We start from the raw sequence: 55,757 nt of genomic DNA, 5'->3' as shown, positions 1-55,757 counted from the left end.
GGTAGCCGTCAAGCTGTCGATCTCCGCCTCAGGCGGGCAATCCCAGCAGCCGGATGAAGAAGACGAAGAGAACTAAGCGCCAAGGAGATAGACATACACATTTGGCTATTTAGTAAAATAGTGGAAAAAACAAAAACCGGGCGCAGCGAGCGTCCGGTTTTTTGAATGTCATACTATGTCGGAAACTGGTAGTAATTGTAACTCGGACAACTCTATTTCTCGCGCAGCTGGCCCAGTTCGGACACGATCGCTTCGACCTCGCTGATGCTGAACTTATCTTTGCCGGCCACGATTTCGTAGACGTCGCGCAGGTCCTCGTATTTTTCCAAACTAAAGTTGGTCGCCTGCATGGCGGCTCCCGATGCCATGCGCAGCTTGTTTTTGATGGTGTCGATCATGAAAGCGACGTTCTCCACGTTCGCTTCTTCCAAGTTTCGCACTGTATCTCTCCTCCCACTGTACGGACTGAACGTATTGTAGCATGCTGGGGCGGCGCTCGCCACTGCGAAGGCGGACGGCTTCCCCGATAACAGGTAAATCGGCATTCCCCTCTTTGTATCCTGCGTTTCCCCGCTGCCCGCTAATTTGATGCGCCCGTCCGAATTCGGTACAATGGGGACAGTCGGAACGAGGAGGAAGCGGAACCCATGGGAAACCGGGCCAAAGCCCGCAGAGGGCGCACGGAAGATCCCGTGTTCAGAGAGACCGTCGCGCTCGGCGGCGTGGAGGAGCTGCTTCGGCATGCTGCCGCGGCGCAGCCGGACCGCAACCGCGTCGCTTTTCTATGCATTGGAACGGACTGCTCGACCGGCGATTCGTTCGGACCGCTCGTCGGTACGCTCTTGGCGCAATCGGGCTGGAACCATATCATCGGAACGCTTGCGCATCCATGCGATGCCGATCGGTACGAAACGTTGAAAGCAGCGATTCCGGATACGTTCCTGACGATTGCGGTCGATGCCGCTTTGGGTATGAAGGGGCAGGATCCGAGCTATATCGTCAGCGAGGGGCCGCTCTACCCGGGACACGCGATCGGGAAGCGGTTATCTCCGGCTGGACATTACAGCATCGCCGGCATCGTGGGACCGAAGAGCGTGAAGCCGTATTGGACGATTCAACACGCGTCGCTGCAAGAAGTGCTGGGCATGGCCCGTGCGCTCGCGAACGCCGTGCAAGCGGCATGGGGCCTGCCTGAAGTGAAAGCACTGCAGTTGGAATGACAGTCGATATTCGCCTGCCGCGGAGCAGGCATTCCAGATACGAGAGGATGGGAATTTCATGACAACGGATCAACGTTCCATGGCTAACCTGACGCATAAGCTGTCAGACGGACAAACGATCGCATATTACGACTCGGGAGCCGGAGGTGCAGAGGGGGCAGGCAGCGTTATCGTATTGCTCCACGGCTTCTGCGGAAGCTCTTCTTACTGGGAGAAAGTAGTGCCGCAGTTGGAGACCGCCGGCCGGGTAATCGTTCCCGACTTGCGCGGACATGGCCGCAGCTCGGCGCCGCAGGCGCCCGTCTACGAGATGGAGGCGTTCGCTTCTGATCTCGCGCAGCTGCTGGAGCACTTGAACGTCGGCAAGATTCGCCTGATCGGCCATTCGCTTGGCGGATACGTCTCCTTAGCTTTCGCGGAGAAGCATCCTGATCGGCTGGCGTCTTTCGGCCTCGTGCATTCTACGGCTAAGCCGGACGGCGAAGAAGCGAAAGCCAACCGGGACAAAGCGGCCGGAACGCTGCGGGCGGACGGCATCGCATCCTTCGTAGAAGGCTTGGTTCCGAAGCTCTTCGCTCCCGCCCACCGCGAATCGATGGCGGACGAAGTGAAGCGCATCATCGAAGTTGGCCTTGGGACGGATGCGGAAGGCGCGGCTGCGACCGCGCTCGGCATGAAGGCGCGGCCCGACCGCACGAGCGTGCTCGATGGGTTGAGCGTGCCGCGTCTGCTGGTCGCGGGTTCGGAGGACGGCGTCATACCGCCGGCAAACACGTTTACGACGGACGGCCCGCAGGTTACGCAGTCGCTGCTGGAAGGCTGCGGACATATGAGCATGGTGGAAGCGCCGCAGCGGCTTGCCGCGGAAATTCTCGCTTTTTTGAACGGAACGGCAGCCTAAATCGTCGGATATCGAACATTTCACTGCACGGAACAGTCTATAGGCGTGGACGGTCAGCGCTTTGAACGGCATGGGATGCAACATGGGGAGGGACGTCGGTGGTGTTTCAACGGGATTTTTTCATGCGCATGATCGAGCAGATGGGGGAAGCCGCGGGTGTCATCATGGGTTTGCGGCAGCAGCGGAAGAACGAAGAGGCGCTCCTTGTCATCGATGATTTATTGGACCGGCAATTCCGGATGAACGGCAAGCTGATTCGACAGCTGTCGGATGCTGACCTCGTGCGGATGATGACGACGAACGGAGTCGTCGAAACGGCGAATTTGAGCGGCGTCGCGTTATTAATGAAAGAAGAAGCGTCGATCCTGAACGAGCTCGGCCGAACGGAGCAAGGCTATCCCATCCAATTGAAGGCCTTTCACCTGTTCATGCGGCTTGCGCTGCTCGACGCGCCGGCCATGCTGCGGACGCCGTCGGAAGAAGCGGCGGACCTGGCGCAGCAGCTGGACGGCTACGAGCTGCCCCGCGCGACGAAGCTTCTGATGTGGGAATGGCATGAAGGCGACAAGCGGTATGACGAGGCCGAGAACATCCTTCACGAGCTGCTCGAGGACGGCATGATTCCGCGCGAGGAAGCAGAAGAATTTTACCGCAGGCTGCTGCTTCTGCCGGACGAGTCGCTCGAGGCGGGGGGATTGCCCCGGGATGAAGTCATCGAGGGGCTGGAGCGAGTCAAACAGGATCGGGAATGAATGAACGGCGATTATTCAAGCGGTTTAGGAGCTGGAGGACAGAAGATGGACAGCGGCAAGGAACAATGGCAGATAGACATGGAGCAGTGGGTATCGGAAGGACGGCTGAAGGGAGCGACATTCAGTCAGCTTCGCCGCAAAGACGGCGATGTTCCGTCCAAGACGGTCATCCGGCCCGTCGAGCTCAGAGGCGCGCTCCACTATCAATTTCAATATTATCGCGATAATAAAGTCACGCACGAGAACGTTCCGCGGGAGCAGGCGGCGGATCGCATGACGGAGTGGCTCGCTTCGAACTATCGTCAGGCGCTTATCCGGACCGACGATGCAGACGTACAGGTGCTCTTCTCCAAGAAAGGCAAGGCCGCAGTGCTCAGCAAGCCGGCGGCGCAGTCCGCTGCCGGCAAGAACGAGACGCTCGCCCATAACCGGCAGAAGCAGCGCGTCGTGCAGGAGGGGGAAGCGGCGCCGTTCCTCGTGGAGCTCGGCATTATGACGAAGGACGGCCAGGTCGCCGCGAAGAAGCAGGACAAGTTTCGCCAAATCAACCGATTTCTCGAGATGGTCGCAGACGTGCTTCCGCATCTGCCGGCAGACCGCGAAATCACGATCGTCGATTTCGGCTGCGGCAAATCCTATTTGACCTTCGCGCTTTATCATCTGCTCGCCGTGCAGCAGGGCAGGCGCATTTCCGTCGTCGGCCTGGACTTGAAGGCCGACGTGATCGCTTTCTGCTCGGAGCTCGCGAAGAAGCTCGGTTACGACAATCTTCGTTTTCAAGTCGGGGATATCGCGGATTACAAGGACCAATCCCGCGTCGATATGGTCGTAACGCTTCATGCCTGCGATACGGCGACGGATGCCGCGCTGGTCAAAGCGATCGAATGGGGGGCGTCGGTCATTCTATCCGTGCCCTGCTGCCAGCATGAACTCTTCAAACAAATTACGAACGAGACCATGAAGCCCCTGCTGTCGCATGGGCTCTTGAAGGAGCGCTTCTCCGCGCTCGCGACGGACGCCATCCGCGCACAGCTGCTGGAGGTGCTCGGTTACCGCACGCAGCTGCTGGAATTCATCGACCCGGAGCATACACCGAAGAACATGCTCATCCGCGCCGTCCGAACGGCGGGAGGCGGCGATGCCGCGCGCAAATGGCAGGAATACGCAGCTTTCCGGGATATGCTGCAGGTGTCGCCGTACTTGGAACGGGCACTCGAACAACGGCTTAAGAAAGCCGCGGGGGATGTTAAATAAGATAACAACAATTGTTGTCGAATATCTGAACAGTGTGTTAGAATGGAAGAGCAAATGACAGATTGTCCCAGGTCTTTTTTCATAGACAACTTTCTAGTGATTTGGGTGGAGCACATGGGACTTATGACGGGTATAGATTTGGGCTTGCTGGCAAGCTTGTTCGCCATCTTCATCTATGTATTTATCAAGCACGTTATCTCTGCGCAATATAAAGTCTATCTGTTCTTCCACTTCTTCATGATGATTTGGCCGGTCGGCCAGATCGGCGTCCACACGACAGAACAACCACACCTACAGATTGCCTATATTACTCTATCCTTTGTCGGTTTATCGATGCTCGGTTTCGGGTGGCTGCTATTCGCCAAATTCCTCGTGAGCGGCTCGTATTACAAGCCAAACCGCAGCACCGTGCTGTTGCTGCTCGCGCCGTCGATTCTGTTATCGGCCGCCATGATTTGGAATCCGTCGCATGCATTCGTTGCTCCGGTTCATGGCAGCTACGAGGAACGCGTGTACGGACCTGTTTTTTGGAGCATGATCCTGCTTCTGATTACTTACTTCGTTTATTCGGTTCAGCTCCTATGGCGCAAGGCCCGCCTGCTGTCGGACCGAACGGACAAGGCTCGGCTAGTGAATGCGCTTGCCGGCATCATCATTGTGTTTGCGCTTCCGGTCGTCGATTTGACCGTCAACGTTATCCTGGATCCATGGCTTCCGGTCATCCCGGGCATTACGTCCTTCGGCATCCTGTTGTCGGATATTTTCTTCTTGACCTCGCTGCAGAAGCACCGTTCATTCGATCTTGTCCGAATCGCCCAGCAGGATGTCGTGGACACGCTGTCGGTCGGCATTATCGTTCTGGACGAGCACGATGTCGTGATCGAGGTGAACCGAAACGTATGCCCCAAGCTCGGGATCGCGCTTTGGAAACCTATAAATTTGACGGCGATTCTGAGTGCGCATGCGCTTCAACCGGAAGCGGGAGAAGCATTCTTGCTCGAATTCCGCGGGCATGCTTCCAAGCGTTTGCATACGGAGCTGGCCATCGAATTGCCGAATGAACCGAAGCAATATCTATCGCTTCATACGGCCCCGATCCTAATCGGCGGCAGCTTGAAGGGCAGAGTCATTACGCTGCAGGATATCACGGAGCTGAAATCGCATGTTTTGAAGTCTCAGGAGCAGAACAACTCGCTTCAAGAACGAAACCGGGCGTTGATCTACATGCAGGACGAGCTGTTTCAGGCCAACCGCAAGCTCGAACAGATGGCGGTGACCGACAGCTTGACCGGGTGCTTTAACCGCCGGTTTCTGATGCAGCAGCTCGAGCACGAGGTGCAGACGAATTTGCGGTACAGGATTCCGTTTGCGATTCTTTTGTTCGATATCGATTTGTTCAAGCACGTGAACGACAACTATGGGCATCTTGTCGGGGACGAGGTCATCAAGCGCACGGCGGAGGCGGTGCGCGGGGCTCTCCGGCGTACCGATATCCTGGCCAGATACGGCGGCGAAGAGTTTACCGTGTATTTGCCGCATACGTCCAAGGAGCAAGCCGAGATGCTGGCGCAGCGCATCCGCGAAGTAGTGGAATCCAACGAGATTCCGGCGGGGCGCGGCCGAGCACCGATATCCGTGACGATCAGCATGGGCATGCATGTTGTCGAAGAACAGACCGACATTCAGATTGCCGACGTCAAGTCATACCTCAGGGACTTGTTCACCAAAATCGATACGGCGCTGTACCGGGCCAAGCATAACGGACGGAACCGAGTCGTTAATCATTGATTGGAAAGGGGATCAGCGAATTGTCAACGAACGGACGAATACTTGCATCTGCCTCGGCATTGGGAATGACAGCGGCCGCAGCAGGCCTGTGCTATATGGCATCCAGTCAAGGACATTTGCTGCTACCCGTCCAGCTAGGACTCGCCGCCTTGGCGGCAGCCGCGTTCCCGGGGGCTTGGCTTGCTGGCCGCAGCTACGATCGCTTGCGGTTCGAGGCAACGACCGACAGCCTCACGGGCGCCTACAACCGGCGATTCATCGAAGCGACGTTCAAGAAGCTGCTTCGGAAGGCGGCCCGCAGACGCAAGCGCATGACGGTAATCATGCTGGACGTCAACGATTTCAAAGAAGTAAACGACCGCTTCGGCCACCATCAAGGCGATACGGCACTCGCCTTGATCGCAGATACGCTGAGGTCCTGCTCCGAGCGCGGCGAGTTCGTAGGCAGGTGGGGCGGAGACGAGTTTATCTTGATTTGTCCCTATGCCGACGACAAAGGAATTGAACGGATCACGAAGCGAATTCACGAACAGCTGCTTGGCATTTCCAGACGAATCGGGCTTCGATTATCGGTATCGATCGGTTATGCGGTTTTTCCGGATCAAGGAAAAGACCTAAGCCAATTGACCTATACGGCCGATAAAAACATGTATGCGGACAAATATATGTGCAAGATGCAAGATTCCGAACCGGCAGCGCTGCAGGCATGAATCAATGAGCACGCGACAAAGGCGGGAGAACATCCATGAGAAAAACTAACATCCACTCCGTTGCTCCGGGAGAAAAGCTTGCCCGCCCTATTTTACAGGAAAATGGAAACGTATTGCTCGGTGCGGGCGTTGAGCTGAATCAACGATTCATCGACAGATTGATGGGGCTCGGCATTGATGTGCTGTTCGTCGACGACCCGCTGACGGAGGGCTTGGAGCCGACATCGGCCATCCAGGACGACACGAGGAAGCGGGCGTCGGATGCCATTTACAAAACGATGAGCACCCTTCGGGATCAGCCGGTCATGAAGGGCCGGACGATCGCGCCGGAGCTCGGAAGAACCTTTCGAAAGGTATTCGGAGATATTCTGCAGGATCTTGTCGGCCGAGAAGAGTTGATGGTCAACTTGACGAACATTCATGTCGCCGACAGCTATTTGTTCCATCATTCGCTCAACGTCGCTATTCTAGCAGGTATCATGGGGCTCGCCAAAGGGTATAATCGAAATCAACTGGAAGAACTCGGAATGGGCGCGCTGCTGTTCGACGTCGGCATGACCCGAATTCCGAAGGAGCTGCTTCAGAAGTCCGGCGTCTACACGAAGGACGAACGAGCGCAGATGGAGAGGCACACGGAAGAAGGTTTCAACATTATCCGTGCGCAGCACGATATTTCGCTCCTCTCGGCCCACTGCGCGCTTCAGCATCACGAACGCTATAACGGCTCCGGTTATCCGCGGCGGCTGCAGCGAGACGAGATTCATGAGTACGCGCAGATCGTCAGCATCGCCGACGTATACGACGCGTTGACCTCCACGAGACCGCATCGAAAGCGATTCACGCCCTCGGAAGCGATCGAGTTCCTGTTTGCGGCGGGCAACACGTACTTCGATTTGGACATGATCAAAGTTTTTTGCAGGCATATCTCGATTTATCCCGTATCGACAACGGTACTGCTGAATACCGGGCAGATCGCCGTCGTAGCGCTCAACAATCCGCTCGCCGTCCATCGGCCGATCGTGCGCATCATCCGGGAACGAGACGGAACGCCTCCTTCGCCGGCCTATCAAATCGATCTGAAAGACGAACAAAGCCTAATGATCGTCAAAGAAGTGTAAGTCGTCCAATCCGACCGTCATCCACAACTTCATAGACATCGATACTGGCAAACTTGCCGAAAGGCAAGGACGCAAAGCCAAAGGGTCTAAGGTCCGTTACGACGGATAACTGACAGCCTGGCTGCCGAAATGTGCCCCGGCTTTGGCCTGGGTTCGAGAAGCGGCTCCAGTGATTGGGAAGCGCTTTTTTTCATTTATGAAGGAGGAATCGGAGAATGGCAGGAGGAACCAAGACTAGGGCCCATGAGTTGTACGGCAGCGATAAGGCGAAATTCTCGATTAAATCCCTGCTTCACAGCCGTACGGTCGTCGAGAAGGACGGGTATGTATCTACCGGCATACTGACGCATGCGGAAGGCGACATGATGGAAATCGAGCTGACGGAGTTCAAACAGTTCGAACTCGGCGACCCGGTCAACTTGACGCTGTACACGCCGGTCGGCATTCATCGGCTGCGTTCCTCGGTCATTGCCAAGGCTAGCGGCGCACTTGCCGTGCTCTTCCCGGAACGCTCGCTCGTCGGACTGGAAGAAAGGCGCGAATCTCCGCGGGTGGACGCTGCCGTGCGCGGAACGCTGAAGTATAAGCAGTCGCGCGAGGTCTCGGTACGGGACGAGCTGCTTACGTTCGAAGCGGAAGAGGACTTCGAGCTGGTGACGCGCAATCTCAGTAACTCCGGTGTCGCTTTTCAACTGGCATTCGGACCGCGTCTTCACATCGGACAGATCATCGATGTCTCGCTTGAACTGGAAACGGCCTTTCATTGCCAGCTGGAAATCATCCGCCGGGACGAGAACGCGCAAAGGGAGACGTTTGGCGCCCGATTCCTGGAACTGAATGAACAGCAGCGCCGCGCTTTGCGTGCATTTCTCATCCGCGAGCAGGTTGGCGCTTATTTTCGGCATAAGCAGCTCAATGCGAAGCGATAGAGAGCTGGTCGAAACGGGCGGCATGCAATGAAAACATGCTGAAAACAGGTTGAAGCCCTAATAAACATCCTAATAAACATCATGATGAATCTACTTTTATGGAGTCCATAAGATATGAAGGAAGACGCCCGACCGGAGAACCGGCGGCGTCTTCCTTTTTTGAACCTTTGGCCGGAAGCAGCGCCGCGGTATCGAGAGACATGCACCTCATGTGCTACATGGGTTGAAATTTGGCTCGTAGGCGCAAGAGGCACACCCGCGGTGCTGCTTTTGCCGGATGGGTGTAAGAACGAGAATATCAGGTTAACCGAGGGATGGTTACTGAAATGCGGAAGAAGTACGTGCTGGGCACTGGTTCATGCATGACGGCAATGATGATGATGGGAGCGGCTTATCGCCGCGGCATGTTTTTTGACGAGTCGTTTTATAAATGGGAGTGGGCGATCTGCATCGGTGCGCTATCTGCGGTCGGCGTGGTACTCCTTCATAATCGACGCCGTCGGGAAGAGAGCCGAATGAGGGGGATGCTGCATCCGGCCGTAATTGGCTCGCTGATGGCTGCGCTCCTATATGGGTCCACGCTGCTGCATGACCCGGTATCCGTGCTGGGCAGCCTGAAGCAGGCGCTGCGGTATTTCACGTATGCGGCGTTTGCGCTGCTTTTGCAGCTGTTCTTTGGTTCGCCGGAGAAACGCGCAGGATTGTCGGCCGCGCTGCAGGCATCGGGGATGGCGGTAGCTGGCTGCGCCTTAGCGGGATGGATGGGTGCGCTGTCCTTTCCGTCTATGATCATGACGACCGAGGATGGGAGATTGTCCGCAGTCGGTGCGCGGCTGGCGGGCTTCGTGCAGTATCCGAACTTCCTGGGTGCGGTTGCCGCCGCTTATCTCGTGTGGTCGGGGCTTCTTCTGCTGCGCGCGGATACATACAAGCGCCTCATGTTGGCCTCGATCGGCGCCGTACCTTATCTGCTGGTGTGTCTGCTGACAGAGTCCAGAGGCGCATGGCTGGCCGCGGCTATTGCGTGGCTGACGGGCTTCGCGATGTTGCGAGGCAAGGAGCGCTGCGCCTGGGCGCTCTACGGCGGCTGGACGCTGGTATGCGGCAGCGCCGCTTACAGGGCCGTGGTCGGTGCCGGACTGCGCGGCAGGCATGATGGCACCGGCGGCGGGGCGAACGCTCAGGAATGGCTGCTGCTGCTGTTGATCATCTGTGCCGCGCCGCTTGGATTTCTGGGGATCCGCATGCTGATGGATAGGAGCGGGAAAGGCCGGCTTAAGGGAATAGCTTGGGCTTGCGGAAGCGCCGCTGCCCTTGTGTCAGTAGCCTTGCTTCCGGAAACGATCTTCGGTCGTCTTGGAGGATTCGGCGGCGATGCTTATTCGACTGCCGGCGCAAGGAGGTTGTTCTACCGCGACGCGTGGAAGCTGGTCCGCGAGGCGCCGCTGCTTGGCCGAGGCGGCGACGCCTGGCCGAATTTATTTACGAGCGTGCAGTCTCAGCCCTATGTCGGCAACGAAGTGCACAGCGGCATCCTGGAGCTGTTGCTGGACTTGGGCGCGGTCGGTCTGATAGCCGGTATTGCCGTCATCGTCATTATCCTGCGGGCCGTGTGGATTCGCGAACGTATGGGGCTGCTCCCGATCGGCGTGCTGTTGATGCACGCGCTGATCGATTTTGATCTATCCTTCGGTTATGATTGGCTACTGCTCCTAAGCTGGATTGTGTATTATTCGAGCGGGGGAGCGCTGCGCGAGGGAGGAGGGGTTGGCCGCGAGGTCATCCGCGGCCGGATTGCCGCGGGCGTTCGGGCCGGGGCGCTGGCCTCGGCCGCCCTTTGCTTCGCCGCCGCCGCCGTGCTCGGCTGGCGGCTCGCCGCTGCCGTGCAGCACCGGGAGACGGCCGCTGCCGTCTCCGGCGCCGCGCGCACGGCCGCGCTCCGCGCGGCGCTCGATGCGAATCCGTACTGGAGCCGGATTCGCATCGAGCTGGCCGTGCAAGCGCCGCCGCCGGAACGGGCGGCGCTGCTCGCGGCCGGACTGCGCTGGGAGCCGCAGTCCGTGCCGCTGCTGTGGGCGCTCGGCCGGGAAGCCGCCGAGCGCGAAGATGTCCGCGGCGCCGCAGGCTGGATGCGCCGCGCGCTGGACCGTGACCGCTTCGACCGGGCGAAGCAGACGGAAGCGGTCACTACGATGGCCCGGCTCGCGCAGAACCTGCGAGCCGCGTCCCGCCCGGAAGAAGCGCGGCTCGCAGCTGACGCCGCCGAAGCCTTCTTCGCTTCCTATGAAGCGCTGGACCGCCGGTACGACGCGAACGGCCGCCGGTTCGAAGTGTCCGCGGCCGCCAAAACCGCCGCGGAACAAATCCGGTTGCTTGCGTCCAAACAGTAATCGGCCTTTAACCGCCTTCATTTCGTGCGGGCATATGCCCAATCGCCAAGACCTCTACAAGCCAAGAATAGGCGGAGAAATCAGGAGGATTGTCCAGTCCAGCGAATGGCTTGCGGCATAAGCTGTAGGAATTCGCTGGAAGGAGTGATGGTAATGGCAGTTGCACGCGTAAAACCCCAATTAGGCGCACGGAGCACCGGTAAAGTCATCAAACGCGCGGTTCCGCGTACGCTGGTCAAACAAACGGGCCCGATCTTCAGTCGTCTGACGGTCGTCTGGGTAGCCAATAACGGCGTGCCATTCGATACGGCCGGCTTCTTCGCCCGTCTGATCCGCAACAATCGAGTCGTGGCTACGGCATCCTTTGACCGCTTCGGCGTCGTGCGGTTCAATAACATCCGTACGTTAACGAACGTGTCGTATACGATTCAAGCGTTTAATGCGAACGGCGTCTTGTTCCGTTCGCGCTTCATCCCGGCCGGCGTCGAAACGTTCGCGATCATCGGCTGACCTCTTGCATACCCCTCACTAACGACAACGGCAGCACGGCTCTCTCGAAGAAGAGCTGTGCTGCCGTTCTGCGTTCCGCGATTCGTTCGGCAGCATGCTCGGCGACCGCGCGAAGCATCTGCTTCGTTCCTTGACGCGGCGTCCGCGTATGCAAGGCAATCATCCGCCGAAAGCATCCCGGAACGACTTGCGGAGCCGATCCTGATCGACTTCCCACAAGGAGGCGATTTCGCCGCTCACGTTCTCGTCCCACCAGTCGGACAGCAGCTTGCGGTTGCTGGCATTCTCGTGGATCCACTGCAGGTTCAGGAATACCTTTTGGACGTAGAGCTTCTCGGCAAGCTCGACTTTTTCTTTCGGGATATAGACGCCGAGCCGTTTAATGGTACGGTACAGCTCGTTCTCGCAGGCGCGTTTGATTTTGCGCGCGCTGGGGAAGGAGGATGAGTGCTTCTGGGTAGATGCGGCAGGCTTCATCGTTACCGACTCCTCTCTACCCCTATATATGCGCCCTCCGTGCCTCAGGTCACTGCGTACCCCTTATGCGTTTGCGCCTCGCCGGCTGACCCTCACGACCCCCGTTCCCGCGCATGATGCCGGCGTCTCCCTATAAAACGGTAATATAGCCAACCATCGGCCCGCCGTTCGCGAGCGACGTATGCGTCAAGCATTCGATGGCGAACGTTCCGCGCCGGTCTGCCGTAAAATGCACGACCGTCGTTTGTCCCTTATTCACTTCTCCCTTAATGCCCAGCTCCTGGATGATGAACGGGTGAGAGCCGCCGTTCACGCCGGCGATTCGCAGCTCCACGGACGCTCCTTTATGCACGACGATAGACGCGGGGTCCCAGCGATAGACTTCCAGCTCTTTGCCGTCCGAAGTCGTCGTCTTGAATTCCCCGGTCACCAGCTGGAAAACCTGCATTTCCTTCGGTGCGGTCATCGCCGCGCGCGACTGGTTCCAGCGCAGGCAGACGGCGGTAAAAACGATGAGCAGCAGCAGCAGGTAAATCAGGCGCAGCTGTTTTTTGCTGACGACGAAAATATTGGACATCCGCTTCACCTTCCTTTTCGGACAAGGATTAGTTACTGCAAGTCTATGCGCGGGCTTGGCTCGCAATGACCAAGCCTTGAGGGCGTTCGGGCTGGAGGCATGTCTGCAAGTATGCTAGAATACCCTAAGAGAGAGATAGAATTCCTTGGCAGTGTCCGTACTAGAGATGAATAGGAGATGAAGAATGAGCTGGTTTCATGATCTGGTCAATGCGTTACTGGAATGGATTGAAGGCCTTGGCTATTTCGGCATTATGATCGGTTTGATGATTGAAGTCATTCCGAGCGAGATCGTCCTCGGCTATGCGGGCTATCTCGTGTCTCAGCACGAGGTATCGCTGGAGGGCGCGCTGCTGTTCGGCTTCATCGGCGCCGTGGCGCAGCAGTGGATCCTGTACGGCATCGGGCGCTTCGCGGGCAGGCCGTTCTTCGAGAAATACGGCAAATTCATCAAAATCAAGCCGAAGCATCTCGATATCGCCGATAAATGGTTCGAGCGTTACGGCAACGGCATCGTCTTCACTGCCCGTTTCGTGCCTGTCATGCGCCAGGTCATCTCGATTCCGGCGGGAATCGCGCGCATGTCGTTCTGGCGGTTCACCGCGTTGACGGGCCTTGCATCCATTCCATGGGTCGTGCTCTTTGTCCTGCTCGGCCGTTCCTTGGGCGAGAATTGGGAAGACATCGACGACAAAGCAGCGCCGTACGTGCAGCCGGCCATTCTGATCGCCATTGCGCTTCTGATCATATATGTCGTGTACATGGTGCTCAAACGCCGCGGGAAATCGATCTAGACGTTTCGTTTGTGCGCACCGCGGCGGGTTTGATACAATTGAAATCTAAACATACCGCGAACGCATGATACCGCCTGCATAGGCGTAACTTGGGAGGTCCTTAACGATGGGTAAAAATGTAGCGAACAAGCTCGGCAAGGGAATCGGCCCGCAGCAATTTATCGATGCCATGACGAAGAACCAAGAGGCGTTCCGGGATTGGGGCAGCCGGTTTGAATGGGCGAACGCGGAGGACCGCGAGTTCTTCGAATCCATTAACAACCGCGACGATCTTCGCTGCGTGATCATCGCCGCGGATTGGTGCGGCGACGTCGTCCGCAACGTTCCGGTCGTATTCAAGGCATTGGAAGCAACCGGCATGCCGGTCGAAGTGCTTATCATGGAGCAGCATCTCGACACGATGGACGAGTTTCTGACGCTTGGCGGCCGTTCGATCCCGGTCGTGCTGATCGTCGATACGGGCGGCGCCGTGCTTGGCCAATGGGGACCGCGCCCGACGTACATACAGGAACCGATGGCTGCGTTCAAGCAGGCGAATACCGACCGCGATGCCGCGGATTATCAGGAGAACCTGACGGCAGCCCGCCAGGAAATCGGCCGCCGCTACGGCGAAGGCACGGGGTACCAGCAGTTGATCGTAGACGAGCTCCGCACGCTGCTGGCTTCCGTATAATCCGATGCGTATCGAGACGTTTACCCTTGGACCGCTGCAAACGAATTGTTACCTCGTTACCGAGGACGAAGGCAAGCGCGCATTCGTGGTCGATCCCGGCATGGGGCCCAAACGCCTGATCGAGCGGATCCGCGAGCGCGGCCTTGCAATGGAAGCGATCGTGCTGACGCATGCGCATTTCGATCATATGGGCGGCGTCGAAGAGATGAGGCAGGCATTCGGCTGCCCGGTCTACCTGCATGACGAAGAGGCCGACTGGCTGGAGGACGCGCGCAAGAACGGCTCGGCCCGCTGGTCGGACGTGACGGCGCCGCTGACGACGGCTCCTGCGGAGTATGCGCTCTCGGAGGGCCAGAAGCTGGAGCTGATCGGCCATACGTTCCGGGTGATGCATACGCCGGGCCATTCGCCAGGCAGCGTCAGCCTATTATGCGGCGGGCATCTGATCAGCGGCGACGTGCTGTTCAAGCTGTCGGTGGGCCGTACCGATCTGCCTGGCGGCAAGGAGCGCGACCTGTTCGACTCCATTCGGACGAAGCTCTATAAGCTGGATCCGTCGGTTCGGGTTTATCCCGGCCATGGCCCGCAGACGACAATCGGATTTGAAATGGCAAACAACCCTTACGTGCCGGCTTAATGCCGGTACGAAGGGTTCTATTCGTTATGATGGAGGAATGACATCGTGGCTGAGACGAAGCAGCGGTTGAAGGACGAAGAGATGGACGGACCCTCGGGCAAGATCGAGTTGACGCCGGAAGAACAGGCCGCGGAGCAAGCTGTCATCGTGAAGCGGGTGTCGGCGGAGCTGAACCTGCCGCACGGCAAAGTGAAATCGGCGGTGTCGCTGCTGGACGAAGGCAACACGATTCCGTTCATCGCCCGTTACCGGAAGGAAATGACCGGCGAGCTGGACGAGAACGAGCTGCGCGCGATCGAAGAGAAGCTGCAGTATATGCGCAGCTTGGAGGCGCGCAAACGCGAAGTGATCCGGCTCATCGACGAGCAGGGCAAGCTGACGGAAGAGCTGCGGGTCTCCATAGTCGGCGCGGTAAAGCTGCAGGAAATCGAAGATTTATATCGGCCGTATCGTCAGAAACGCAAAACGCGGGCCAGCGTTGCCCGCGAGAGAGGGCTCGAGCCGCTGGCGCAGTGGCTGCTTGCCCAGCCGCGGCAGGGCGAACCGCTTCGGGAGGCCGCCAACTATATCGATGCCGGCAAAGGCGTGGAGACCGCAGACGACGCGCTGCGCGGCGCGATGGACATCATCGCCGAGCAGCTTGCGGACGATGCGAAGACGCGAGCTTGGGTTCGGCGTTACACCTTCGACCACGGCATCTTGCGCACGGAAGCGAAGGATGCCGCGCAGGAGACCGTATACGAGATGTATTACAACTACCAAGAGCCGCTCAAGAAGCTGCCGCCGCATCGTATTTTGGCGATCAACCGGGCCGAGCGCGAGGATGTGCTGCGGGTATCGCTGGATCTGACATCCGACAAGATCCATGATTACATGGATCGCCAGCTGCTTCGCGTGGGCACGGCTCCAGGCGTTCGCTCCGTGCTGCTTGCCACGATCGAGGATGCGTACAAGCGTCTCATCGCGCCGTCCATCGAACGCGAGGTGCGCGGGGAATTGACGGAGAAGGCGGAGGAACACGCCATCTCGATCTTCTCGACGAATTTGCGCAATTTGCTGCTGCAGCCTCCGGTACGGGGCAACGTCGTGCTTGGCGTCGATCCTGCTTTCCGGACCGGCTGCAAGCTCGCGGTCATCGACGAGACGGGCAAGCTGCTGGAAGTGGCCGTTTCCTATCCGACGCCGCCGAACAACAAAGTGGCCGAGGCGGAGAAGCTCATCAACGGACTGATCGACCGCTACCGGGTCGAACTTATCGTGATCGGCAACGGCACCGCCTCGCGGGAGACGGAGCAGTTCATCGCAAGCCTGATCGGCAAACGCAAGGCGGACAAGCTGGCCGGCGCAGGCGAGCTCAAATACATCATTGTTAATGAAGCGGGAGCGAGCGTCTATTCGGCATCCAAGCTGGCGGCCGAAGAGTTTCCGAAGCTTGACGTCGCTGAGCGCAGCGCCGTATCCATTGCCAGAAGGCTGCAGGATCCGCTGGCCGAGCTCGTCAAGATCGAGCCGAAAGCGATCGGCGTCGGCCAATATCAGCATGACGTCAGCCAGAAACGGCTCGAGGAGACTCTCGGCGGCGTCGTGGAGTCGGCGGTAAACCATGTCGGCGTAGACGTCAACACGGCTTCGCCGTCGCTGCTGTCTTACGTGGCGGGCATCAATGCGACGACGGCGAAGAATATCGTGAAATTCCGCGAGGAGACAGGGATCTTCAAGGACCGCAAAATGCTGCAGAAGGTTCCGCGCCTCGGCGCCAAGACGTACGAGCAGTGCATCGGCTTCATCCGCGTGCTCGAGAGCAGCAATCCGCTCGATCGGACGCCGATCCATCCGGAGTCCTACGCCGTCGTGGACAAGCTGTGCGGCATTCTGGGCTTGAAGCTGAATCAGCTCGGCAGCGAAGCGTTCCGGGCCGCGCTGTTGGCGATCGAGACGGACAACGTGGCCGCCCAGCTCGGCGTCGGTGTACCGACACTGCGCGACATCGTCGACAGCCTGCTTCGTCCGGGCCGCGATCCGCGCGAGGAGCTGCCCGCGCCGATCTTCCATACCGACGTTCTCAGCATCGAAGATCTGACGCCGGGCATGGAGCTGCAGGGCACGGTGAGGAACGTCATCGACTTCGGGGCGTTCGTCGATATCGGCATCAAGAATGACGGACTCGTACACATTTCGCAGCTGAGCGGCAAATTCGTCAAACATCCGATGGACGTTGTTTCCGTCGGCGATACCGTCACGGTCTGGGTGCTCGGCGTGGACGCGAAGAAAGGCAGAGTCAGCCTCACGATGCGAAAGCCGGGCTGATTCGACGGCTGCCTGCAGCCGTTAAGATGCGGTAGACGTCTAGAGCGCGGCAGACGTCGAAAAGGGTGTTATCTCCGAGCAGTCGCGTGGAAACGTCACTGCAAAGAGATAGCACCCTTTTATGTTGGGATAGCTGCTGTATACTAAGTTCGTTATACTTTTAAGGTCGCTGCAATTACGGGTTGCGTTCCTATAAAGTCACGGGGTCGTCGCCATGATGTTGACGAGTACGATAGAAATACCAGCAGTCGTTCAGCAGTCGGATCTGCCGGCGGTCTTTCTTCAAGTAAGCGCGCATCAGTTGGTTGCACAGCCATTGCGGCATCGCTTTCGCCCTCCTTCCAGACATCGCTTGTTGTACTAAGTAGTGTATGGAAGTAGGCGAATGTCCGTGCAGGTCCAACTGACATTTCATGCGGTTTCGCCGCTTATTAACGCTTTACATGTCGTATTCTTCTTCATACCATTGCTCGAGCTGCGCCTGCAAGGCGCGGATTTCGGTCAGCAGCGAGATCAGCGGGTATGTTTTCTCTTCGATGCCCGCAAAATCCCGCTCCAGCTGGTTCAAGTACGCCAGGCCGGAATGGACGACGATCGACTTGTCGTGCAGCTCGACATCCGCGCATTCCGCGATCGCATGCGGAAGCGCGGGAACATGGCTGGCCGTCAGCTTGTCGATTTCTTTGTGCAGGCGCAAGTTCAATGCGCTCAGCTGGTAAGCATGCGAAGCAGGCATTTCGACGAACGAAACCTCCTGATCGCTTTTCATAATAATGTATCGCATAATTGCCATGCTTAACGTCTCCCTTCATGAATATCCGATGAATACCTCTTGACAGTGTAGCGTATTCGTCCTTTAAAATTCAAGTATTACCGCGTGAGGAGATTAAAGGGATGCAGGAACAAGATCATCAGTTGCAGGAATGGGTGGAACGCGTATCCATCCAATATTTCGGACTGCCTTTCCGCCACCGGGCTACTTACAATGGGCGATTGAAGTCGACGGGCGGCCGCTATTTCACGAAAACGCACGATATCGAGATCAGTCCGCACCAGCTGCGCAATTTCGGCGAAGAAGAGACGGAGAAGATCATCAAGCACGAGCTGTGCCACTATCATCTGCATATCCTGAAGCGGGGTTACAATCACCGCGACCAGGATTTTAAGCAGCTGCTCGCCAAAGTCGGCGGTTCTCGCTTCTGCAAGGCGCTGCCGGCAGGGGAGAAGCGCAAGCCGGAGCCCTATCGGTTCAAGCTGCTATGCCGCAGCTGCGGCATGGAATATATGAGGAAACGCAGGACGGATCCGCGCCGGTACGCATGCGGAAGATGCCGCGGTCAATTATTATTATCTAAGCTTGACTTCATTTCCAAGACATGATACATTATTTCTTGTCACTAAATATTATTCCCTGATAGCTCAGTTGGTAGAGCACTCGACTGTTAATCGAGTTGTCACAGGTTCGAGTCCTGTTCGGGGAGCCATATTTGGAGAAGTACCCAAGTGGCTCAAGGGGACCCTCTGCTAAGGGGTTAGACTGCGTAAGTGGTGCGAGGGTTCGAATCCCTCCTTCTCCGCCATTTTTATGGCATAAGGCTTTTCGCCTGCACGTAACGATTCTATAAACCTTTCTCGCATTTTGCGGAACGGTAAGCAAGGCCCGTTGGTCAAGTGGTTAAGACACCTCCCTTTCACGGAGGTAACAGGGGTTCGAGTCCCCTACGGGTCACCATTTTAGCTTTCGATATGGACAACTTCATATCACTTCGCGGTCGTGGTGGAACGGCAGACACACCATCTTGAGGGGGTGGCGCTCACAAGGCGTGAGGGTTCAAATCCCTCCGACCGCACCAACCTTACAACGAACAAGTCCTTGAATTCCAGGGGCTTTTTTTTGTTGGACTAAGGAAGAATAAGCAGGGGATGAATGGCGAACAATACGTTTTATGCCGGGACAGCTGCCCGAACATGGAACGAAATTTATTTCTAAAAATGTCTTGCTATTGAACTTCGGGTCTGATATATTATTACTTGTCGTTTGAAAAGCTTGTCGAAAAAACGACTGAGTAGGGCCCGTTGGTCAAGTGGTTAAGACACCTCCCTTTCACGGAGGTAACAGGGGTTCGAGTCCCCTACGGGTCACCAAGTTCCTTTCAATCTTCGAGTCATTAGCTCAGTTGGTAGAGCACCTGACTTTTAATCAGGGTGTCGTAGGTTCGAATCCTACATGACTCACTTTTACCTCATCGATATGACAATTTCATATCACTCCGCGGTCGTGGTGGAACGGCAGACACACCATCTTGAGGGGGTGGCGCTCACAAGGCGTGAGGGTTCAAATCCCTCCGACCGCATACGAAAACAAAGGCTGGTTTTCAGAATGATCTTCATTCTGGGAACCGGCCTTTGTTTGTTTTTACAACGACCGTACATTGCATGCGCTGGATAAGAACGAGGGAGGAAATTCGATCAAGCGCGTTTCGCGCCGGAGGTGCCGAATACGACGATGCGGTCCAGCGGGAAGCTTCCTTCGCTCGCAACCAGTTGGATGCCGTACCGGCCTTGCGGCAATGTGCCGCTTGAATAGACGCATCGGGATTGCTCTGCCTGCTTCGACCAGTACGATATCGTACCGCTCCAAACGCCGTTCACATAGACGTCCGCTTTTCCCCAATCCGGTGATGTTGGCGCATGCAGCTCGAAGCCGCTGCCGATCACGTTCCATTTTGCCTTCAGCTGCTGGCGGCCTATAAACGCCGCTCCCGAGCGGAATAACGAGGCATCAACGTCCGGAGCAGTCCAATCGCCGGCGCGTTGGCCAGCGCCAAGCAGCGCGTCGAAGCTGTTGAACCCCAGCTCGTATCTGCCGGCGTTACCGCGTAACTCGAACGTTCGACAAGCGAAGTTCGACCATTCGTGGGCGATCAGCGCCAGCGGCCTGTCGCCTTCCGAATCGCAAGCGACGTCGGCGAATACCGTATCGCCATTCGATGCGATCATGCGGCCGGCTGATCGCCGCAGCCGTACGGTGCCGATCGGGGCGTCAAAGCTGGCGGACGCGAGCACGTGCTCGCTGCCGTCGGCATCGACCGATACAAGCTTGACACTGTTGTCGTCGCTAATGCGCAGTGCCTTGTAATTCGCGAGTGCGAGCGGATGCGGCACCGCATCGCTAACGCTGCCGTGAGGCCCGAGCAAGCCGGCGTAATCGAACGCGATGTCGATCGTGCCGACGAGGGTAAACGAAGCCTGCAGCTCGAAATCCGCGTAGCCGGCCAGCAGCGGCGCGATCGATTTGCCGACGTGGGCCGACAGCGTGAAGCCATCGCTTAACGGCTGCCGCCAGGGGCGCGAAGCGACGAACAAGGTGCCGTAATTTTGTCCGTTTTTGGACGGGTACATCACGTTTAGACGCCCATCCTGCACGAAGCCGTGGAACGTTTGACCCCATATGCCGTATTTCTCGTCCTCGCTCGGCCGGCTATGCCATGCGTTCCCGTCGAACTGCAGCTGCCACGCATCCGGCTTGTGCGCCTCTTCCATCGCTGACGCGAATACCGCCTGGTAATTGCGCGACGCCGCAACCGACGTAGCTGGCGCATAAATGATGCCGTCCGCGGCAAAGCACGGATAAAACTCGACTGGCGCCGGGTAATAGTCAGGCGTATCGACGGAAAGCACGATCGTGGGGAGCGACCACGGCCCTTCCGGAGAAGGCGCTGTCATAACGGCAAGTCCCCAAGAGAAGCAGTCGCCGGAGTCGCACAAGGTCAGCGCAATCCAGTCGCTGCTGCGCCTCAGCAGCGTCGAAGCGTACATTCGCTTGAACCGGCCCTTATGGCCCGAGAGCTCGACGTTGCTTATGTGCGGCCGCGGCAGCCGATGGAACGGGCCGGCCGGGCTTTTCGACCAAGCAAGCGCTGCTCCGGAATCGGTTCCCGTTCCTTCGGGGTTGAAAATGTTCGTCCAATCGGAATTGTTCGAGCACCAATCGTAGCTGAGCCAGTACGTATCGCTCAGCTCGTCGTACATCGCGACGGCATCGGGGCAAATATCGGACGCGAACGCATGCCCTTCGAACATAAATCCGGGCTCGAACGCCCGGCCGAGGCTCGTCCAGCTCGCGCCTTCGTCGGTCGAGCGATAAATTACGATATGGCAGGTGTCATCCGGAATTAATGCGTAGCCGAGCGGATATAAGCCGGCGTAATAATACCAGGCGCCATCCTTCGGATCGCGAAACAACGAGCCGTTGACCGCCCATTCGAACGGCGGTTGCGACGTATGTACGGCATCCCCGATTCGTTCGAACGTGTCGAACGACGGGTCGCCTAACACGGGGTGGCGCAGCCAGGAGTCGCGAAGCGCAGTCTTTGCATAATCGTTGGTCATATGCGGCATTCCTTTCTGCAGGGACAGCAGATTTTAGTGGTCCACCTTTTTTCAGTTAGAATATAGCACCAAGCGATAAGAGGTTCAATAGAATAGTATCAATCACTGATTCATGCACGCGTCCGAGCTTATCTCGCGGATCCGCATAACCATGGCGATATCGTTCCCTTCCATCGTGCGGCCCGTTCTCGCGCCTCCCGAAGAGGTTTTTGTCGAAAGGACTGTATGCAGCCCTATCACTTCGTTTACAATTGTAAGATGAAGGAAGGGAAGCTGCAGTCATGATCAAAAAACTACTAACGGTACTATCCCCGGCGCAGCTGGTGTCGGGCGCTTATTTCATCGTCATCATGCTGACCGCGCTGCTGCTCATGCTTCCCATCAGCTGGAAGGAAGGCGTATCGGTATCGCCGCTCGATGCGTTGTTTACGTCCGTTAGCGCGATCAGCGTGACGGGCTTGACGACCGTAGGCACGGGCGACACATTCAATGCTTTCGGAATTGCGGTGCTGCTTGTCGCCTTTCAGTTCGGCGCGGTCGGCATCATGACGCTCGGCAGTTTCTATTGGATGCTCGTGGGCAAGCATATCGGCCTGCTGGAGCGCAAGCTGATCATGATCGATCAGAATCAGAACCAGCTGTCGGGACTGGTCGAACTGATGCGCATCGTGCTTATTCTGACCTTGACCATCGAACTGATCGGCACGCTGCTCTTTACGGCTTTCATCTATGCGTCGGGTTATACGGATTCGCTCGCGAAAGCCGCCTATTACGGCTTGTTCCATGCGATATCCGCGTTTACGAATGCCGGCTTCGATCTATTCGGCGATTCGCTCATTCGTTATTCCGACAACGCGCCGATCCAAATTCTCACGATGCTGCTGATCGTGCTGGGAGCGGTGGGGTTTCCGGTGCTCGTGGAGCTGTGGCGGTTCGTGCGCAGCAGGAAAGAGAAGGGCGCGCGGTTTCGCTTCTCCTTGTTTACGAAGCTTACGCTGGTCACGCACGCGGTGCTGGTGATCGGCGGGGCTGCGGCTATCTGGTTGACGGAGGCCGGGCATTCCTTAGGAAACATGTCTACCGGCAGCGGGCTTATGAACGCACTGTTCCTGTCCGTTACTTCCCGCAGCGCGGGGCTGACGACCGTCGACGTCTCCTCGCTGCACCAGGCTACGCTGTTGATCGTATCGGGCTTAATGTTCATCGGGGCAAGCCCGTCGAGCGTTGGGGGCGGCGTTCGAACGACGACCGTGGCGGTCATCTTCTTGACCGTCGTCATGTTCTTCCGAGGGGAGAATGAACCGCGGGCGTTCCGCCGTTCTCTTAACCGGGAGGATATCCTGAAGAGCTTCGTGTTCTTCACGCTCTCGATTCTGCTGGTCATGGCAGGCGTATTCGCGCTTCTGGTATCGGAGGCGCATAAATTCGATCTGTCGGCGGTGCTCTTCGAAGTCGCCTCGGCTTTCGGCACCTGCGGCATGTCGACAGGGATCACTTCGACCTTGCATCCGGCAAGCAAAATCACGCTCATCCTGCTCATGTTCTTCGGACGGATCGGCATGTTCTTGTTCATTTCCCTATTCAGGTCCCGGAAGAGGCCGTTGAATATCAAGTATCCCGAAGAGAAGCTGATTATCGGCTAGAATACGGCGGCTGGCGGCACGGCTGATTTGTCTCCGGCGGGGAGGCTCCTTTATAATCAGATGGAGTGAATTTATGGCAGAAGGGAATGGACGCGAGATGAGTACGCTCTATCATGTACTGGGAGCCAAGCAGTTCGACCGTCAGGAGCTGGACGAGCTGTTCGGCTCGGCGAAAGAAATGGAACAGGCGGCCGAACGCGGCGGCATCCAGCGCTATCCGAACAAAATCATGAGCACGCTGTTCTTCGAACCGAGCACGCGGACGCGATTCTCCTTCGAATCCGCGATGCATCGTCTCAGCGGAAGAGTGATCGGGACGGAGAATGCGAGCCAGTTCTCGTCGGCGATCAAAGGGGAGACGCTGGAAGATACGATCCGCATCATATCGGGTTACAGCGATCTCATCGTCATGCGGCATACGGAGATCGGCGCGGCCAAACGCGCTGCCGCGGTGTCGGACGTGCCGGTCATTAACGCAGGCGACGGCTCCGGGGAGCATCCGACTCAGGCGCTGCTCGACCTCTATACGATTCAGAAGGAATTCGGCGGCATCGATGGCGTCCATATCGCGATGATCGGCGATTTGACCTACGGCCGTACGGTACATTCGCTCAGCTATTTGCTGGCCAATTACCGGGATGTCCGCATTTCGTTCGTTTCGCCCGAGAACGTACGCATTCCTACCTACGTGAAGCAGTATTTGGACGGGAAGGGCGTCGCCTACGAGGAAGCGACCGAGCTGGAGAACCTTGCGGCGTCGGCGGACGTGTTCTACCAAACCCGTATCCAGAAAGAGCGTTTTCCATCGCTGGAGGAGTACAGCAAGGCGGAGGGGAAATTCATTATCGACCGCAAGCTCGTCGATACGATGAAGCGCAATGCGCTGATCCTCCATCCGCTGCCGCGCGCGGGGGAAATTCACCCGGAGGTCGATAACGATCCGCGGGCAGCCTACTTCCGTCAAGCCCAGAACGGCTTGTACATCCGGATGGCTTTGATCGAGAAATGTTTGGGCTAAGATCGGAAGACCGGAACGAAGTCAGATGACCATGGCCGCCCGGTAGACTATCGCTATGCAGGGATATATAGGCATCGTTACAAAGAAGAAGGGCCTTTCCTCCGGCAGTTGCCGGGGAAAGGCCCTTCTTCTTGCATGTCAACGACGAATCGCTATTGTTTGGTCAGAATGATCGGACCCTCGTCCGTAATCGCGATCGTGTGCTCGTACTGCGCGGAGAGTCCGCCGTCGATCGTGCGCGCGGTCCAGCCGTCGCTGTCGATCTTGCTCTGCCAGGCGCCCGTGTTCAACATCGGCTCGATCGTCATGACCATGCCGGCCTTCAGCCGAATGCCTCGTCCGGGAGGACCGTAATGCGGCACCTGCGGCTCTTCGTGCATGTCTTGGCCGATGCCGTGTCCGATGAAATCGCGGACGACGGAGAAGCCGTTCTCCTCGGCATACTTCTGAATGGCATTGGACACGTCGCCCATGCGGTTGCCGACGACCGCCTGCTCGATGCCTTTGTACATCGACGCTTCGGTGACGGCCAGCAGCTTCGCCGCTTCCTCGGACACGCTGCCGACCGGATAAGACCAGGCAGAATCCGCCAGCCAGCCATTCAAATTAACGACCATGTCGATCGTCACGATGTCGCCGTCCTTCAGCGGAACGGACGAAGGGAAGCCGTGGCAGATGACGTCGTTCACGGACGCGCAGGTCGCGAACGCATAGCCTTTGTAGCCCTTCTGCTCCGGCGTGGCGCCTTGCTGCTTGAGGAACTTCTCGACGAACTGATCGATCTCGTTCGTGGTGACCCCCGGCTTGATCATGCCTTTGATTTCGCGGTGGCAGGCCGCCAGGATTTCGCCGGCTTTACGCATGTTTTCGATTTCGTCTTTGGTTTTTATAATAATCATGTCACACCTCTTTAATCGCTAATTATAGAGAAAAAAACGATGCAGGTAAAGAAACGAGCCGTGTATCCAAGCGTTCTGCCGCAGAAGGGCGGCAGGCGCGAAGGCTCTGAAAGCCGCACCCCGTACGGTTTCGCGAGCTTGACCCGTCACTTCACCCGGTAGGCTGCCGGCGACACGCCGTACTTCTGCCGAAAGACGCGGAAGAAGTACGAATAGCTGCCGAAGCCGCATGTTTCGGCCACTTGATCCAAGGTCATGCTGCTGTATTTGATCCGCTCGATGGCCATGGATAACCGGACGTTTTGGGTATACTGTATGATGGTCAAGCCATAGCATTCCTTAAACAGATGGACGGTACGCGACACGCTTAAGCCGACATGCGCGGCGACGTCCGCGACCGTGAAGGAGAGCGCGGCTTGTTCGTCGATGAAATTTTTCATGCGGGTGGCGACGAACGACTTGCCCTGCAGGACCGACTGCGTGGCGACGGCGCGGTCCAGCCCCAAGCAGAGCGCGCGGAGCAAATAATCGGCGAGCTCCGGGTCTTCCTCCTCGAATCGGCGCTTCTCCAATATGAGCGCCTGCCAAAGCGACAGCCATCGCTCGTCCGGTACGACTTTGACTTTCCGCTTGCGTTCCCTGCGGTTCCACCAGTCGTCGAGCCATTCTCCGCGGCAAATCACGAAATAATCGCCGCTTGAAATGCCGGTGCCTTGGGCGGTCGAGACGTCCTGGAGCCCGAAGGAGACGTTGAGACTGTAGGAATCGCCGGGCTTGAACAGGAGCAGGTCGCCGGCTTCGATGCGCTGCATGCGGCCGTCGACGAGCGCTTCGCAGGAGCCCTCCGTTTGAAAACGGAACAGATAGGCGCGAAGTCCTTCGGGATTGGTCATTTGAAAAGGCTGCGAATGATACGAATACCCGCAGCTCATAATTTCGGCTAACACGAGAGCCAAACCTCACTTTGCAGCAATATTGGACATGTCACTGTTATATAATACATCTTGCCATCGCTTCATTTCTACTATAATGAGTGTCAGATTGGTAAACCAAACATGACGTTTGCGGCGCGATTCTCGCCGGGACGCAAATCGAAGGGACGATTATCGGATGAAAATCGGATTGCAGCTTTATACGCTTCGCGACGAAACAGCTAAGGATATGAAAGGCACGCTTCGCAAAGTTGCGGCTATGGGCTACGAAGGCGTTGAATTCGCCGGCTACGGCGACGTTCCGGCCGAAGAAATGCGCGATCTGCTGAACGAGCTGAACCTGGAAGCATTCGGCAGCCACGTCAGCTTGAGCAACCTGGAAGAGAAGCTGGACGAAGAGATCGCTTATCTGAAAACGATCGGCGCAACGTACGTTGTCTGCCCGTGGATCTCGCCGGAGAACGTCTCCAAAGGCGAATCGTTCTGGCGCGCCCTGATCGAGCAGTTCGCCGGCATCGGAGAGCGCTTGAAGCAGGAAGGCCTGCAATTTGGCTACCATAACCACGACTTCGAATTCGCGCTCAAAATCGACGGCGAATTCGTCTTCGACGCGATGTACACGAAGCTTCCGGCGGATTTGCTGAAAGTCGAAATGGATATCGGCTGGGTGCAATATTCGGGCCAGGATCCGCTAGCCTACATCGCTAAATACGCGGGCCGCCTGCCGCTGCTTCACCTGAAAGACTTCCGCAAAGGCGAAGCCGGCGGTCAAATCGATACGGTCGAGCTCGGCCGCGGCGACTTGGCGCTGAACGACATTATTGCGGCTGCCGAGAAAGCGAACGTGGAATGGCTGATCGTCGAGCAGGACACTTGCGCCAATCCGCCGCTGGAATCCGTTCAAACGAGCATGGACTGGCTGAAGACAAACGGCCATAAAGCGTAATTATCTTAGAAGAGGAGCTATCCTAGCATGACTAAAATTCGTGTAGCCGTCGTCGGCTGCGGCGCGATCGCGCAGCGCCGCCATATTCCGGAATACGCCGTCAATCCGAACGTAACGCTGGTCGCATTCGTCGATCCTGTATTGGAGCGGGCCAACAAGCTTGCCGATGAGTTCGGCGCCAAAGCATTCGCTTCCTACGAAGACATGCTGAGCGACATCAAACCGGATGCAGTCAGCGTCTGCACGCCGAACTACCTGCATGCGGAAGTCTCGATTGCCGCCGCGAACGCGGGCGCGCATGTCCTTGTCGAGAAACCCATGGCTTCCACGGACGAGGAAGCGGCGGCGATGATCGAAGCCGCGGCGAAGAACGGCGTTTATCTGATGGTGGGCCACAACCAACGTCTGATGCCGCCTCACGTGAAGGCGAAGGCGATCTTGGATTCCGGCGTGCTTGGCCGCGTCCTGACGTTCCGTACGTCGTTCGGTCATCCGGGGCCGGAGGGCTGGAGCGTGGACGGCAGAGGCAGCTGGTTCTTCCGCAGGCCTGAGGCGATCATGGGCGCGATGGGCGACCTTGGCGTTCACAAGTCCGACCTGATCCGTTACCTGCTGAACGATGAAGTCGCGCAAGTGACGGGATTCATCGGTACGCTGGACAAGAAGGACACCGATATCGACGATAACGCGACTTGCCTGCTTCGCATGAAGAGCGGCGCGATCGGCACGCTTATTGCCAGCTGGACGTACTACAAGGGCGAGGACAACAGCACGGTGCTCTGGTGCGAGAACGGCGTGATGAAGATCGGAACGGATCCGCGCGATCAGATCATCGTGGAGCTTCGCAACGGTTCGGTCGAACGCTATAACGTCGGTGCGATCGCCACCAACGACAAGCAGGAGTCGAGCGGCGTCATCGATGCTTTCGTCGAGAGCCTCGTGACGAACACGCCGCCAAGCATCTCGGGCGAGGAAGGCCGCAAATCGCTGGCCGTTATTTTGGCCGCGTTCGAATCGCAAGCGACGGGCAAAGTAATCAGCCTGTAGGGCTAGACAAGGCACAGAAGACCGATACGGTGAAGTAAGGGCAATTCATAAGTGATTCAATAAGGGTAATAAAAAACGGGAGGAAGCAGAATATCTGCTTCCTCCCGTTTTGTTTATGTCCGTTAGAAATCTTACGCAGCCAACTTACGCTTTATAAACAAGCGGATTGAGCGGAGAGGCGGCCAAATCGCCTGGTCCAAGTCCCGGGAACCAGCCGTGCATATCGTTTCTGCGGGAGTTGGAATCCGGTTCTACGATCCGAACGCCGTCGGCGATATAGATAATCGTCATGACCTCGCGCATGGTGTCCGTCGGATTGCCCGGCGCGGAGTGCAGCGTCCAGCCCGCATGGAAAGTGGCGTCTCCTGCCGCCATGGTGCCGTAATTCGTCTTCGGCAGCTGTTTGCCTTCGATGAACGAGCCGAGCGTCTTGTGGGATTCGTCCGATATTTCTTGGCGGGACACGTACCCGAACGCCTGGGAGCCGTCGACGAACGTCATGGAGCCGACTTCCTCGGAGACGGGTACGAGCGGCATCCACAGCGTAATCGTGTTCGGCGTATCCAGCGGCCAGTAGATTTGATCCTGATGCCATGGCGTATGGCCGCCGCCAGGCTCCTTGAACAACGCTTGGTCGTGGTAGATGCGTACGCCTTCGACGCCCATCAGCTCGGCCGCGATCTTGGCGAAGCGTCTTGCCAGGACGAACCGTTCCGCCCCTTCGTTCAGCTTCCAGAGATTGCCGATCTGGATAAAGGCCTTGCCGTAGGTGTCGCGCTCCGCGACGGGCTTCGTCATGTAATTGTGCTCGCGGACCACATCCGCAATGACGGGTTCATAAGCGTTTATCTCTTCCTGCGTCGCCACTTCTCGCAGCAAGATGTGTCCGTTGCGCTGATAAGACGCGATTTGTTCCGCGCTCAGCGCATAATCGTCTTGAAGCGAGGGGAGCTTTGCATAGTCGGCCGATGTCGCCATGTTCGTTCAACGTCTCCTTTAGTCATCCGCCCGGGATGCCCGTGATAAGGTACTGGAATGATTCCATTATAGGGTGCGGCATGAACGGAAATCTTTGTAACAAACCGCTGATTCTTTTGTCAAAAACGATTGTCATCTCCTATAATAAAAGAAAGCGAACACCGAGACGGAGAAGGGGAGGCCTGTTCATGTATTTATCTGAACTGATGGCGGCGCAGCCGGTCGCGCCTTACATCCGCGAGAGCGATTTTGCGGTTCGGGAACCGTGGAGCATGGCAGCGAGAAGGCTGCTCGATTATTTGCTCGTCTACGTTCAGGAGGGCGACTGCCTATTCCATATCGATGGGGAACCGTATGAGCTGCACGGCGGCGACTTTTGTCTGATTCAACCGGGCAGCTTGACCGTGCTCGAAGGGAAGACGAATACGATCACGCCGTTCGCCCATCTGGATTGGTTCTACGACGCGTTCAGGGAAGAACGTTTCCCGACGCGCAGCGGGCAAATCGATCTTACGCCTTACCAGCATTTGCTTCAGCCGCGCTTGAACGACCTCCACGGCATCGATATCCCGGTCCGCCTGCGGCCGAAACAGCCCATCCAGCTGCGCGACAAACTACTGGAAATGGTCGACAGCTGGCAGCGGCGCAATCCGCTGATGCAGCTGCGGGCGCAGACGCTGGCCGCGGAGATTCTCCATACGATCTTGGAGGATCACTCCGAGGATCTGAAGCAGACGGAGAAATCGGCGCCTCAGCCGATGAATTGGATCACCTCGTTCATTTCCTTCCGCTTGTCGGAGCCGCTCAGCGTGCAGGAAATGGCGGCCAGAGCCAATTTGTCTCCATCGCGCTTCAGCGCGAAATTCAAGGAACAGTTCGGCGTTGCGCCGCATCGGTATCTGCTCCGGCTGCGTATTCAGCATGCCATGGAGCTGCTGAGGGATCCCGACCTTGCCATGGAGGAGATCGCGGCGTATTGCGGCTTCGCGGATATCCACCATTTCGCGAAAACGTTCAAGAAGGAAACCGAAGCGACGCCGGGAGCGTTTCGCAAAGCCGCGGGTATGCCGAATGACCGCTAAACGTCAAGAAAGCACGGCTTCTCTCGCAAAGCGAGAGAAATCGTGCTTTCGAAGGCATAGATAAAGCGGGTTAAGGCTTGATAAACTCCTGCGTCCAGTAAGGGCTCATGTTGCCGCCCTGGGCGTAGCCAACGCCCAGCTGGGTGTAGTTGGCGCTGAGGATATTCTGACGGTGGCCGGGGCTGTTCATCCACGCCGTCATGACGGCATCGACGGACTGCTGGCCCGCGGCGATGTTCTCGCCCGCATAAGAATAATTGACGCCGAACGATTTCATCATATCGAACGGGCTGCCGTAAGTCGGCGATTGGTGATCGAAGTAGTTTTTGTCGCGCATGTCGGCCGATTTGGCTTGGGCGACCTTGTTCAAGCTGGCGCTGAGCGTCAGCGCGCCGACGCCGGCTTTCGCACGCTCGGCGTTCACCTTGGCAAGAATTTGATTGGCGATGCCGGAGTCCGCCGTCGTTCCGGCCCCGCTGCCCGTATTGCCGGTATTCCCCGTCTTGTTGCCGGTATTGCCGGTGTTTCCCGTATTACCGGTGTTGCCTGTGTTGCCGCCATATCCAGCACCTGGATTGTAGTAGCCCCCATTGCCGGTATTGCCCGTATTGCCCGTATTGCCGTTATAGTAATTGGCATTACCGGGATACATCTGACGCAGCCAATCGTTCAGCGGGTTCAGATCGAGGTTGCCGTTACCCAGCTGCCTGGCACGCATGGTGCCGTCGTTATAGGTCGTGACCCGATTCCTATCGACGGCATTCATCCCGATGCGGCGCCCGTCCTTGCCTGCCGAGTGGTACGTGTTGCCGTTCGGCGTGGTGTGCGTGTCCCTGACGGAGTTATAAATGATTGCACCTACGCCGAATGCCAACACTAAACCGAGCAGCGTTCCGAAAAATCTTTTCATAAGAGTATCAAGCTCCTTTCTAACCACTAATATGTTCAGCGGCAGAAGGGGCTATACGATGATGGAGCAAGGAAGATCAAGCTAGATGCTCCACGATCAGGACGTCGCGGCCGTTAAGAACAACCTCGCCGGCTACAGCCCGGCCCGAAAGCAGATCCGTGCCGTTAACGCTGCCGAGATCGATCGTTGCCGCTTGCTCGTTATGGTTCAAGACGAATAAATACGATTGTCCGTCCTTTTCCCGGCGAGTCACCTCCACTCCCGGCGCCTTGCCCGGAAGCGGGAGGATGTTCCTCCGACGGCATAGCTCGCCGAGGAAACCTTGCAGGAAAGCATCGTCGGGGCTCGACGCCACATACCAGGCTTCGCCATCGCCGAAACGATTGCGGGTCAGCGCAGGCATGCCGGCATAGAAGTCATCGCCGTATTCGGCGATCGTTTCCGCGCCTTCGGCATGGATCAGATCGCATAACAGGGAACAGCCGTAGGAGCCTTGCAGCTCGCCGATCGCTTCCTTCATTACGATGGAGTTCATGCGTCCGGGGAACAGCGCATCGATCTCCTCCGCCCATATGCCGAGCACTTTGCGCAGTTCGCCTGGATAACCGCCCAACGTCACGAGATCGTTCTCGTTTACGATGCCGCTGAAGAACGTCGTTACAAAATCGCCGCCGTCCGCAACGAAGCGTTCGATGCGCGCCGCCATGCCCGGCTTAACCATGTACATGACCGGCGCAAGCACGATATCGTACGCCGCGAGATCATCTTCGAATGAAACGATGTCGACGGCGTGGCCGAGTTCATACAGCGCTTTGTAATAACGTTGGACCTCGTCTACGTATTTGAGGTCGACGCTCGGCCCGCTGGAATATTCGATCGCCCACCGGTTCTCCCAATCGAACAGGATGGCGATTCGGCTCGGAAGCCGCGAGCCGAGCAGCTTGCCCTCCAGCCGCCGCAGCTCATCGCCGAGCTGCGCGCATTCGCGGAAGACGCGCGTGTGCTCGTGGCCGACATGCTCGATCAGCGCGCCGTGATATTTCTCGCAAGCACCGACGGAGCGGCGAAGCTGGAAGAACATGACGCTGTCGGAGCCGTGGGCGACGGCCTGATAGCTCCATAAGCGCATTACGCCGGGGCGCTTCAACGTATTGTACGCCTGCCAATTTTGCTGGCTAGGCGTCTGTTCCATGAGCAGGAACGGCTTGCCGCCTTTCAGTCCGCGCATGAGGTCATGCGTCATGGCCGTCAGGCTCACGGGGGTATCCATGCCGGGATAGTTGTCCCAGGCGACGATGTCCATATGCTTGGCCCATTTGAAATAATCGAGCGGTTTATAGGTACCCATCAGATTCGTCGTGACGGGAATATCCGGCGTGTGCTTCTTCAGCGCTTCGTATTCAAGCTTGTAGCAATCGAGCATTCCGTCCGAATTGAAGCGCGCGTAATCCAGCGATATCCCCTGGAAATTCGTTCTTGTATCCGACCATTGCTCGGAGAGCGCGTTTGGAAGGACGATTTCTTCCCAATCATAGAAGGTATGGCCCCAGAACCGCGTGTTCCATTGTTCGTTCAGCTTGTCCAGCGAGCCGTACTTCTGCTGCAGCCAGACACGGAAGGCCGCTTCGCAGTTATCGCAGTAGCAGTCGCCGCCGTACTCGTTGGATACATGCCAAAGCAGGAGCGCCGGATGGTTCTTGTAACGCTCGCCCAGCTTGTCGGCTAGCCGCTGCGCATACATGCGGTAGGTCGGGCTGTTCGGACAGGAATTATGGCGTCCGCCGAATTTGCGCTTCCGGCCTTGGAAGTCGGTGCGCAGCACGTCGGGGTGCCGGCGGGCCATCCATGCCGGATGCGCGCCCGTGCCCGTAGCCAGGCAGGCATATATGCCGTTCGCGCCCAGCATGTCCATGATGCGGTCCAGCGTCTCGAAATCATAGTTATCTTCGCCCGGCTGCAGCATGGCCCAGGAGAATACATTGACGGTCGCGATATTCATGCCGGCGAGTTCCAGCAGGCGCATGTCCTCCGGCCAGATCGAGGCATCCCACTGCTCCGGATTGTAGTCGCCTCCATATAACATTTTGGGCAGATTGGTCGTATCCATGATGATCGATCCCTTCTAGTGTCCATAGTGATAATAGGTCCATTTTATGGTAAGCTGAAGCTGACGGATATATAAAATACGATTGGCAGGATATGATAATATGGAACAGCAGGATGGGCAGAGAACCATTTTCTTCGACGGGCATATGAACCGGTACATGTTCACGCTCGGCGAATACGACCTTCCACTCTACATGGACAGTATCGGCTATAATCCAGATCAGGAATCTATAGATCGCACCAAAGGCTATCCGAATTTTCATTGGCTGCAGACGCTCGAGGGAGAAGGCGAATTTCTGCTGAACGGGCGCCGTTACTCGCTTCCGCCGGGCAGCGGCTCGATGCTGTTTCCGGGCGTTCCGCATTCTTACGCGGCCAAAGGCGGGAAGAAGTGGACCACGCTGTACGTCACCTTCGGCGGCGCATTGGCAGCTTCCATGCTGGCGTCGCTCGGCATTCGCCATACGGAATGGCTTCATTGGAACGACGATGCGCCGATTACGCGGCAGCTGGTAGGCATGATCGAGCAAATCAGCAAGGACGACGACCGGACGGGACTCAATGCCTCGGCGGCGCTGTATCGTTTCTTGACGATGATCAAAATTTACGGGCAGAAGGGCGGACGCTCCTCGGTATACCAGCACTTGGAGAAGCTGGATCCGCTGCTGCACTGGCTCGACGAGCATTACGGAGATCCGGAGATCGGACTCTCCGACATGGCGCAGCAGCTCGACATCAGCCCGCGTTACCTGAATTCGTTGTTTCGGCAGGCTTTCGGCATTACGGCCTACGCTTACCTGATTCGGCTTCGGATCATTAAGTCCAAAGAGATGATGAGCTTCGGGGACAACAAACAATCCATCAAGGACATTGCCCAATTGTCCGGCTATCGGGATTCCAGCCATTTCATCGCGGCGTTCGGGAAAGCCGAGGGCATGACGCCGGAACAGTTCCGCAAAATGCACGGCCTATTGATTTAACGAAGACGAACGGACGAACGGAGCGAAGCAGAAGATGACGGAGTTGAAAGCATGCGCGGCCTGCGGAAGGGAGAAGCCGCTCTCCGCCTATACCAAAAGGTCGGGCGGCAGCGGCAGGAGAGGAACCTGCCGGACCTGCCTGCGCAAGCGCAGGCAGTCGGGTCAGCCTATGGCGGCGGAGGATGCCGGCGCTATCGCGGTTGCCGCGGAAGAAGCGCCGCAGGCCGCGGAGACCGGCGCGGCAGCGCCGAAGCGCAAGCGCCGGAGAAGAATGAAGAAGCAGAAACATTCGCTGCACGGAGAATTGCCGGAAGAAATCGGACCGGACGAGGCGCTCGATACGGATATGGCACTGACCGATAACGCCTCTGGCGATGAGAGCGGCGTCGATGCCGTCGACAGCTTCCCGGTCGAGATTGATTCTGCCGAGGACGGCGGCGCGGTGCCGCCGAAACCGAAGCGCAAACGCCGGCGCAGAAGGAAGAAAGGGACGGAGCTGCGGCGTCTTGACGAACAGGACAAGCCGGGCGAAGGCGCAGCGGGTTCCGCGGTCAGTGAAACGGAAGAACCCGACGGGACTCAAGAAGCGTCGGCAGAACAAGACGGCATCGCCGGGCAGGAGCATGACGGCCCCGCTGCTCCGCGCAAGAGAAAGCGCAAGCGGCGGCGCGCGCGCGGCAAGTCTGCCAAACGGAAGAACGAGACCGAAACGGAAGCGGTCGCGGAAGCCGGATACGTTCGTCCGCCGGACCGCGTTATCATTCCCGTGAAAGGCAATTTCTCGTATAAGACATCGCTTCTGAACGACCGCGGACGCGGCATGATCCGCCTGCGTGGCAAACGCGAGACGGGCAAGCGCTGGTCGACGGAGATTCCGACCGAAATGGCGGTTCGAATGGTGGAGGAAGGCGCTGCGGGCATCATCCATCCCGGCTTGATTCACAAGCTGTACACGAAGACCGATTTCCGGCTGCTCGTGCTCCAGCGCGACGATTATGTATGCCGCTACTGCGGCGAATTCGGAGATACGATCGACCATGTGCTGCCCAAATCCAAAGGCGGCCTATCAACGCCCGCGAACTGCGTATGCGCTTGCGCGGACTGCAATTTGAAGAAGGCGGACAGCCTTGACTATGTCGACGACGAAGTGCTGCAGCAGTTTCATTTCCAGTCTTAATGGAAGATTTTATGGGGTGTAAAGCCCGTATCCCCGTGTTACCATGGGTGGCGTCGGAAGACCGGCAACACACTTTGACACACGAGGAGGATTTTTCATGAAGATGCAACCATTTCGAACAGGTGTAGCAAGCGTACTCGCAGCAGGTTTAATCGTACTTGGAGGAGGAGCAGCACTGCAGAAGGCAGAAGCAGCCTCCGTGAACCCTTCCGTAACGTATCAAGTGACGAACAACGATACGATGTATAAAATCGCGCAAAAGTACGGCGTCAGCCTAGGCGCGTTGATCGCGGCTAACCCGGTCATCGCCAACCCGAATGTCATTTGGGCCGGCATGACGGTCAAGGTGCCGACGGCAGGCTCAGGCGGTTCAGCTTCTACCGGCGGAACGACGTCGAACACCGGAACGAGTACGACGGACAAGACTACATTCGCTGCACAAGTCGTGACGCTGGTCAACAAGGAGCGCGCCAATGCGGGTCTGACCGCGCTAAAATCCGATTCGTTGCTGACGAAGGTCGCACTGGACAAAGCAAAGGATATGTATGCCAACAACTATTTCGATCATAATTCGCCGACGTACGGGTCGCCCTTTGATATGATGCGTGCCTACGGCGTCGCTTATTCCTATGCCGGCGAGAATATCGCCAAAGGACAGCGCACGCCTCAGGAAGTCATGACGGCTTGGATGAACAGTGCAGGTCATAAAGCGAACATTCTTGGCAGTCATTACGGCAAGATCGGCGTAGCCTACTATAACGGCGAATGGGTACAGGAATTCACGTCCTAAACGCTGCTTTGAGCACTTCGAAGCGGCCCTTTCCGGGGCCGCTTTCTTTACATAGCATCGGACGTCGTTTAAAATGTAACCAATGGTTATCTAATAAGGGGTCCGATACGCGATGATGTCGAAACGAAAACAAATGACCGAAGACATGAAGGCGGCGATTCGCCAATCCGCCGCGGAGTTGTTCGCCGAGAAAGGTTATCCGCACGTCACGATGCGCGAGATCGCCAAGCAGGCCGGCTGCTCGCATACGGCGATTTATTTGTATTTCAAGAATAAAGAAGAGCTGCTGCAGCATATCGCCATTCCTTCGCTGCTTGAGCTGGAGGCGCAATTCATGACGGAGATGGAGCGGGCGGACGTGACGCCCATAGACCGGCTCAAGGCGGTCTGCGCGAATTTCGTCACCTTCTGCCTGAGCAACGGCAGCCTCCAAACGGTACTGTTTATAACCGGCTCGGTCCGAGTAGACGATCCGCAGCCGGCGCTCGAAATCAACGTCATCCGCAATCGTTTGTTTGCGCATGTGAGGCAGTCGCTGCAGCTCGCTTTATCGGCGGACTGCACGGACGCCCACAGTGAAGAAGCCGTGACGAACCGGGCCCGCGTCCTCTTCTATTACTTGCAAGGCTTCGTCAGCACCTATACGGGGCACGCGGAGCCGACCGAGAGTCTGCTGGCCCGCGTTCTGCCGATCTTCCAGGAAGGCATCGCCATCTTGACCAAAGGGATGAAAGAAGATTAATTGTTTTTAATGCCAGAGGGATTGCACCGTTCGAAGCGAATTGTTACAAGAATATCGTTTCGGGGGTTGGGACATGAGGCGCAAAGCCGTTTATTGCAATCGCTTGCTTGCATCGCAATTGAAACGTAAACTCGAGCTTCTGCCTGGCGCTTCCGAAGAATCCGCGCAAGAATTGCGTCCGGATTCCATGAGCTACCAGCGTCTGATCAAATATTTGCCCGAACCGATTTTCGTCCACGACTGCGAATCGATTCTCTTCACGAATCAGGCGGGATTGCGCATACTCGGCATAACCGAGGCGGAGCTGTTGGCCAATCCTCGGGTGGAAAATTATATGCACCCCGACGAGCGGGAGACCGTCATGGCACGGCTCCGGGAGGTACTGGATACCGATGAGCCCAATGAATTCTCCGAAGCGAAGCTCGTCGGCTTCTATGGCGAAATCATCGACGTCGAAGTTTCCAGTACGCGAATCCGCCATTATCCCGGCAAAGGAACGGTCGTGCAAAGCGTATTTCGCGATATCCGCGACCGCAAGAAAGAGGAAGAAGCGCTTATCCAGTCGGAGAAGCTGTCGGTGGTCGGCCAAATGGCCGCAGGCATCGCGCATGAAATCCGCAACCCGCTGACCTCGCTGATCGGATTCTCCAAATTCCTGAAAACCAAAATCAACAGTTATCATGAGTACTTCGACATCATGCTCGTTGAGCTCGACCGCATCAATTCCATCGTGCAGGAATTCATGGCGCTGGCGAAGCCCCAGGCGAATCAATTCCGAAGGCATGATCTCGTCAAGACGATCCAGAGCGTGCTCACGCTGCTCGAGACGCAGGCGGTTATCAACAACGTGCAGTTGGTCGCCAGCTACGATGCGGAGTCCGCGGTGCTGCTGTGCGAGGAGAATCAGCTCAAGCAGGTATTCGTCAACGTGGTCAAAAATGCGATCGAAGCAATGCCCAAAGGCGGAACGACGCGCATCAAGCTGGATTCGAGCGACCCCGATACCATCTCGGTAGCCATAACCGATCAAGGGATCGGCATTCCGGAGGAACTGCTGCCTTTTCTCGGCGGTCCTTTCTTTACGACCAAGGAAAGCGGAACCGGCCTCGGTCTCATGGTCTGCTACCGTATTATCGAAGGCCATCGCGGGAAAATCGATTTATCCAGCTATCCCGGCATCGGGACGACCGTGGTCATCTCATTGCCCAAGAACGGGTAGAACATCCGTCTGCCTGCTTAGTGGTTGTATTTACCGGTAGGTTTACTATTCACGACTATGGTATTCTATTACGCGAGCCGAAACGTTACCGTACGGGGGATCTTTTGGGGCAAGTCATATTGCTCCGGTTCCGTCATCTGATGTCCATCACATGACGGATACACCGCGCCATGGCGCTGGGGTGAATCGCACGCGATCGTGCGTAGGGTTGAACTCCTCAATCCGAATCCGACAACTAACCTCGCAGGCCGCATGCGACGAACGACGTCTACACTCCGCTTCAATCAGCGGTTCGGTCGTTGTCGCGATGACGTTCATATATCATCCGCACGGATATATGACCGTAAATCCAAGGAGGCAATCGACAACATGAATAACACCTGGAAAAAGGGCATTGCAGCAGCAGTGCTCGGCATTGCCATTCTGTCGCAGTCCGGTGCCGTAAAGGCGCAAGGCTTGTACAAGGCGAATGAAGACGATACGTTCTGGAAGCTGTCCGGCAAGTTCGGCATCACGATCAGCGAACTGATGCAGGCGAACCCGTTCGTGGACGAAGGCAACATCTACGAGGGACTGCAGCTCGTTATTCCGCCCACGGTGGAGACGGCCGCAGCAACGGCAAGCGGAGAACCGGCCGTCAAGCTGATGAAGGCCTCAGCTGGGGCCAACCTCGCGGCAGCGGCGATGTCCGTTGCCAAAGCAGCCCCTAAGGCAGCGGCAGAAGCTCCGAAAGCAGCGAAGAGCAAGGCAGCTGCTCCGAAGAAAGCGGCGAAGAAGCCCGTTGCGAAGGCCGTGCCGAAGAAATCACCGGCAGCTGCGACGGCCAAGAAATCGAAGTCGGCCACGGCGAAGAAGCCGCAGCTGAACCGAGTCTCGGTAAAGGGAAAATCGTATGTCTATACGGATGTCGTGCAGGCAAAGGCGAGCGCGTATACCGCTGCCCCCGAGGAGAACGGATGGGGAGCCGTCGATTATTTCGGCAATCCGCTCAAACTCGGCACGATCGCGGTCGATCCGGACGTCATTCCGATGGGCAGCAAAGTGTATGTGACAGGGTACGATTTTAACGGACTTCCTTCCGGCGGCATGATAGCCGTCGCATCGGATCAAGGCAGCGCCATTAACGGCAACCGGATCGACATCTTCGTTCCGCAGTCCAGAAAAGATGCAAGCAGTTTCGGCTTTCAATACGTAAAAGTATTCATCCTCGATTAATCATAAGCGTGGCATCGTAACGAAAAGGCAGCCCCGGCGGGCTGCCTTTTTTCTTGCCCATTTACGGTATAACAACTGACTTTCCATTCACCAACAAACCAACTCGCCCATTATCACGTACCGCTTATTGCTGCGTGCGGGCTGCAGGCTTTCCGAGCAGCTCGGACAAGGTGACGATGACGTAGCCCTTGCTGCGCAGCATCTTGATGAGACGGTGCAGTGCAGCTACGGTCCCGGACAGGTCTTGTCCTTTGCCTCCGCCGGCATGCTGCAGGATAATGGAACCTGGCTGCAGCGTTCGCTTGATGTTGATCAGGATGGCCTGGCTGTTCAAGCTGCGCCAATCCTCGGAGTCCACATCCCAGTTAACCACGGTATATCCGCCGCTCCGCAGCCATTCGACCTGCGCCGGCATGATTTCGCCATATGGCGGACGGACGAAGCGGGGGCTGTAGCCGATCAGCGGACGCAGCGCCCAGTCGGTTCGCAAAATCTGCTGCTGCATGGCATAACGCGAGATTCTCGAGAAGACGGGATGATTCCACGAATGATTGCCGACGATATGTCCTTCCCTGGCCATGCGCTGCACGAGCGCGGGATAGGCCGCGGCTCGCTGGCCGACGACGAAGAAGGTTGCCCTGACTTTATAGCGTGCAAGCGTCTCAAGCACTTGCGGCGTATAGGCCGGATCCGGAACGTCGTCGAAGGTCAGCGCGACTCTGCGATAGCGCCGCGGCCCCCAGATGACGAACGAGCCGGGATAACGCTTCTGAAGCGTCACCCAGGATACGGGTTTCGTGCCGCTTCGTTTTCTTTTGCCCGTTTGACCGGAGAAGGCATCCGCATCCGAGACGCTTGGCGAAGAAGTCGTCAGCCGATTCTGTTCGTTCGCCGTCGAGGCTTCGTTCGCTGCCGCGCGGGTATCACCGCCTTGAAGCTCGCCGACGGAGCAGGCTAACAGCGTCCATCCGACGACAAGCAGCAGCGCTTTAAGCGTTCCCCCAAAAATCCGCATGGTCTTCCCTCCTCGATGATGTCATTTTGCCCTCAATAGTCGCGAGCATTCACCAAAAATAACGAATCGCTACTTTACAGGTGACGGTGCAAACACGTAACATAAAAAAGGAATCTTCTGAGGAGAAGGGGCGATCAAATGCCAGCAATCGATATGCCGTTACAAGAATTGCAAACGTATTCAGGAATCAATCCCAGACCGGGCGACTTCGAAGCTTATTGGGAGAGGGCGCTGTCCGAGATGCGCGGCGTGGACCCTACGATCGAGCTCGTGCCGAGCCCATTTCAAACACCTGCTGCCGAATGCTTCGATTTGTATTTCACGGGCGTCAGGGGCGCTCGCGTCCATGCCAAGTATGCACGGCCGCGCCATTCGGAGCAGCCGCATCCGGCCATTGTCCAATTTCACGGTTATTCCGGCAGCGCGGGTGAATGGGCGGATAAACTGAGCTACGTCTCGCTCGGCTTCTCGATCTTCTCGCTGGATTGCCGCGGACAAGGCGGTTATTCCGAGGATACGGGCGGCGTCGTCGGCAGCACGCTGAACGGCCATATTATTCGCGGGCTCGACGGGGATCCGGACCATCTGCTGTTCCGTCATATCTTCCTGGACTGCGCGCAGCTGGCCGGCATCGCAATCGACAGCCCGGGAGTCGACGCTTCGCGCGTTTACGCCATGGGCGGCTCGCAGGGCGGAGCATTGACGATTGCTTGTGCCGCGCTGGAGCCGAGAATCAAGAAGCTCGCGCCGGTGTTCCCGTTTCTAAGCGATTACCGACGGGTCTGGCAGATGGATTTGGCCAAGGATGCATATGCGGAACTGAAAACCTACTTCCGTAATTTCGACCCGCAGCATGAACGCGAAGACGAGATCTTCATGAAGCTCGGTTATATCGACATTCAGCATCTTGCGAACCGGATCCAAGGGGAAGTGATGATGGGGGTCGGCCTTATGGATACGATCTGTCCGCCGTCGTCGCAGTTTGCGGCCTATAACAAGATCACGGCGCAGAAGCGGGTGGAGATTTACCCGGATTTCGGCCACGAAGGACTGCCTGGCTTCACCGACAAGACGATTCAATTTTTCTTGGGCAATTATTAAGGGGAGGGATTCCAGATGCGCATTGGTCAACATGAGAAGCTGGTCATGATCGGGGACTCGATTACGGACTGCGGCCGAGCAAGGCCGGTCGGCGAAGGGTTATTCGATGCAATCGGCAAAGGTTATGTGGGCGTCGTAGACGCGCTGCTCACGTCGACCTATCCGGAGCTCGGCATCCGCGTCGTCAATATGGGTTCAAGCGGCAATACCGTCCGTGATTTGAATAACCGTTGGCAGACCGACGTGCATGATCTCAAGCCGGACTGGCTGTCGATCATGATCGGCACGAACGACGTTTGGCGTCAATTCGATTCTCCGACGAATAAGGAATCGCATGTGTATCTGGAGGAGTACGAAGCGACGTTGGAAGCACTGGTAGCCGCGACGCTTCCGAAGCTGAAGGGCCTGGTGCTCCTGACGCCGTTCTACATAGAGCCGAATCCGAATGACGCGATGAGGGCGCAAATGGATCGGTACGGCGCTGCGGTCAAACGGATCGCGGCCAAGTACGATACGCTGTTCGTGGATACGCAGGAAGCCTTCAACCGCGTGCTGGAGCATCTGTATTCGGGAACGATTGCCTGGGATCGCGTCCATCCGAACCAGACCGGACATGCCGTAATTGCCCGTGCGTTCCTGCAAGCGATTGGCTACGAATACGATAAAGGATTGTAAACGCGCAAAGCAGAAAGCCGCCCGGTCTTAACCGAGGCGGCTTTTGTTTGGCAAGAATGGATGATGCGCGTCTTCGGCAGCTCTGTCAGATCCGTTCGCTAGATCTTGAAGATCGACATGGTACGCTGCAGCTGCATGACGATTTGCTGCATTTTTTCCGTTTCCGATACGACGGCTTGCACCGAACCGATCTGTTCGTTCATCGAGGCGGATACTTGTTCCGTGCCTGCCGCGGATTGCTGCGTGATGGCGGAGATGTTTTGGATGGCACCGGAAATTTTGCGGGCGCTCTCGAGCATCGCGTCGCTCTCGCCGGAGAACTGGCCGATCTGGGCGGTGATGAACTCGACGCTCGTGACGATCTCCGTGAAGATATGCTCGGAGTCGCGCAGCATCTGCATCTGCATGCGCACGACCTCTTCGTTGACCTTGATGTTCTGGATCGCCTGCTTCACGCCGGCGTCGATGTCGCGTACGAGCGTGAATACTTCTTTCGTGGAGGCGGTGGATTCCTCGGCCAGCTTGCGCACCTCTTGGGCAACGACGGCGAACCCCCGGCCGTGCTCGCCGGCGCGCGCCGCTTCGATGGATGCGTTGAGCGACAACAGGTTCGTTTGTTCCGCCAGATCCGATATCGTCTTGGTAATGGACGAGATGCCCTGCGCCTTGTGGGCCAGATCCTCGATCGCGGCAGCTACCTTCTCGGTGGCCTCCACGTTCTTGGCCATTCCTTGGGATTGGCTCTCGACCGCTTGGCGTCCGCGCGAGACGAGGGTCAGCGCTTGATCCGAGCGCTCGTTCATGACTTTGGTGGAGTGGGCATATGTACTCACTTTGTCTTCGATTTCACGGATGGAGTCGGCCATGTCGCCGACGTCCTCGGATATTTCATTGGCGCCGGTAGCGAGTTCGCCGGCCGAAGCGGCGACCTGCTCCATAACGCCTTTCAGCTCCACGTTCTTATCGAATATGCTGCGGCTCGTATCGTTCACGACTCTGGAAATCGTCGACGTTTCTTTGAGGATATCGCGCAGCTTGTCCACCATGCTGTTGAACGAGTGGCCGAGCTCGCCAAGCGATGCCGAGGAGGAGACGTCCACTTTCTGTGTAAAGTCGCCCTTGGAGATGCTGAACGCGATGGCGGTCATCTCTTGAATCGAAGATGTAAGCGCTCTCTCGATGACGCCGACCAGTGGGAAGGTGACGATTGCGGCTATCGCGATGATGCAAATGCCGAGCACGATGCTTTCGCCCGTCATGATCAAACCAAGCAGCAAAGCAATGGAGAAAATGGCGACGATGGCATAACAGCCCGTCAATAATTTATTCCGAATCGATAATGTCGAGAACCATTGCATAATGCTGCTCCTCCTAATTATGGAATAATCTCATTATATCACCGCGAAGCTTTTTGTCTATATTGGTCCTATATAATCATATTGTGTCGAAAGGACTGTAAGGTCCGGTTGGCTATATGTCGAAAGAACCGAATTTACTGTAAGGATTTTGTAAAAAACTGTTGTAAGATCAGGTACGCTGTCCTATAATGGGTCTAATGGATGATTTGGAAAAAACATCCTTAATTAGAAATGGCGGAGGAGACGGATCGCATGAATCAGGAGGCAATGTCATTAAATCGACAGGTTGATTGTGTATTCAAACAATTGGAGGACGAATTGCTTCATTCGCTTGCGGGTACTGTTATCATTCAAATCCGAAATAACGTCGTCGGGAAGTACGGCGTGCGGCATCATCCCATCGAGAGCAAGAACGGCCGCATCGGCAAGCCGGAGCAGGGCATGACCCGAGAGCAGGTGCAGGCATTCCGCGAGATGGCAGCGGACTCCATTAACTTGAAGCGGAACTGGACGCATGGCGAGATCATGTATGATTTCTCCGTGAGATCCGGAACCTGGTCGGCAAGCATCCTCTTCGAAAGCAATTACAATCTGGCGAACATGTTCCGCTATACGCCGAAGTACGGCCTGCAAGCGCTGCGTGATACGCCTTGATACATAGCAAAGAAGCTGCCTCGGCTCGCAGGGGCAGCTTTTTCTTTGATTCGGTCAGCCATGCTGCCAGGAGAACATTGCTTTGCCTTAACGGGAAGCTCTGCCTGCGAGTTGCATTTCTGCCATTTGCACGAGTTTGCGGGTAATATTACCGCCGATTGCACCTGCGTCGCGCGTTGCCATTTCGCCATAGTAACCGTCTTGCGGAATCGCAATGCCGATTTCACGGGCGACTTCATATTTCATTTGATCAAGCGCCGCCGTTGCGTTAGGGACGAGCAAGGAATTGCTGCTGCGGTTGGAAGAAGCCATTGTAATCACCTCCTTTGGTACCCTTAGTATGGATACGCTGGAAGCTATTATGCGACGGGATTCCATGTAGTTTTTTCCAATTAACTTATAAATCCCAGCACGAGCGGGAGCGCGAATAAACCGTAGATGAACAGGTTGGCCGCGAACGATTTGGACGGCTCGTGATTGCAGTCGCAGGCGGCAGCCTCGATGCCGTGCCATTCCTGAACTGCGGCTTGAAGCTGATAAATGGCCGTCGCGAACAGGCCGATCGCGGACAGCTTGACCGCAACGACAAGGTTCGGCTCGACGAAACGGACCAGCATGCCCGTACGGGCGAGGTAGACGATATAGAAACCGAACGCTCCAAGGATGCAAAATCGGATCAGATGATGCGCGATCATGGTCCGCTGTTTGGTCGACATGTCCAGGAGGCCTCCTCAAATTCCGAATATGAGCTTCTCCGTCAGCAGGGATCCGATCCAGACCGCGATGACCAGGAACGCGACGATCCCGATAATGACTTTGCTGCGGAAGGCGGCGAAGAGAAGCAGCAGGCTTTTGACGTCGACCATCGGCCCGAAGACAAGAAAGGCCAGCAGCGCGCCGGGGCCGAAGAGGCCTTGAAGCGACGAGGCGACGAAAGCATCGGAAGTCGAGCAGAGCGAGAGCACGAAACCGGCGGCCATCATTAGCAGGGAGGCGAAGGCGGGCGTCCCGCTGACGCCGTGGAGCCACGCCGGATCGATCGCGGACTGCGCGAACGCGGTTATGAACGCGCCGATGATCAGAAATTTGCCGATATCGAAAAATTCTTCGGAGGCATGCGTGAACGTGGCCTGGATGCGTTCTTGAAATCCGCCGTTAACATGGCCGTGATTGTATTGGTAATTCTCATCCGGCTGACGGGAGCCTTGGGATACGAAGGCATGAAGCCCGAGTTTAAGCGGATTCCGCCGCATGAAGGCATGCAGAAGGAGTCCGAGCAGGACGCAGACGACGAAAGCCAGCCCCATGCGGGCGTACGCAATCGAGGGCTGGGCGCGGAAGGCGTTGAATGTCGAAGCGAACACGATCGGATTGAGAATAGGGCCGGCGAAGATGAACACCATGCCGATGTAAGGCGGCATGCCTTTGCGGATGAGCCTGCGGACGATGGGAATCATGCCGCATTCGCATAAGGGCAGGAGCAGGCCGAGCAGGCTCCCGAAGAGCACGCCTCCGATGGGGTTGCGCGGCGTCAGCCTGGCAATGAGCCGGTCCGATACGAATACCTGGAGAACGGCCGAGACGAAGACGCCCAGCAGGATGAACGGAAACGCTTCTATAATAATGCTGATGAAAATATGCTGAAATTCCTGCATGCGTCCGCTCCTTTCCGGCAACGTTCATCGTGGCAAGATCCGCACCGCATTCTCTGATGCAGTGGCAAGAATCGTTGACTGCTATCAATAGCGTATGCGGGCTTGTTCATGTGCAGGACAAACCAACGGATGAATTTGCCGATCGGACAAAAAATCATTGCCAGGGAATAGGAAAAGGAGTAAAATTCGCTTTGTGTGATAATGATTCTCATTGTTAATAGGCAATCAAATTATAAAGTTAGGGGTCTTATCTCGATGAACTTGCGCAAGAAAATGACTGGAGCCGCGGCGGTTTCCGTCCTGCTGGCTTGCTCCGCGGCCTTAACGGGCTGCAACAGCGACGTCCACGTAAAAGTATCGGATTACAACTTCGACACGGCGGGCAACATGTTCGCTTACGCGGAATTCGAGCTCTCAGGGGAGCCGCTCGCGGAATCACTCGGCGTAGACCTCGACGTGCTGGACGCGGGCAAGATCGATCAGCCGACCGCCTTCGATTATAAAGCGGGCATTGAATCCTACGAATACTCGGAAGAGGCGATGTACGAGGTCGTCGAGAAATCCGGGCTCGGCCTTCACTTGGTCAACGGACCGGCAACAACGCTCGAGGCTCAGGCAGCCGGCATCGCGAACAACGAACTGCTGGCTTCGCGGTTCCAGCACATGGCCGACAGCGTAGGGCAGCCTGCGGAAGACATCCAACAGAACATGTATCCGACGTTTATCGAATACGCGTCGGGCGACCCGCATTATAATCAGAAAGTGGATACCGGCAAATATGCCGACGGCGAAGACGGCGCGTATATTCCGAACTATCAAGTGAACTTCGCTTCGCTTCGCTGGAACCGCGATAAGATGAAGAAACAGCTCGTTCCGGCAGCCTATGGCGCCACGATGCTGAAGCAATCGCTATGGGCGGGGGACTTCCTCGGGAATTTGCACGATGCCAAGAGCGATGAAGAGGTCGATGCTTCAACGGCCGAAGAAGGTCCGGAAGCCGACCAGGGATTGAAGCTCGGCGTAAGCTCCGTCGACGGAATGCAGGGCATGATCTTGACCGACGAAGTCTGGAACAAGCTGCTGTACGTGCGCGATAATCTGTTCTACGACCCAGCCAGCAAAAACATCGGCGGACTGGTTAATACGCCCGACGGCTACTTGCCTCATGCGGTCGACGTGGAGGAAGCCGGCGACAAAGATTTCGAAACCATTAAGAATCTGAAGGTCGCCGACGGCCGGAGCCTGCTGCAGGACCAATGGCTGATGCTTTGGCCGACGTCGGAGTTTTTCGGCATGACCGATCAGCGCGCGGCGAATCCGAACCGCAACCCTGCGTTCGCGCGCGTATTCGACGGAGACCCGTTCCCTGCCGCTCCGGCCGTCAATGCGGACGGTGACGAGAGCAACGACATCGCCTCGACCGATCCGTATACGGTTACGCGCGACGTGCTCCTTGCCGTGTTCGACACGATCAAGAACCGCCATTGGAACGACAAGACCGGAGCATTCGTGACGGAAGCCGAAGGCGACAAGCAAGGCACGCAGGTCGATACCTTCCAAGCGGGCTACACCATCGAGGCGCTGCGCATGTTCGAGCGTGCCATCGACGGACTTCCGGTCGGCTATGCCAATGGCGAAGGCGCCGAAGGGTTGAAGACGGAACAAGGCGCTGCAGCTAAAGAAATGATCACGAAACAAGCGGACTTCATATTAAGCGCTTTGATTAATAAAGACGGTTTGGCCGCCACCGGCTATGATGCGGCGAAGGGCCAAGCGGATAAGGATACCTCGCTGCAAGCTCAGATCGGCGCTATTCGCGGCTTAACGTCCGCGTTCCTGGCTACCGAGGACGAGAAATACCGGGATGCGGCTCGCAAGCTGTATGCCGCCATGGACGAGAAGCTGTGGGACAACGACTTGAAGGCCTATAAGACCAAGGGCAGCGATGCCAGCTATGACGCATTCACGGCGGGCGGCGTATCGGCCGTATTCCGTCTGGCGCTCGAGCACCTGAAGAACACGAGCAGCGATACGGACGCGCCAAAAGCGCTTGACCAGAACGCGATTCAAGACCGTTACGTTGCTTTCTTCCGCCAAGTCGTCAACGGACCGACACTCGATGAAGGCATGCAGGCCAGCGAATTCTGGGATACCGGGGACGTGTACAAGGAAGGCGACGATTCCGGCAACACCGACGGCGATACAGTGCCTCAAATTCAGAAGGGACATGGTGATCATGGGATTGCTCCGATCCTTCTTCCTGTTAAACTATCCAACTAACGGGCTGCGGGCGATCAAACTGGCGGCGGGTGCATGCGCACTCGCCGCTATGGCGTTTCTAAGCGCATGCACCGGTAATGACGGGAACGCATCCCCCGCTCCGCAGTCCGGCAGCAGCATCGTGATGAGTGCTGACGGGAAAACGCTGTATATTGCCAACGGAGACACGAATACCGTCTCCGTCGTCGACGCGAAGAATCGGAAGGTCGAGAAGGAAATCGCCGTCGGCAAAGAGCCGCGGGAGCTTGCCCTGTCGTCCGACGGCTCGACGTTGTTCGTGACCTGCCGTTACGCCAATTCCGTGGAGTGGCTGGATATCGATAAAGGAAAGGTGCTCGGTACGTTGAAGACGGGGATCGAACCGTACGGAATCGTGCTCAGCCCGGGCGGGAAGACGCTGTACGTGACCAACTACCGTTCGGGCACCGTCTCCGTCGTCGATGCCGAGAAACGAAGCGTTCTGAAGCAGGTGAAGGCAGGCGCGAATCCGCGGGCGATCGCCATTTCGGCGGACGGCGGGAAGCTGTACGTGTCGGACTACTTGACCTCAGGTACGTCGATTTTCGAAACGGCCTCCATGAAGCTGCTGAGCGACAAGACGCTGGCGCCTTCCCCCGATCTGCCGGATCGGAAGAAGAGCCAAGGGACGCCGAACACGGTGGAGCAGCTTCGGCTGACGCCGGACGGCAAGTCGCTGTGGGAGGCGCATCTGCTCACGAATACGGATACGCCGGTGCAGTTCGAGGAAGTGATTTTCCCGGCGCTGTCGGTCGTTGATGCGGGGACGGGCGAGGAAGAACCGAAGTCCCGCAAGGAACTGTTCAAAGCGATCGACGTCAAGGATAAGCTCGGCAAGACGATTATCGTATCCAACCCGACCGATGTCGTGTTCTCCGCCGACGGGAAGAAAGGCTACGCCCTCATGGGCGGCAGCGAGGATTTGCTCGTGTTCGACTTGGCCCGGGGCGGAAGGGCGGGTCAGATCATTCATCATCTGCCTGGCGACTTGCCGATCGGCATGGTCCAATCGAAGGATGGCGGGAAGCTGTACATCCATAATGCAAGCTCGCATGATCTGACCGTCGTCTCTCTGCCTCCCGCGGACGAGGAAGGCGGCCAGGCGCGCGTGGACGGCAAGCCTCTTCCGCTCATCGCGAAGGACCGACTGAATCCGCAGCAGCGGCTGGGCAAGACGCTGTTCTACAGCGCCAACTCGGACGAATATCCGCTGACGGGAAGCAATTGGATGAGCTGCGCCTCCTGTCATTCCGACGGCGAAGTGGATCAGCTGTCGATTATGACGGCCAAGGGCCCGCGCAACGTGCCGAGCAACGTGCTCGCCTTCGACACCGGCTTGTTCATGTGGGACGGGAGCCGGGATGATTTCGGCGATTACATTCATACGGTGCAGGGAGAGATGGGGGGGCTAAGCGACGTCGATCCTGCCAAGCCGCTGCCGGCGGAAGCCCAAGGCGCGTTTGATGCCTTGGAAGCGTTCATGCGCATGCCGGACGCGTTCCCGGTACCGCAGAGTCCGTACCGGACCGAGGACGGCCAACTGACCGAGGAGGCGCAGCGGGGCAAAGCGATCTTCGAAGGCAAGGCGCAGTGCGTCACCTGCCACGCCTCGGACGTCATGACCGACAGCGTCCTTGCGACAGGCGAGGACGGGAAGCTGACGACGGGCAATACCGGTTTCCTGCACGATGTCGGGACGGTTAACGGCGCGGACGCGGACTATGCCGGCGATGCCCGCGGAGCGTTCAAGAACACGCGTCAGCGGGGGCTGTTCGATACGCCTACGCTGCGCGGCGTCTATGCGACGGCTCCGTATTTGCATGACGGCAGCGCGCCGACGCTGGAAGACGTGATCGCGCGAGCGGGCGACGAACACGGGCTCACCTCTAAATTGTCGCCAAAGGAAATTAAGGATTTGGTGTCGTATTTGAAGCAAATCCAATAACAGGTCGGCGCAAACAGCCGCAGCGTGCTTGCACGCTGCGGCTGTTTGCGTATCGAGTTTGGGCAGGGAGCCAGGAGATTATTTCTTCTTGTGGTGCAGAAGCGGAATCGGGATAGTGAATTGCTTACAGCTTTGCTTCGTCTTGCCGTGCCGGTCGAAATGCAGCACCGCATTGATCTCTCCGCCGAGCACGATGACGATACTCGATAAATACAGCCACGTCAGCAGCACGATTATGCCGCCGATGCTGCCGTACGTCTTGGAATAGTTGCCGAAATTATTGACGTAGAAGGAGAACGCGAGCGACGTGATGATCCAGCCGAACGTCGCGAACAAGGCGCCGGGAACGACTTCCCGGAAGCGGAGCCGCAGGTTGGGCACGTACAGGTACAACGCGGCGAATACGACGGCCATGACGAGAATCGGCAGCGCGAACTGGGCGATGCTCCATACTGCATCGATATTGCCGGGAAGCCGCGTTTCTTTGTAAAGCATATCCCCGATGATCCGGCCGAAGATGAGCATGACGAGACTGAAGACGATGACGAGCGCGAGCACGACGGTGAAGAGCAGCGAGTAAGCTTTGACCTTCCAAAACGGCCGCGTCTCCTCGACGTCGTACGCCTTGTTGAGCGCCTTCATGACCGCGCTGACGCCGCTCGAGGCCGACCAGATCGTTACGAGCAGACCCAAGGAGAGCAGCGAGCCGCTGCGCGAGTTTTGGATTTCTTGAAAGACGTCCGTAATGGTCTTCGTCGACAGATCGGGCATAACCGGACTGATCCGCTCGATCACATCGCTCACCGTCAGATCCGCAAAGCTCAGCACGGCGATGATGAAGATCAGGAACGGGAAAAAAGACAGGATCAAGTAATACGTCAACTGGGCTCCCATCGCCTGCACGTCGTCGTCTTGGAACCGGCAGTACAGATGCTTCGAAAACGAAAGAATGCCCATCCGGCCGCGTTTCCGAGGGGGATTCGCCGCAGGAGCGGGACGATAACCGGCAGGCCGAGAAGTTGTAGGATCGGTCAACCGAGACTTGTCTGCCCCGGGCATATACCAAGGATTGGCCATTGGATCTCCTCCTTACATCGTTCAATCACTATTAACCAACGAAGCACGCGCAAAAACAAGCCGCCCTCTCATCCTATGCGACAAGCAGCGAAGACTTGTCTATCTCGAAGAGGCGCCCAAGCGCCCCGACAGCGCGTTCAAGACAATGCAAAAGCTGCTGATGTAGGTTTCAGTGTCATGCGGGGCTGGTATGGTAGGAAAAGCTGCTGTGATGCAGCTTTTGGCGCCGAGTGAGGCTGGTGCGGCTGGAAAAGCTGCTGTGATGCAGCTTTTGGTGCCAAGTTGGGGTGGTTCGGCTGGAAAAGCTGCTGTGATGCAGCTTTTGGCGTCAAGTAGGGGTGGTTCGGCTGGAAAAGCTGCTGTGATGCAGCTTTTGGTGCCATGCGGGGCTGGTTCGGCTGGAAAAGCTGCTGTGATGCAGCTTTTGGTGTCATGCGGGGCTGCTACGGTAGGAAAAGCTGCTGTGATGCAGCTTTTGGTGCCAAGTGAGGCTGGTTCGGCCATGTGAAGCCGCTAAGGCCGAAACCATGCCCCCGGCAGGGACACGGAAAAGAACAAGAGCCTTGCCCCGAAAGGGGCAAATGCGAGTCCAAGCAAGCCAAGGCACCCCAAGCGCCGCTGCAGCGCATCCAGACAAACATCCGTGGCCCCGGCAGGGACACGGAAAGAACAAGAGCCTTGCCCCGAAAGGGGCAAATGCGACTCCAAGCAAGCCAAGGCACCCCAAGCGCCGCTGCAGCGCACCTAGACAAGCATCCAGGTATCCAAAGGGCAGGAGCCCTTGGGGTCCCCCTCAGGGGGATTTAGGGGGGCAAAAACCTCATTTGAAATTAAAGTAGACTGAAGAGGGTTGAGGAAGGGGGAGGTTGTAAGGGAAAGAGGATGTAAAGGGTCAGAAGGGTTAGAAGGGTTAAAAGCGGGGCAAAGGGGCAGCAGCCTCCTCCCCTCTTGACATTGGCCGCCCGCAAGGTATAATCTTTCTAAAGCAATGACGGGAACAAGTAAGCGCGGATGAACGCTTCAGAGAGCCGGTGGATGGTGCGAACCGGTGCAGGCGTCCGATCGACCGAATGGATCCCCGAGCAATGGCGAGGAAAGAGCTCCGTAGGGAGATCTGTATGCGCCGTCGTCTCGCTTCGCGTTAAGAAGCTTGGAGGTTTGCCGCATGCCGCACAGGAATCGTGCTTAGAAGCATGCGCAGACGAAATAGGGTGGCACCACGGTCCTCGTCCCTTGCGGCGGAGGGCTTTTTTGCGTTCTCTTCGTGTGAAATCAAAGGAGGCTGTATTCAAATGAAACGCGTATTATCCGGCATTCAGCCGAGCGGTCAATTGACCCTGGGCAACTACATCGGCGCGATCCAAAACTTCGTGAAGCTGCAAGAAACGCATGAATGCTTCTTCATGGTCGTCGATCTGCACGCCATCACGGTACCGCAGGAGCCTGCGGCGCTTCGAGAGCAGACGGAATCGGTAGCGGCCCTCTTCATCGCGGCCGGCATCGATCCGGCCAAAGCGAGCGTCTTCGTTCAGTCCCAAGTCTCGGCGCATGCAGAGCTTGGCTGGTTGTTCACGACGCTGGCTTACATGGGCGAGCTGGAGCGCATGACGCAGTTCAAGGACAAATCCACGGGCAAAGACTCCGTCGGCGCGGGGCTGTTCGTGTACCCGTCGCTGATGGCCGCGGATATTCTGCTCTACAACGCGGACCTCGTGCCCGTCGGAGACGACCAGAAGCAGCATTTGGAGCTGACGCGCGATCTGGCGCAGCGCTTTAACCAGCGCTTCGGCGAGTTGTTCACGATTCCGGAGCCGTACATTCCGACAGTCGGCGCGCGCATCATGTCCTTGGACGACGCGTCCAAGAAGATGAGCAAGAGCAATCCGAATCCGGCGAGTTATATCGCCCTGCTGGATCCGCCGGACGTCATCCGCAAAAAAATCAGCCGCGCAACGACGGATTCCGGCCGCGACGTCATGTACAATCCGGCTGAAAAACCGGAAGTGAGCAACCTGATGAGCATTTACGCGCATTGCGCGGACATGACGCTGGACGAGATCCGTGCGCGTTACGAAGGGCAGGGCTACGGGGCGTTCAAGAAGGGCCTGGCGGAGCATGTCGTGGCGAAGCTCGAGCCGCTCCAGAAGCGGTATGCGGAGATCCGCAGCTCCGGCGAAATTCACAGCATCCTGAAAGCAGGCGCGGAGCGGGTATCGGCCGTCGCGAACGAGACGCTGCGCAGCACGAAGGAAAAAATGGGCTTCCTGCTGCCCCGCTAAGAGGCACGGCAGCGCGAATGGGCAAAACAAACGCCGCAGATGGGGATCATCCCTGTCTGCGGCGTCTCATTTTGGCGTTAACGACGAATCCTGCTCCGATGCTGCATATCGTCAAGAAGAAAAACAGGGCCGCGAGCCATCCGTTATAGCTGATGGAGATAGCGGTGACGGACATAAGCAGCACGGAAAACAAGGCGAAAAACAGCGCCAGGGGCTTAGACATTTTGAACCTACTCCTTCACGCAAAAATATTTGAGCGAGTTTAGCATATTCTCGGCGCTTACGAATCATAATAAGTTTGCAACACACCACCGTAAGAGTTGAAAGGAGAAATTCAACATGGCAGGACGTAGCAGCAACAGCAATACGTTGGTTGTACCGCAAGCAAGCGCAGCACTCGATCAATTGAAGTACGAAGCAGCGCAAGAACTGGGTATTCAAATTCCGCAAGACGGCTACTATGGCAACTTCTCTACTCGCGATGCCGGCTCCCTCGGCGGTTACATCACGCGTAAATTGGTCCAAATCGCCGAGCAACAACTTTCCGGTTCCTCGTCGTTCCGTTAATTCGTTCATCGATAATCGGATACGAAGAACAGCTGAAGCTCAAGGGAAACCTTGAGCTTCTTCTATTTGCGTGCCGTCCCGAAATCGTAGGTCAGCAGAAGTTGCATCCGTTGCAAGGCGCGCAAAAAAGCCTCTTCTATTGTGCTAGAAGAGGCGGGTGTAGTCAAGTCGCCGCGCGTCAGTACGTATTCATCCGAAGCCGTTTCTGCAGCCGCTCGTCGCTCAGCCAGCCGACATAGGAGCCGAGCGTCTTGAATTCATGGTCCATCACCAGCACGCCGACGAACGGATACTGCTTGCGATGGCGATAACGGACGTCCGACCAGCGAACCTCATACCCCCAAGGATGCTCCAGCACGTCGGCGCAGGCGAAGGAGGTGAAATAGAGGAAGGCCCGGATGGACGGGTCGTTCCGCGAGCGATCGATAGCCGGGTGCTCCTTGCATTTGGCGCTGTCGATCCAGCGAAGCTTGCCTTGGCGGAAATCGCCGATGAAGAAGTACCCGTCGGGACGCCGTTTCACGACATTCCAGTCAAACAGCGATATCGTCGGAATCAGGATGAACTCGTCGCCTTCCTTAAAGCCCGAGTCCAGCCGGGAGAGGCGATTGCGAAGCGTTCGATGCGTCACGGTCCGCCATATATAGTAGACGATGAGGCACGCATACAGCAGCGGGAAAATAACGGTCGGATGTCCGATGCCCAGCGCCCAAAGCGCAATGGCGAGCAAATGGGAAACGAAGATGACCGGATCGAAAATATGGATAATATTCCAGGATATCCATTTCTGCGTGAATGGCCGCGCCGCCTGCGTCCCGTAGGTGTTGAACAAATCCGTGAACACGTGGACGCAAACCGCGAGCAGCACCCAGCCGCCAAGATGAAGCCAAGGGAGCCGGAACCGGAAAATCGTCTCGAGCAGCAGTGAAATGGCGATCGTCCAGATCGCGACGGCGGGAATCGAATGGGAGACTCCGCGATGATTGCGGATGTAGGCGGCATTGCTCTTAAATCGCAGCAATCCGTCCAAATCCGGGGCTTGGGAACCGACGACCGTACCGATCAACACGGCGGCGTAAAGCGTCTGGTCCGAAGCGACGGCCGGATCGATCGAAGCGAGACCCGCCAGCCCGATTCCCATGACCAAATGCGTTCCGCTATCCATAGTCATGTACCTCCTTGAGCGCGTATGCGATGATGAATTCGTATTTGTGTATACTTCTTATATGTACGCTTCAGTATTTTCCGAATCGTGGGCGTTTATAACGAAAGGATGAATTTCATGTTTATTTGTTTCGTGGAGTACCGCATCGAGCCGGAGCACGAGCGAAGGTATAGGGACTGGATGGCGGCACGGGAGGCCGTTTTTCCGGGATTCCAGCTGTACGAAGGGACGGATCAGCCGCTGCTGTTCGTCGAGGTGTGGGAGGCATCGGACATGGACTCCGCCGAGCGCATAAAAAAAGAACGCTGCGAGGAGCGTTCTTCTTGGCTGGCAATGGCGGATTGGGTGCCGGGGGGCAGCGCCAAAATCCATGCCTGGACGTTCAAGCCGATTAACGGCCGAGCGGGGCGGTCGTCGTAGTCGTTCCGGCCGCCGGCGGCGTGTTATTGGTGATCGTGACGCCGTTGAACGTATATTCGTAATTGATCGGTCCGTCGAACGTGACGTAATCCAGATTCAGCGTAAGCAGCAGGTAGCGCATGCCCGTGGACGGATCGCTGATGATGATATGGTCGCGGCCAGCGGCTTCGATGATGCCGCGGAATACTTTGGCGTTCCATTCTTTGTTGTTCTCGTACGTCATATAGAAAGTGGCCATTTTGCCACGGTTCATTCGGAGAATGTTCTCGACGTACGACTCTTCCGATGCCGGGATCGCAATGACGTTACCGCCCCCAGGCGTAACGAAAGAACCGTTCGGTACGTTAGGCGGCTGCGTGGACGCGCCTGCTACCAGGGGGGATTGCATCTGCATCGGCATTTGCATCGGCATTTGCATCTGCATCGGCATTTGAGA

The 55,757-nt window shown here is 57.1% G+C and carries 57 protein-coding genes, 7 tRNA genes, 2 riboswitches and 1 other annotated feature (2 of these 67 running past the window's edge); of the genes, 42 read left to right on the top strand and 22 right to left on the bottom strand.

What is annotated here, in order from left to right; genetic code table 11:
- A protein-coding gene (locus tag GT003_RS12750) for a hypothetical protein (protein WP_161698100.1) crosses the window boundary here: on the top strand, positions 1-76 show its 3' end. 386 nt of this gene lie to the left of the window's left edge; only the last 76 of its 462 coding nucleotides appear in the window; its start codon lies off the left edge, out of view; its stop codon occupies positions 74-76.
- 136 nt (positions 77-212) lie between these two features.
- On the opposite strand, the gene GT003_RS32485 is transcribed toward GT003_RS12750, so the two are convergent.
- Entirely contained in the window at positions 213-440 is a 228-nt protein-coding gene (locus tag GT003_RS32485; RefSeq protein ID WP_338045984.1) for a DUF1128 domain-containing protein, read from the bottom strand.
- A 207-nt stretch (positions 441-647) separates the two neighbouring features.
- Here GT003_RS32485 and GT003_RS12740 point away from each other — a divergent pair, with 207 nt between their 5' ends.
- The 10 genes from GT003_RS12740 (at position 648) to GT003_RS12695 (ending at position 11,572) form a co-directional block, all read left to right on the top strand.
- Positions 648-1,220: a DUF1256 domain-containing protein gene (locus tag GT003_RS12740; protein WP_161698096.1), complete on the top strand. Its 573-nt coding sequence runs from the start codon at positions 648-650 to the stop codon at positions 1,218-1,220.
- Between the two features lie 58 nt (positions 1,221-1,278).
- Positions 1,279-2,121, top strand: a complete 843-nt coding sequence (locus tag GT003_RS12735; protein WP_239565972.1) for an alpha/beta fold hydrolase — start codon at positions 1,279-1,281, stop codon at positions 2,119-2,121.
- A gap of 98 nt (positions 2,122-2,219) precedes the next feature.
- Positions 2,220-2,873 carry a DUF6483 family protein gene (locus GT003_RS12730; RefSeq protein ID WP_161698094.1) on the top strand — a complete coding sequence of 218 codons (654 nt, stop codon included), beginning with the start codon at positions 2,220-2,222 and terminating at the stop codon, positions 2,871-2,873.
- A gap of 45 nt (positions 2,874-2,918) precedes the next feature.
- Positions 2,919-4,127, top strand: a complete 1,209-nt coding sequence (locus GT003_RS12725) for a class I SAM-dependent methyltransferase (protein WP_420831466.1) — start codon at positions 2,919-2,921, stop codon at positions 4,125-4,127.
- A gap of 123 nt (positions 4,128-4,250) precedes the next feature.
- Entirely contained in the window at positions 4,251-5,915 is a 1,665-nt protein-coding gene (locus GT003_RS12720) for a histidine kinase N-terminal 7TM domain-containing diguanylate cyclase (protein WP_161698092.1), read from the top strand.
- Positions 5,916-6,010: 95 nt separating this feature from the next.
- The gene (locus GT003_RS12715; RefSeq protein WP_161698090.1) at positions 6,011-6,625 is read left to right on the top strand and encodes a GGDEF domain-containing protein; all 615 of its coding nucleotides are present in this window, start codon (positions 6,011-6,013) and stop codon (positions 6,623-6,625) included.
- Between the two features lie 35 nt (positions 6,626-6,660).
- Positions 6,661-7,743, top strand: coding sequence for an HD-GYP domain-containing protein (locus GT003_RS12710; protein ID WP_161698088.1), 1,083 nt, complete (start codon positions 6,661-6,663; stop codon positions 7,741-7,743).
- Between the two features lie 36 nt (positions 7,744-7,779).
- Positions 7,780-7,872: riboswitch (cyclic di-GMP riboswitch) on the top strand.
- Positions 7,873-7,958: 86 nt separating this feature from the next.
- A complete protein-coding gene (locus GT003_RS12705; protein WP_161698086.1) occupies positions 7,959-8,672 on the top strand; it encodes a PilZ domain-containing protein in 714 nt (237 codons plus the stop codon).
- Positions 8,673-8,998: 326 nt separating this feature from the next.
- Positions 8,999-11,062 carry an O-antigen ligase family protein gene (locus tag GT003_RS12700; protein ID WP_161698084.1) on the top strand — a complete coding sequence of 688 codons (2,064 nt, stop codon included), beginning with the start codon at positions 8,999-9,001 and terminating at the stop codon, positions 11,060-11,062.
- Positions 11,063-11,215: 153 nt separating this feature from the next.
- A complete protein-coding gene (locus GT003_RS12695; protein ID WP_161698082.1) occupies positions 11,216-11,572 on the top strand; it encodes a hypothetical protein in 357 nt (118 codons plus the stop codon).
- Here GT003_RS12695 and GT003_RS12690 read toward each other — a convergent pair.
- The 3 genes from GT003_RS12690 to GT003_RS12680 form a co-directional block, all read right to left on the bottom strand.
- Complete coding sequence (locus GT003_RS12690; RefSeq protein ID WP_161698080.1) at positions 11,562-11,735, bottom strand: hypothetical protein; 174 nt, start codon at positions 11,733-11,735, stop codon at positions 11,562-11,564. The genes GT003_RS12695 and GT003_RS12690 overlap by 11 nt on opposite strands.
- Positions 11,732-12,049, bottom strand: coding sequence for a dehydrogenase (locus GT003_RS12685; RefSeq protein ID WP_161698078.1), 318 nt, complete (start codon positions 12,047-12,049; stop codon positions 11,732-11,734). The genes GT003_RS12690 and GT003_RS12685 overlap by 4 nt, the downstream gene beginning before the upstream one ends.
- Positions 12,050-12,179: 130 nt before the next feature.
- The gene (locus GT003_RS12680) at positions 12,180-12,626 is read right to left on the bottom strand and encodes a cupredoxin domain-containing protein (protein ID WP_161698076.1); all 447 of its coding nucleotides are present in this window, start codon (positions 12,624-12,626) and stop codon (positions 12,180-12,182) included.
- A gap of 184 nt (positions 12,627-12,810) precedes the next feature.
- On the opposite strand from GT003_RS12680, the gene uptA reads away from it, so the two are divergent.
- The 4 genes from uptA (at position 12,811) to GT003_RS12660 (ending at position 17,036) form a co-directional block, all read left to right on the top strand.
- Positions 12,811-13,419, top strand: a complete 609-nt coding sequence (gene uptA, locus GT003_RS12675; protein WP_161698074.1) for an undecaprenyl phosphate transporter UptA — start codon at positions 12,811-12,813, stop codon at positions 13,417-13,419.
- A gap of 106 nt (positions 13,420-13,525) precedes the next feature.
- Entirely contained in the window at positions 13,526-14,092 is a 567-nt protein-coding gene (locus GT003_RS12670; RefSeq protein WP_161698072.1) for a thioredoxin family protein, read from the top strand.
- Positions 14,093-14,096: 4 nt separating this feature from the next.
- Positions 14,097-14,729, top strand: a complete 633-nt coding sequence (locus GT003_RS12665; RefSeq protein WP_161698070.1) for an MBL fold metallo-hydrolase — start codon at positions 14,097-14,099, stop codon at positions 14,727-14,729.
- 81 nt (positions 14,730-14,810) lie between these two features.
- Entirely contained in the window at positions 14,811-17,036 is a 2,226-nt protein-coding gene (locus GT003_RS12660; protein WP_161698313.1) for a Tex family protein, read from the top strand.
- Between the two features lie 190 nt (positions 17,037-17,226).
- Here GT003_RS12660 and cmpA read toward each other — a convergent pair whose 3' ends face one another.
- Positions 17,227-17,361 (bottom strand): cortex morphogenetic protein CmpA, encoded by a 135-nt coding sequence (gene cmpA / locus GT003_RS12655; RefSeq protein WP_161698068.1) that lies wholly within the window; start codon positions 17,359-17,361, stop codon positions 17,227-17,229.
- Between the two features lie 114 nt (positions 17,362-17,475).
- Complete coding sequence (locus tag GT003_RS12650) at positions 17,476-17,829, bottom strand: hydrolase/acyltransferase (RefSeq protein ID WP_161698066.1); 354 nt, start codon at positions 17,827-17,829, stop codon at positions 17,476-17,478.
- 101 nt (positions 17,830-17,930) lie between these two features.
- Here GT003_RS12650 and GT003_RS12645 point away from each other — a divergent pair, with 101 nt between their 5' ends.
- The 8 genes from GT003_RS12645 to GT003_RS12610 all read left to right on the top strand — a co-directional run bounded on the left by GT003_RS12645 (position 17,931) and on the right by GT003_RS12610 (position 19,390).
- Positions 17,931-18,416 carry a SprT family protein gene (locus GT003_RS12645; protein WP_161698064.1) on the top strand — a complete coding sequence of 162 codons (486 nt, stop codon included), beginning with the start codon at positions 17,931-17,933 and terminating at the stop codon, positions 18,414-18,416.
- A 28-nt stretch (positions 18,417-18,444) separates the two neighbouring features.
- A tRNA-Asn gene (locus GT003_RS12640) sits at positions 18,445-18,520 on the top strand.
- Between the two features lie 5 nt (positions 18,521-18,525).
- Positions 18,526-18,616: transfer RNA gene (locus GT003_RS12635), tRNA-Ser, on the top strand.
- A 77-nt stretch (positions 18,617-18,693) separates the two neighbouring features.
- A tRNA-Glu gene (locus GT003_RS12630) sits at positions 18,694-18,768 on the top strand.
- A 36-nt stretch (positions 18,769-18,804) separates the two neighbouring features.
- Positions 18,805-18,889, top strand: a tRNA-Leu gene (locus GT003_RS12625).
- Between the two features lie 217 nt (positions 18,890-19,106).
- Positions 19,107-19,181: transfer RNA gene (locus tag GT003_RS12620), tRNA-Glu, on the top strand.
- 17 nt (positions 19,182-19,198) lie between these two features.
- Positions 19,199-19,271 (top strand) — tRNA-Lys (locus tag GT003_RS12615).
- 37 nt (positions 19,272-19,308) lie between these two features.
- A tRNA-Leu gene (locus tag GT003_RS12610) sits at positions 19,309-19,390 on the top strand.
- 115 nt (positions 19,391-19,505) lie between these two features.
- On the opposite strand, the gene GT003_RS12605 is transcribed toward GT003_RS12610, so the two are convergent.
- Entirely contained in the window at positions 19,506-21,428 is a 1,923-nt protein-coding gene (locus GT003_RS12605) for a hypothetical protein (protein ID WP_161698061.1), read from the bottom strand.
- A 281-nt stretch (positions 21,429-21,709) separates the two neighbouring features.
- On the opposite strand from GT003_RS12605, the gene GT003_RS12600 reads away from it, so the two are divergent.
- Positions 21,710-23,071, top strand: coding sequence for a TrkH family potassium uptake protein (locus GT003_RS12600; RefSeq protein ID WP_161698059.1), 1,362 nt, complete (start codon positions 21,710-21,712; stop codon positions 23,069-23,071).
- 73 nt (positions 23,072-23,144) lie between these two features.
- Entirely contained in the window at positions 23,145-24,089 is a 945-nt protein-coding gene (gene pyrB, locus GT003_RS12595; RefSeq protein WP_239565973.1) for an aspartate carbamoyltransferase, read from the top strand.
- 152 nt (positions 24,090-24,241) lie between these two features.
- On the opposite strand, the gene map is transcribed toward pyrB, so the two are convergent.
- Positions 24,242-24,988, bottom strand: a complete 747-nt coding sequence (map, locus tag GT003_RS12590; protein WP_161698057.1) for a type I methionyl aminopeptidase — start codon at positions 24,986-24,988, stop codon at positions 24,242-24,244.
- A gap of 146 nt (positions 24,989-25,134) precedes the next feature.
- Positions 25,135-25,935 carry a helix-turn-helix domain-containing protein gene (locus GT003_RS12585; RefSeq protein WP_161698055.1) on the bottom strand — a complete coding sequence of 267 codons (801 nt, stop codon included), beginning with the start codon at positions 25,933-25,935 and terminating at the stop codon, positions 25,135-25,137.
- Between the two features lie 163 nt (positions 25,936-26,098).
- Here GT003_RS12585 and GT003_RS12580 point away from each other — a divergent pair, with 163 nt between their 5' ends.
- Both GT003_RS12580 and GT003_RS12575 read left to right on the top strand, forming a co-directional pair.
- Positions 26,099-26,866 carry a sugar phosphate isomerase/epimerase family protein gene (locus GT003_RS12580; protein ID WP_161698053.1) on the top strand — a complete coding sequence of 256 codons (768 nt, stop codon included), beginning with the start codon at positions 26,099-26,101 and terminating at the stop codon, positions 26,864-26,866.
- Between the two features lie 27 nt (positions 26,867-26,893).
- A complete protein-coding gene (locus tag GT003_RS12575; RefSeq protein ID WP_161698051.1) occupies positions 26,894-27,913 on the top strand; it encodes a Gfo/Idh/MocA family protein in 1,020 nt (339 codons plus the stop codon).
- Positions 27,914-28,057: 144 nt separating this feature from the next.
- On the opposite strand, the gene GT003_RS12570 is transcribed toward GT003_RS12575, so the two are convergent.
- Complete coding sequence (locus GT003_RS12570; RefSeq protein WP_161698049.1) at positions 28,058-28,891, bottom strand: phytanoyl-CoA dioxygenase family protein; 834 nt, start codon at positions 28,889-28,891, stop codon at positions 28,058-28,060.
- A 188-nt stretch (positions 28,892-29,079) separates the two neighbouring features.
- Between GT003_RS12570 and GT003_RS12565 the strand changes: the two genes are divergently transcribed.
- Positions 29,080-29,973 carry an AraC family transcriptional regulator gene (locus GT003_RS12565; protein WP_239565975.1) on the top strand — a complete coding sequence of 298 codons (894 nt, stop codon included), beginning with the start codon at positions 29,080-29,082 and terminating at the stop codon, positions 29,971-29,973.
- A 70-nt stretch (positions 29,974-30,043) separates the two neighbouring features.
- Here GT003_RS12565 and GT003_RS12560 read toward each other — a convergent pair whose 3' ends face one another.
- The gene (locus GT003_RS12560) at positions 30,044-30,883 is read right to left on the bottom strand and encodes a CAP domain-containing protein (RefSeq protein ID WP_239565976.1); all 840 of its coding nucleotides are present in this window, start codon (positions 30,881-30,883) and stop codon (positions 30,044-30,046) included.
- 76 nt (positions 30,884-30,959) lie between these two features.
- Positions 30,960-32,990: a beta-galactosidase gene (locus GT003_RS12555; protein ID WP_161698047.1), complete on the bottom strand. Its 2,031-nt coding sequence runs from the start codon at positions 32,988-32,990 to the stop codon at positions 30,960-30,962.
- Between the two features lie 100 nt (positions 32,991-33,090).
- Here GT003_RS12555 and GT003_RS12550 point away from each other — a divergent pair, with 100 nt between their 5' ends.
- From GT003_RS12550 to GT003_RS12525, 6 genes are all read left to right on the top strand, one after another.
- Complete coding sequence (locus GT003_RS12550; protein WP_161698045.1) at positions 33,091-33,969, top strand: AraC family transcriptional regulator; 879 nt, start codon at positions 33,091-33,093, stop codon at positions 33,967-33,969.
- Positions 33,970-34,003: 34 nt separating this feature from the next.
- A complete protein-coding gene (locus GT003_RS32480; protein WP_239565977.1) occupies positions 34,004-35,146 on the top strand; it encodes an HNH endonuclease in 1,143 nt (380 codons plus the stop codon).
- Positions 35,147-35,243: 97 nt separating this feature from the next.
- Positions 35,244-35,936 carry a CAP domain-containing protein gene (locus GT003_RS12540; protein ID WP_161698043.1) on the top strand — a complete coding sequence of 231 codons (693 nt, stop codon included), beginning with the start codon at positions 35,244-35,246 and terminating at the stop codon, positions 35,934-35,936.
- Positions 35,937-36,048: 112 nt separating this feature from the next.
- Entirely contained in the window at positions 36,049-36,678 is a 630-nt protein-coding gene (locus tag GT003_RS12535; protein WP_161698040.1) for a TetR/AcrR family transcriptional regulator, read from the top strand.
- 73 nt (positions 36,679-36,751) lie between these two features.
- Complete coding sequence (locus GT003_RS12530; RefSeq protein WP_161698038.1) at positions 36,752-37,897, top strand: ATP-binding protein; 1,146 nt, start codon at positions 36,752-36,754, stop codon at positions 37,895-37,897.
- A 65-nt stretch (positions 37,898-37,962) separates the two neighbouring features.
- A riboswitch (cyclic di-AMP (ydaO/yuaA leader) is annotated at positions 37,963-38,162 on the top strand.
- 104 nt (positions 38,163-38,266) lie between these two features.
- Positions 38,267-39,112, top strand: coding sequence for a 3D domain-containing protein (locus GT003_RS12525; protein WP_161698036.1), 846 nt, complete (start codon positions 38,267-38,269; stop codon positions 39,110-39,112).
- A gap of 124 nt (positions 39,113-39,236) precedes the next feature.
- Here the strand turns inward: GT003_RS12525 and GT003_RS12520 are convergent, their stop codons facing one another.
- Positions 39,237-40,127: a polysaccharide deacetylase family protein gene (locus tag GT003_RS12520; RefSeq protein WP_161698035.1), complete on the bottom strand. Its 891-nt coding sequence runs from the start codon at positions 40,125-40,127 to the stop codon at positions 39,237-39,239.
- A gap of 138 nt (positions 40,128-40,265) precedes the next feature.
- On the opposite strand from GT003_RS12520, the gene GT003_RS12515 reads away from it, so the two are divergent.
- Positions 40,266-41,228, top strand: a complete 963-nt coding sequence (locus tag GT003_RS12515) for an acetylxylan esterase (RefSeq protein ID WP_161698033.1) — start codon at positions 40,266-40,268, stop codon at positions 41,226-41,228.
- A gap of 15 nt (positions 41,229-41,243) precedes the next feature.
- A complete protein-coding gene (locus GT003_RS12510) occupies positions 41,244-41,903 on the top strand; it encodes an SGNH/GDSL hydrolase family protein (protein ID WP_161698031.1) in 660 nt (219 codons plus the stop codon).
- 98 nt (positions 41,904-42,001) lie between these two features.
- Here GT003_RS12510 and GT003_RS12505 read toward each other — a convergent pair whose 3' ends face one another.
- Positions 42,002-43,261: a methyl-accepting chemotaxis protein gene (locus GT003_RS12505; protein ID WP_161698029.1), complete on the bottom strand. Its 1,260-nt coding sequence runs from the start codon at positions 43,259-43,261 to the stop codon at positions 42,002-42,004.
- A gap of 252 nt (positions 43,262-43,513) precedes the next feature.
- Between GT003_RS12505 and GT003_RS12500 the strand changes: the two genes are divergently transcribed.
- Entirely contained in the window at positions 43,514-43,915 is a 402-nt protein-coding gene (locus tag GT003_RS12500) for an O-methyltransferase (protein WP_161698027.1), read from the top strand.
- An 87-nt stretch (positions 43,916-44,002) separates the two neighbouring features.
- Here the strand turns inward: GT003_RS12500 and GT003_RS12495 are convergent, their stop codons facing one another.
- From GT003_RS12495 to GT003_RS12485, 3 genes are all read right to left on the bottom strand, one after another.
- Positions 44,003-44,227, bottom strand: coding sequence for an alpha/beta-type small acid-soluble spore protein (locus tag GT003_RS12495; protein WP_161698025.1), 225 nt, complete (start codon positions 44,225-44,227; stop codon positions 44,003-44,005).
- 80 nt (positions 44,228-44,307) lie between these two features.
- Positions 44,308-44,631, bottom strand: coding sequence for a DUF1980 domain-containing protein (locus tag GT003_RS12490; protein ID WP_161698023.1), 324 nt, complete (start codon positions 44,629-44,631; stop codon positions 44,308-44,310).
- A 15-nt stretch (positions 44,632-44,646) separates the two neighbouring features.
- Positions 44,647-45,570, bottom strand: a complete 924-nt coding sequence (locus GT003_RS12485) for a permease (protein WP_161698021.1) — start codon at positions 45,568-45,570, stop codon at positions 44,647-44,649.
- 255 nt (positions 45,571-45,825) lie between these two features.
- On the opposite strand from GT003_RS12485, the gene GT003_RS12480 reads away from it, so the two are divergent.
- Together GT003_RS12480 and GT003_RS12475 are read left to right on the top strand one after the other, a co-directional pair.
- Positions 45,826-47,850 (top strand): hypothetical protein, encoded by a 2,025-nt coding sequence (locus GT003_RS12480; protein WP_161698019.1) that lies wholly within the window; start codon positions 45,826-45,828, stop codon positions 47,848-47,850.
- Positions 47,807-49,813, top strand: coding sequence for a beta-propeller fold lactonase family protein (locus GT003_RS12475; protein WP_161698017.1), 2,007 nt, complete (start codon positions 47,807-47,809; stop codon positions 49,811-49,813). Before GT003_RS12480 ends, GT003_RS12475 begins: the two co-directional genes overlap by 44 nt.
- 78 nt (positions 49,814-49,891) lie before the next feature.
- Here GT003_RS12475 and GT003_RS12470 read toward each other — a convergent pair whose 3' ends face one another.
- Complete coding sequence (locus GT003_RS12470; protein ID WP_239565978.1) at positions 49,892-50,890, bottom strand: YihY/virulence factor BrkB family protein; 999 nt, start codon at positions 50,888-50,890, stop codon at positions 49,892-49,894.
- A gap of 137 nt (positions 50,891-51,027) precedes the next feature.
- Positions 51,028-51,324, bottom strand: a complete 297-nt coding sequence (locus tag GT003_RS12465) for a hypothetical protein (RefSeq protein ID WP_161698015.1) — start codon at positions 51,322-51,324, stop codon at positions 51,028-51,030.
- Between the two features lie 545 nt (positions 51,325-51,869).
- Positions 51,870-52,127: a binding site (T-box leader), on the top strand.
- 55 nt (positions 52,128-52,182) lie between these two features.
- On the opposite strand from GT003_RS12465, the gene trpS reads away from it, so the two are divergent.
- Positions 52,183-53,169, top strand: a complete 987-nt coding sequence (gene trpS, locus GT003_RS12460) for a tryptophan--tRNA ligase (protein ID WP_161698013.1) — start codon at positions 52,183-52,185, stop codon at positions 53,167-53,169.
- A 46-nt stretch (positions 53,170-53,215) separates the two neighbouring features.
- On the opposite strand, the gene GT003_RS12455 is transcribed toward trpS, so the two are convergent.
- A complete protein-coding gene (locus GT003_RS12455; RefSeq protein ID WP_161698011.1) occupies positions 53,216-53,392 on the bottom strand; it encodes a DUF5325 family protein in 177 nt (58 codons plus the stop codon).
- A 116-nt stretch (positions 53,393-53,508) separates the two neighbouring features.
- On the opposite strand from GT003_RS12455, the gene GT003_RS12450 reads away from it, so the two are divergent.
- A complete protein-coding gene (locus GT003_RS12450) occupies positions 53,509-53,736 on the top strand; it encodes an alpha/beta-type small acid-soluble spore protein (protein WP_161698009.1) in 228 nt (75 codons plus the stop codon).
- 178 nt (positions 53,737-53,914) lie between these two features.
- Here GT003_RS12450 and GT003_RS12445 read toward each other — a convergent pair whose 3' ends face one another.
- The gene (locus GT003_RS12445; protein WP_161698007.1) at positions 53,915-54,901 is read right to left on the bottom strand and encodes a metal-dependent hydrolase; all 987 of its coding nucleotides are present in this window, start codon (positions 54,899-54,901) and stop codon (positions 53,915-53,917) included.
- A gap of 117 nt (positions 54,902-55,018) precedes the next feature.
- On the opposite strand from GT003_RS12445, the gene GT003_RS12440 reads away from it, so the two are divergent.
- Positions 55,019-55,321, top strand: a complete 303-nt coding sequence (locus GT003_RS12440; RefSeq protein ID WP_161698005.1) for a hypothetical protein — start codon at positions 55,019-55,021, stop codon at positions 55,319-55,321.
- Here the strand turns inward: GT003_RS12440 and gerQ are convergent.
- Positions 55,293-55,757, bottom strand: partial view of a spore coat protein GerQ gene (gerQ, locus tag GT003_RS12435; protein ID WP_161698003.1) — the 3' portion only. Its footprint extends 114 nt past the window's final position; only the last 465 of its 579 coding nucleotides appear in the window; the start codon falls outside the window, past its right edge — the gene reads right to left on this strand; its stop codon occupies positions 55,293-55,295. The two genes, GT003_RS12440 and gerQ, sit on opposite strands and share 29 nt — an antisense overlap.

This window comes from Paenibacillus sacheonensis (assembly GCF_009909195.1).
Taxonomy (GTDB): domain Bacteria; phylum Bacillota; class Bacilli; order Paenibacillales; family Paenibacillaceae; genus Paenibacillus_Z; species Paenibacillus_Z sacheonensis.
This window is presented reverse-complemented; position numbering and strand designations above follow the sequence as displayed.

Bases quoted from the DNA above. Each gene is read 5' to 3' on its own strand.
- GT003_RS12645 (WP_161698064.1), top strand. From the start codon at position 17,931: ATGCAGGAACAAGATCATCAGTTGCAGGAATGGGTGGAACGCGTATCC.
- GT003_RS12690 (WP_161698080.1), bottom strand. From the start codon at position 11,735: ATGATTGCCTTGCATACGCGGACGCCGCGTCAAGGAACGAAGCAGATG.
- GT003_RS12715 (WP_161698090.1), top strand. From the start codon at position 6,011: ATGGCATCCAGTCAAGGACATTTGCTGCTACCCGTCCAGCTAGGACTC.
- GT003_RS12550 (WP_161698045.1), top strand. From the start codon at position 33,091: ATGGAACAGCAGGATGGGCAGAGAACCATTTTCTTCGACGGGCATATG.
- map (WP_161698057.1), bottom strand. From the start codon at position 24,988: ATGATTATTATAAAAACCAAAGACGAAATCGAAAACATGCGTAAAGCC.
- GT003_RS12720 (WP_161698092.1), top strand. From the start codon at position 4,251: ATGACGGGTATAGATTTGGGCTTGCTGGCAAGCTTGTTCGCCATCTTC.
- GT003_RS12490 (WP_161698023.1), bottom strand. From the start codon at position 44,631: ATGTCGACCAAACAGCGGACCATGATCGCGCATCATCTGATCCGATTT.
- GT003_RS12650 (WP_161698066.1), bottom strand. From the start codon at position 17,829: ATGGCAATTATGCGATACATTATTATGAAAAGCGATCAGGAGGTTTCG.
- GT003_RS12465 (WP_161698015.1), bottom strand. From the start codon at position 51,324: ATGACACCAAAAGCTGCATCACAGCAGCTTTTCCAGCCGAACCAGCCC.
- GT003_RS12555 (WP_161698047.1), bottom strand. From the start codon at position 32,990: ATGGATACGACCAATCTGCCCAAAATGTTATATGGAGGCGACTACAAT.
- trpS (WP_161698013.1), top strand. From the start codon at position 52,183: ATGAAACGCGTATTATCCGGCATTCAGCCGAGCGGTCAATTGACCCTG.
- GT003_RS12605 (WP_161698061.1), bottom strand. From the start codon at position 21,428: ATGACCAACGATTATGCAAAGACTGCGCTTCGCGACTCCTGGCTGCGC.
- GT003_RS12475 (WP_161698017.1), top strand. From the start codon at position 47,807: ATGGGATTGCTCCGATCCTTCTTCCTGTTAAACTATCCAACTAACGGG.
- GT003_RS12470 (WP_239565978.1), bottom strand. From the start codon at position 50,890: ATGGCCAATCCTTGGTATATGCCCGGGGCAGACAAGTCTCGGTTGACC.
- uptA (WP_161698074.1), top strand. From the start codon at position 12,811: ATGAGCTGGTTTCATGATCTGGTCAATGCGTTACTGGAATGGATTGAA.
- GT003_RS12580 (WP_161698053.1), top strand. From the start codon at position 26,099: ATGAAAATCGGATTGCAGCTTTATACGCTTCGCGACGAAACAGCTAAG.
- cmpA (WP_161698068.1), bottom strand. From the start codon at position 17,361: ATGCCGCAATGGCTGTGCAACCAACTGATGCGCGCTTACTTGAAGAAA.
- GT003_RS12540 (WP_161698043.1), top strand. From the start codon at position 35,244: ATGAAGATGCAACCATTTCGAACAGGTGTAGCAAGCGTACTCGCAGCA.
- GT003_RS12535 (WP_161698040.1), top strand. From the start codon at position 36,049: ATGATGTCGAAACGAAAACAAATGACCGAAGACATGAAGGCGGCGATT.
- GT003_RS12695 (WP_161698082.1), top strand. From the start codon at position 11,216: ATGGCAGTTGCACGCGTAAAACCCCAATTAGGCGCACGGAGCACCGGT.
- GT003_RS12660 (WP_161698313.1), top strand. From the start codon at position 14,811: ATGGACGGACCCTCGGGCAAGATCGAGTTGACGCCGGAAGAACAGGCC.
- GT003_RS12495 (WP_161698025.1), bottom strand. From the start codon at position 44,227: ATGGCTTCTTCCAACCGCAGCAGCAATTCCTTGCTCGTCCCTAACGCA.
- GT003_RS12570 (WP_161698049.1), bottom strand. From the start codon at position 28,891: ATGGCGACATCGGCCGACTATGCAAAGCTCCCCTCGCTTCAAGACGAT.
- GT003_RS12735 (WP_239565972.1), top strand. From the start codon at position 1,279: ATGACAACGGATCAACGTTCCATGGCTAACCTGACGCATAAGCTGTCA.
- GT003_RS12505 (WP_161698029.1), bottom strand. From the start codon at position 43,261: ATGCAATGGTTCTCGACATTATCGATTCGGAATAAATTATTGACGGGC.
- GT003_RS12455 (WP_161698011.1), bottom strand. From the start codon at position 53,392: ATGTCTAAGCCCCTGGCGCTGTTTTTCGCCTTGTTTTCCGTGCTGCTT.
- GT003_RS12680 (WP_161698076.1), bottom strand. From the start codon at position 12,626: ATGTCCAATATTTTCGTCGTCAGCAAAAAACAGCTGCGCCTGATTTAC.
- GT003_RS12700 (WP_161698084.1), top strand. From the start codon at position 8,999: ATGCGGAAGAAGTACGTGCTGGGCACTGGTTCATGCATGACGGCAATG.
- GT003_RS12500 (WP_161698027.1), top strand. From the start codon at position 43,514: ATGAATCAGGAGGCAATGTCATTAAATCGACAGGTTGATTGTGTATTC.
- GT003_RS12600 (WP_161698059.1), top strand. From the start codon at position 21,710: ATGATCAAAAAACTACTAACGGTACTATCCCCGGCGCAGCTGGTGTCG.
- GT003_RS12705 (WP_161698086.1), top strand. From the start codon at position 7,959: ATGGCAGGAGGAACCAAGACTAGGGCCCATGAGTTGTACGGCAGCGAT.
- GT003_RS12575 (WP_161698051.1), top strand. From the start codon at position 26,894: ATGACTAAAATTCGTGTAGCCGTCGTCGGCTGCGGCGCGATCGCGCAG.
- GT003_RS32480 (WP_239565977.1), top strand. From the start codon at position 34,004: ATGACGGAGTTGAAAGCATGCGCGGCCTGCGGAAGGGAGAAGCCGCTC.
- GT003_RS12510 (WP_161698031.1), top strand. From the start codon at position 41,244: ATGCGCATTGGTCAACATGAGAAGCTGGTCATGATCGGGGACTCGATT.
- GT003_RS12740 (WP_161698096.1), top strand. From the start codon at position 648: ATGGGAAACCGGGCCAAAGCCCGCAGAGGGCGCACGGAAGATCCCGTG.
- GT003_RS12525 (WP_161698036.1), top strand. From the start codon at position 38,267: ATGAATAACACCTGGAAAAAGGGCATTGCAGCAGCAGTGCTCGGCATT.
- GT003_RS12440 (WP_161698005.1), top strand. From the start codon at position 55,019: ATGTTTATTTGTTTCGTGGAGTACCGCATCGAGCCGGAGCACGAGCGA.
- GT003_RS12520 (WP_161698035.1), bottom strand. From the start codon at position 40,127: ATGCGGATTTTTGGGGGAACGCTTAAAGCGCTGCTGCTTGTCGTCGGA.
- GT003_RS12450 (WP_161698009.1), top strand. From the start codon at position 53,509: ATGGCAGGACGTAGCAGCAACAGCAATACGTTGGTTGTACCGCAAGCA.
- GT003_RS12670 (WP_161698072.1), top strand. From the start codon at position 13,526: ATGGGTAAAAATGTAGCGAACAAGCTCGGCAAGGGAATCGGCCCGCAG.
- GT003_RS12725 (WP_420831466.1), top strand. From the start codon at position 2,919: ATGGACAGCGGCAAGGAACAATGGCAGATAGACATGGAGCAGTGGGTA.
- GT003_RS12565 (WP_239565975.1), top strand. From the start codon at position 29,080: ATGTATTTATCTGAACTGATGGCGGCGCAGCCGGTCGCGCCTTACATC.
- GT003_RS12480 (WP_161698019.1), top strand. From the start codon at position 45,826: ATGAACTTGCGCAAGAAAATGACTGGAGCCGCGGCGGTTTCCGTCCTG.
- GT003_RS12685 (WP_161698078.1), bottom strand. From the start codon at position 12,049: ATGAAGCCTGCCGCATCTACCCAGAAGCACTCATCCTCCTTCCCCAGC.
- GT003_RS12485 (WP_161698021.1), bottom strand. From the start codon at position 45,570: ATGCAGGAATTTCAGCATATTTTCATCAGCATTATTATAGAAGCGTTT.
- pyrB (WP_239565973.1), top strand. From the start codon at position 23,145: ATGGCAGAAGGGAATGGACGCGAGATGAGTACGCTCTATCATGTACTG.
- GT003_RS12445 (WP_161698007.1), bottom strand. From the start codon at position 54,901: ATGGATAGCGGAACGCATTTGGTCATGGGAATCGGGCTGGCGGGTCTC.
- GT003_RS12530 (WP_161698038.1), top strand. From the start codon at position 36,752: ATGAGGCGCAAAGCCGTTTATTGCAATCGCTTGCTTGCATCGCAATTG.
- GT003_RS12665 (WP_161698070.1), top strand. From the start codon at position 14,097: ATGCGTATCGAGACGTTTACCCTTGGACCGCTGCAAACGAATTGTTAC.
- GT003_RS12515 (WP_161698033.1), top strand. From the start codon at position 40,266: ATGCCAGCAATCGATATGCCGTTACAAGAATTGCAAACGTATTCAGGA.
- GT003_RS12560 (WP_239565976.1), bottom strand. From the start codon at position 30,883: ATGAAAAGATTTTTCGGAACGCTGCTCGGTTTAGTGTTGGCATTCGGC.
- GT003_RS12710 (WP_161698088.1), top strand. From the start codon at position 6,661: ATGAGAAAAACTAACATCCACTCCGTTGCTCCGGGAGAAAAGCTTGCC.